A 49,138-nucleotide genomic window follows, 5' to 3' on the forward strand; every position below is an offset into this window, starting at 1 on the left:
AGTCGGGCAGTGACGCGAGCAGGCTGGCGTTGTCGGCGCGCAGCTTGCTGGCGACGAAACCCGGTTTGGCGTCGTCGGCCAGCGCGGCGAAATCGGCGGCATGATGGGCGAGCACGTCGTTGAGGTCGGCGATCATGGCGTTCATTTCAGGGATGAACTCGATCAGCCCCTCGGGTGCCAGCAGGACGCCATAGTTCATTCCCTTGTGCGAACGGTCGACGATGACCTGCGCGATGCCGTCGACGATGCTCGCGAGCGACATCTTCCGGGTCGCGACTTCCTCGGAAATCAGGGTAATCGCCGGCTTGGTCTGCAGCGCCACCTCGAGGGCGACATGCGACGCGGAGCGGCCCATCAGCTTGACGAAATGCCAGTACTTGAGCGAGGAACTGGTGTCCTGCAAGATGTTGCCGACCATCTCGCTGTAGATGCGCGTCGCGGTATCGAAACCAAAGGAGATCGCCAGCAGGTCTCCGACCTGCAGGTCGCCGTCGATCGTTTTCGGAACACCGATGACCTGCACACCGGAACCGTCTTCCTTGACGCCGGTGTATAGGGATTCGGCCAGAACGGCGGCATTGGTGTTGGAATCGTCTCCGCCAATCACGACGATCGCGTCGAGCCGGTGCTTGATGCAGGTGTCGCGGACTTGGGCGAACTGCTCGGCGCTCTTGATTTTGGTGCGGTCCGAGCCGAGGAAGTCGAAGCCCCCGGTGTTGATGATGAAGTCGACGTTCGCGTCGGTGATTTCGAACAAGGAGCCCTTGAGCAAGCCCTTGGGACCCGCCCTGACGCCGAAGAGCGTGTTGTTGTCGCCAAGGACGCGCTTGAGACCGCAGACGACGTTATGGCCGCCAGCGGCGGGGCCGCCCGAAAAGAGGACGGCCACGCGTTTGCCTTGCACCGTGGCACGGCTGGGACCGGCGGAAGTAAGCACGACGTTGCCCGACGCGGCGACGGTCTGAGGGAACTTGGCGCGTACGCCATCGCTGTCCTTCGTACCGAGGACGCGGTCGGTATTCTTGAAGCTGACCGGTTGTGGCTGGCCGGTGGCGCCGAAAGCGGCGCAGACCGGAAGGGGATTCTGGCGCACGGCCGACTCGAAAATCGACTTGTGCGCTTCGCTGTTGCGTAACTGTTCTACCAGGGTGCTCATGCTTGGATCCTCGGCAAACAAGGGAGTGGGAATAGGAAAAGGCCAGGATTACGTGGGGGTTCCGCCGACTCTCGGCTGTCTGGCACGCGCGAAGGCAAGTATCGTTTGACCGGTGGCGCCGGTCAACGCTCCACGGCCGGCGTTGCCAACGACACAAAAAGGGCCGGCCCAGCCTGGGCCAGCCCCTCATCGCGCCCAGAGAGAGCTGTCAGGCCAGCGTACCGAGGTTGTTCAGATCGGCGAACGCCTGCTTCAGTCGGGCACGGAAGGCCTCCTCGCCCTTGCGCAGCCAGGCACGCGGATCGTAGTACTTCTTGTTCGGCTTGTCGTCGCCTTCCGGATTGCCGATCTGACCTTGGAGGTAGCCCTCGTTCTTCTTGTAGAAGCCCATAACGCCATCCCAGAAAGCCCATTGCAGATCGGTGTCGATGTTCATCTTGACGACGCCGTAGCCGATAGCTTCGCGGATTTCCTCGAGGGTCGACCCCGAACCTCCGTGAAAAACGAAGTTGACCGGACGATCCTTGGTGCCGAACTTCTTCTGCACGTAGTCCTGGGAGTTTTTCAGGATGATCGGCTGCAGCTTGACGTTACCCGGCTTGTAGACGCCGTGCACGTTACCGAAAGCGGCCGCGATGGTGAAACGGTCGCTGACCTTGGAGAGTTCTTCGTAGGCCAGGGCAACGTCTTCAGGTTGCGTGTAGAGCTTGGAGCTGTCGACTCCCGAGTTGTCCACGCCGTCTTCCTCGCCGCCCGTGACGCCCAGCTCGATTTCCAGCGTCATTCCCATCTTGCTCATCCGCTCGAGGTAGCGCTTGCAGATCTCGATGTTCTCCTGGATCGGTTCTTCCGACAGGTCGAGCATATGCGAACTGTAAAGCGGCTTGCCGTGGGTCTTGAAGTATTGCTCGCCGGCGTCGAGCAGGCCGTCGATCCAGGGCAGCAACTTCTTGGCCGCATGGTCGGTATGCACCACCACGGTCGCGCCATACAGTTCGGCCATCAGGTGGATGTGCTTGGCGCCGGAAACGGCACCGGCGACGCAGGCTCGTTGGTTTGTGTTGTCGAGGCCCTTTCCGGCGAAGAACTGGGCGCCGCCATTGGAAAACTGGATGATCGCCGGAGCGTTCAGTTCCTTGGCGGTCTCGATGACTGAGTTGACCGTGCTGGTGTTGATGACGTTTACCGCCGGCAGGGCGAACTGCTTCTCCTTGGCCAGATCGAAGATTGCCTGCAGCGCGTCGCCGGTGGCGACGCCCGGTTTGATTTGTGTGCTCATGATTGACTTGTCCAGATTCGGTTGATCGAGTGGGTCCAGCAGCGAAAGGAGAACGGGCGCCATAAAACGACCGCTTCAGCCGAAGTATCTCCGGCGTTCAGCGGCTCGTCAAGCTTCGTCTGTCGGCCGCTGCCGGGTTCTCGGCGAAGCGCTGGAACAGTGTCGGAAAGACGGTCTGAACGAGCGTTGTTGTTGCGATCGTCCGTTCGCTGCGCGCCTACGCGAGTTGTCGTAGCGCGCTCGGACTGTGGTCGGAGGGAGATCGTGAGGGGCCGGGGATTGTGATCAAGGTGAAGCGTCCCCACCGCTCCGAATCCGAGATATAAATTAATAGCCGTCACTTACTAAAAAAATAGCTGCAAAGCGGGAGAGACCATGCTATTGTTCGCCCATGGCAAATCGACTGGCACGTTACGAATTCAGCGAACGACTCGCCGACCTTCTGGGTGAGTCGCGGCGCGACCTGCGCTTCCGGGTGACGCTAATGGTTGCCGAGGGACTGGTGGCCCCGGGCCCGCGCGGACGCGGCTCGCCGCCGGCGACTCCTCAGTACGCCGCCCAGTTGCTGATCGGAGCGATGGCCGCACCGCAGCAGTCGCAGACCGTCGAGGCGATCCGCTGCTATGCTGACCTGCGGCCTCTCCACGCGGCTTCCGGGAAGCACTCGCCGCGCGTGATCTTTGGTCCGGCGGTGGCCGCGATGGAGCTTGGCGACCAGCCGACCTCGACCATTCACCTTGACGGTTTGCGTTTCGGTGAGGCACTCGCCAGCCTGCTCGAGCTGGCTTGTGCCGACGAAACCCGTGCGCTGGTCGCCAACGAGCTGTTCGGCGTCTGGATCAACCGGGGCTGTCCGGTGGCGTCGTTGCAGTTCAGTTCGTGGTGGCAGGGCCGCCGGGCCGTCTTCAGCCATACCTACGGTTTGGCTCCGGGGGCCGCTCCGCCGGCCTGGCTTGATCCGCAACGTGGCGGGCTGGTCGATCCGGGCCTTTTCCATACCGTTTTCCTGCCGGTCCGAAAGTTCATCGAGATCGGTCTGTTCACCACCTTGTCCGATGACAGGAGTAATCCAATGCTCAACAAACTGGGCCACAAAGTGGCCAACCTTGCCAATATGGCAAAACTCGCGGCCAAGACGCCGCATGGTAGCCGTTGGGAGAAACTCCTGACGACACTGGCGACCGTGCAGGCCTGGTCCGACCAGGTCGACTCGCAGGAGCACAGACTGGTGGAGGTCAGCGCTTTCGGTTCCAATCCCGGGGAACTGCGGATGTTTCACTACGTGCCCGATGGCCTGCCGGACGGTGCGCCGCTGGTCGTCGTTCTGCACGGTTGCACGCAGAGTGCGGCGTCTTACAACAAGGGAGCCGGCTGGTCGACACTGGCCGACCGCTATGGTTTTGCGCTCCTGTTTCCACAGCAGCAATGGAACAACAACCCCTTGCGCTGTTTCAACTGGTTCAGGCCGGAAGACAACGGGCGCGACACAGGCGAGCCGCTGTCGATCCGACAGATGGTCGACCGGATGGTGGCCGACCACAGGATAGACCGTCGCCGCGTTTACGTGACCGGGACGTCGTCGGGCGGGGCGATGACGACGGTGCTTTTGGCGACTTATCCTGACGTGTTCGCCGGCGGCGCGGTGCTCGCTGGTGTGCCCTACCGCACGGCGAAGGGTCTGCAGGAGGGACTCGAGAGCATTTTCCAGGGACGCTGTCGTTCGGCGCGCGAATGGGGCGACCTGGTGAGAGCGGCGTCGTCGCACCCGGGACCGTGGCCGACGCTGTCAGTCTGGCATGGTGATGCAGACAGCGCCGTGAGGCCGGTCAACGCCGACGAGATCATCAAGCAGTGGACCGACGTGCACGGCCTCGATCCGAATCCGACAATCCAGATGACGGTCGCCGGCTATCCCCGGCGCGTCTGGCAAGGGGCGAACGGCGAGGAATTGATCGAGTCCTACACGATCACCGGCATGTCGCATGGCGCGGCCCTCGATCCGGGTGCCGAACCGCATCAGTGCGGTACCGCGGCGCCGTTCTTCAACGCGGTGGGCATTTCGTCCACGCATCGCATTGCCGATTTCTGGGGCTTGCTAGTCGAGCAGCCGGCCAACGTGCGGCGTTCGGGGGCCAGCGAAACCTCAACCACGTCTTCGGCTGGCGCGGCGAGCGGCGACAGTGCCGCCAGCCGCGCCGCGGCGGCGCAGCCAGGCGACGCTGACGTGCGCCGGGAGGCGGCCGGCGGCGGCGAGCCGGCGCACGAGCCTCTTGCCGACGACCTGCGAGCCAGCGCCAATCGGCCGTTTGGCCTCGACGTGCATGGCATCATTTCGGCCTCGCTCGAGGCCGCGGGTCTGCTCAGGGCCGACCGGCCGCGCCGCCCGGCGAGCAACGCGCCGTTGGGAATCGACGTGCCCGGAATCATTTCTACCGCGCTCGAGGCGGCCGGCGTTCTGAAAGGGATCGGCCAGCGGCAGGCGGCTGTCGATCCGTCGGAGGCTCTGAAAGCTAGCGGTTGGGAAGGAACTGGCTGGGAACTGTTGGTTGATCATCGACGCGCCTTTCGCGGTGGCGCGATGCTTTACGGTCATGTCTCCTCCGGTGACGCTGGCGCCGTCGGCGCACGAGCGCAGTCAAGCTCTCGTCGTATCAAGCTGGGAGCACGGCCCGAACTGACCTACGTGCGGCGGCTGGATCTGAGCGCCGCGGTCAACGATTACACCAGCGCGAGTTTCCGGATTCTGATCGACGGCATCGTGGTCGACGAAGTCACGGCGATCGGCATGAACCACCAGGAAACCGAGTGGCTGCGCCCGGCGGCAATCGACCTGTCGCGGTTCGCCAATCGTACGGTGACGCTGACGCTCGAGGTAGCCGCCTATTCCAACCTCTACAGCCGGGTCTATGCGAAGGCGTGGATCGATCAAATAGAGATTCACACCGCGGCGGACACGGTTTCCTGCTGAGCCCACGCTAGCGAGGGGCGCACAGTTTGCGGCCGGTGCGACTGTCGCATCATCGCACCGGCCGTCCTGGCTGATAGGGAGAGTGGGGTGCCCCGCCGGCTCAGCGGTTGGTGAACGACGCCTTGCGCTTTTCGACGAAGGCGGCCATTCCCTCCTTCTGATCGTCGAGTGCGAAAGCAGAATGGAAAGTGCGACGTTCGAAAAGCAGGCCTTCCGTCAAGGAGCTCTCGTAGGAGCGATTGATGCATTCCTTGATCATCATTACTACAGGCAGCGAGAAACTGGCGATTCGGCTCGCCGTCGACATGGCCTCATCGAGAAGCTTGTCGGCCGGTACGACGCGTGAAATCAGACCAGCGCGTTCGGCTTCCTGGGCGTCGATATTGCGTGAGGCAAGGCACATTTCCATCGCCTTCGCTTTTGACACGGCTCGCGGCAGGCGCTGGGTGCCACCGGCACCGGGAAGGATTCCCAGGCGAATTTCGGGTTGGCCAAACTGCGCGTTGTCGGCCGCCAGGATGATGTCGCACATCATCGCCAGCTCGCAGCCGCCGCCCAGGGCATAGCCGGCGACGGCAGCGATGACCGGCTTGCGGCAGTTCTTGACGCCCTCCCAGTTACGTGTGATGAAGTCGCCCTTGTAGGCTTCCATATAACTCATCGACTGCATCAACGTGATGTCGGCACCCGCGGCGAAGGCCTTGTCCGATCCGGTGATGACGATGGCGCCGATATTGTCGTCCGCCTCGAAATCGGCGAGCGCGCGGCCCATCTCGTTCATCAGGTCATCGTTCAGGGCATTGAGTTGTTTCGGACGGTTGAGCGTGATCAGGCCGACCTTTCCGCGTACTTCGGCGGTGATATTGATATAAGTCATTGGGCGAATCTCCGGATTCAAGGTTGGAAAAAACGCGAGCTTCCCGAAATCAGGCGCGGAAGCTTCCGGGTGTGATGATCGAAACGAACGTCGCTCGTCGCGAACGGCAGCAATTCAGCCATGACGAGCGCCGGCTGGACAGATGGTGTCCAGCCGGCGCTGCGGAGAACCACGTGAGTTCTTGGCGGCGCGGCGTACTCGGTTGGCGTGTGCTGCCGTCGATCAGGCCGTTTTCGAGATGTCGAGCTGGAACTTGACCGGTCCCCGAGCCGATTTGCCGTTGGCGTCGTTGAAAGCACCGTTGACCGGCGCTTTCTTGGCGTAAGGGCTGGTCAGGATGGCCACGTGACCACCGAAGAAGGCGACCGACTCGAGGCCGTCCCAGCCTTCTAGGAACTTGTTGCCGGCGGTGGCACACGGCGGCGTGACGAGGTCGTCCTTGATCGCATAGTCCTGATACCAGGGCACCTTCAGGTCGATGAGGCGCTTGATGTTCAGTGGCTGATCAAACAGCTTGACCGGTAGCGTACCGTCCTCGGCAATCGGATCCTGGAAAGTGTGCGAGCTCATGTTCGCGATCGCCAGCGGCAGGTGGACACGTTCCTTGAGCAGCCAGCGGAAGAGCGCCGCAGGCGTCTTGCCCGGATTGAGGTCGGTGGCGCGTTGCAGCGAGGCTTGATCAAGCACCTTGACGAGCGGCGTTTCGCGGTCGATGGCGACGAAGCGCATGCCGAGACTCAGCAGGTAGCCGTTGGCCACCTTGTTGCCGCTCGGCAAAGTGGTGGTAATGAAGTCGTGATGCATCGTCGGCATGCCACTGATCGCGTCGCTGTAAGTCCCATCAACCGGTGTCACGTTGGTGATCAGCGCGTCGCAGACGTCTGCCAGTTTGCCCGACAGGATGTTCATCAGCGAGATGTAACCCCCCTGGCAGGTGCCGTTCAAGGTCGCTTTCTTGCCGTCGTTGAGTTCCATGACCTTGGCGCAGAGCTGACGGGTCTGTTCGCAGTCCTCTTCGGGCGTCATCGTCTGGACTTTCTCGTTGGTCATGATGTCCTTGACGACGCGGACGTAGGTCGGAATGCCCTCGTTGGCGAACGAGTGGGCATAACTCTTGTTTTCGAAAGGCAGGAAGGCGAGGATGTGCACACCCAGCATGTACGGTGGTACGAGGATGACCGGCTTGAGATGTTCGTTGACTTTGACACCCTCCTTGAGCGGCAGAACCTGATAGAGCTCGAAGGCGTCGGTTTCGTGTACGAGCTTGTAGCCCGAGGTGTTGAAATGGAAGCCGAATTCGTCGCCGATGGCCTCGATCTGTTCGTTGAAGTTCGAAACCGCTTCCATGATCTCGGCTTCCCGTTTCATGTAGCCGCTCCACTTTTCGCCGTCCGTCTTCAGAAGCGAATTCAGGAAAGCGCGCGTTCCTTCCTCGATTTGGTCGAAGGCGTAGTCGGCCAGCTTGCCCTGCGCACCGGACAATCCCTTGCTGGCGAGTGCCAGATTGTGCTCGACGATCTGGTAGGCTTCCATGACGCTCAACGGATTGTCCCGTGCCGCGGTCAGCGCGATGTGCGCGGCAATGAAGAGATTGTCATTGAACTCGCTGATCTCCCGGTTCGAGGCGCGCATCATGGCCATCGTATACCGCATCCAACTGGTTGTGAAATCAGGTATTTCCTTCAGCAGTGCAAACATTTTCCAACCTCCAACAATCAACGTCAGTCAAAACGGGCCAGCCCACGGGGGCGACCCACGATTACCATGGCCTGGCGACACGCCCGACTTCGCGAGCCCATCCCGGACAGCGACTCCCAAGTGGCCAACGCCGACGGCCAAGCACGCCACCGATTGTCTTACCTGTGCAGCGCAGCGCGCTCGGGCTGTCGACCAAGCAGGCCGTGTCGCCTGCCGCCACGCTCTACGGTCCGCGAGCGCACCAATGGTCGCCAGATCTGACGACGGTACTGGTCTTCGGTTATCGGTCCGACGCCTACAGCCGCTGCTTGAAGAAGTCGTATCCATTGCGCTTCTCCTGCTGGTCCTGGCAAACTCGGGGGTGAGTCGGGCCGCCATCCTGCACGCGCGCCTTTCTGCACCGCACAATGCATTCTACTCCTCCGTGCGGTATTTGTTCACTCCGCTTGGCGGTTCCAGTGGGGATTATTCGTCCGATCGTCTGAAGCGTTGGCAATTGCTTGGCTCGTAAGTCTTCCGAGGGGTTGGCGCGGGCGCCGGCGGGGGCTCGGGATCGCTTTGCAAGAGGCTTGCGCCGCAGTGCTGCCAGGAGCGGTATACTGGCGGCTTGTTGCGCTGCGATAGCGGCGTCGGCGGGTAGTTTGGCTTACTCGATGCCGTGGTGCGGCACGGGCGGCTCGCTGGCTGCGTCGGGTATTCTTGGACCGGAGACGAAATGCTGCAACTGACAAACCTGATCACGCATCACTCGGCGTATCGACCGGATGAAATCGCTGTCGTTTTCGAGCGCGAGCGCCTGACGTGGCGTGAGTTCGAAACGCGAGTCAGCCGATGTGTCCGCCTGCTGCGCTCGCTCGGCGTGTGCCAGGGAGACCGAGTGGCGACCGTTCTGGCGAATTGTCGGGAACTGCTCGAAGTTTATTGGGCGGTGCCTGCGATAGGCGCCGTGCTGGTGCCGCTCAGCCCGCTCTTGATGGCGAATGGCCTTGCCAGTCTGCTGCGTGACTCGGGTGCCGTGTGTTTGTTTACGCAGCGTTCGATGGCCGCGCTGGTCGATCAGGTGCGCGGCGAGTTGCCGGGCTTGCCGGCGGATCGCGTGTTGATGGTCGACGGGCAGACGGCTGAGTATGCAGACTACGCGGCGCTTCTCGAAACCTGCCCCGACGGGCGACTGGATGGCGTCAGTGTGAACCAGGACGATTTGTTCAACATCATGTACACCAGCGGTACGACCGGTTTGCCGAAAGGGATCATGCATAGTCATTTCGTACGCTCGATATACTGCACGCTGTTCGCCTCGGCGTGGCGGATGACTCCCGAGTCGGTGGTCCTGCACACCGGTGCAATCGTTTTCAATGGCGCTTTCGTCACTCTGATGCCCTGCTTCTACCTCGGCGCGCGCTACATTCTGCAGCGCCAGTTCGATGCCGAGGAAGCGATCGAAATCATTGCCCGTGAGCGCGTCACGCATACCATGTTGGTGCCGGCGCAGATCATCGCCATTCTCAACGCTCCCAACTTCTCGCCGCAGAAGCTCGCTTCGCTGGAGATGATCCTTTCTCTCGGGGCGCCGCTTCACCAGGAGCGCAAAGACCAGCTCAATCGTCTCTTGCCTCACCGTTTCTATGAACTCTACGGACTTACCGAGGGATTCTGGACGATTCTCGACAAGACGCAGTCGCTGCGCAAGGCCGGGTCCGTCGGTGCGCCTCCTTGCTTCTTCGAGATGCGCATCGTTCGCGACGATGGCAGCGATGCTCCCCCCGGTGAGATCGGCGAGATCGTCGGTCGTGGCCCGTCGCTGATGTTGGGCTATTACGGCCAAGCGGACCTCACCGCGCAGGCCATCCGCGACGGCTGGTTGTTCACCGGGGACCTGGGTTACGTGGACAGCGAGGGCTACCTCTATTTGGTGGACCGCAAGAAGGACATGATCGACAGTGGTGGCGTCAAGATCTACCCGAAGGACATCGAGGAGGTGGCGGCGCGTCATCCGGCGGTCAGGGAGGTTGCCGTTTTCGGCGTCGCGGACGAGAAATGGGGTGAGACGCCGGTTGCCGCAGTGCTCCTCCACGCCAGTGCGTCGGTCGGCGCGGAGGAACTGCGGGACTGGATCAACGAGCGCGTCGGTGCCCGCTATCAGCGGGTGCACGCCGTGCGGATTCTGGATGACTTTCCGCGCAACGCCGCCGGCAAGACCCTCAAGCGTGAGATGCGCGAGGCTTACGCGGCGGAGTAGTCCGGCGCTACTGCTGGAAGACGTAAGTCCCCGGGGCATCGCACAGCGCGACGTAGCCCTTGTCGACGGCGCCCATCGGCGGTGCCGCTTCGCTTCCCGAGGAATGCTTAACCAGCCATTCCTGCCAAACTGGCCACCAGGAGCCCTCGTACTTCGGCGTTTGCTCCTTCCAGGTATCGGCGTCGAGAAAGCGCTCGCCTTCACGGCAGACACTTAGCTGGAACGACCGGTGTGCACGGCCGGGTTCATTGACGATGCCTACATTGTGCCCGCCGCTAGTCAGGACAAAAGTCAATTCGGTCGAATCGCTCTGCAGGTGGAGCTTGTAGACCGAGCGCCATGGGGCAACGTGGTCGGCAACCGCAGCGACGGCAAACATCGGACAGTGGATGTTGCTGATCGAAATGGCCCGCCCGCCGACCATGTACTTGCCCTGGAACAGCTGGTTGTCGACGTAGAGGCGGCGCAGCACTTCGGAATGCTGGCGGTAGGGCATGCGCGTGCCGTCGGCGTTCCAGGCCATCAGATCGAACATCGGTTCGCGATGTCCGAGGTAGTACTCGCGCACCATCTTCGACCAGATGAGGTCCGCCGACTTGAGCAACTGGAAGCCGCCGGACACCTGCTTGTGACCGAGATAACCCTTCTCCCACATCATGTCCTCGAGCAGGGTGACTTCACTGGCGTCCATGAAAACGTTGATTTCGCCAACTTCCGTGAAGTCGGTCATCGTCGTGAACAAGGTGATGCTGGCCAGACGGTCGTCACCGTCGCGAGCCATGGCAGCCGCCGCGATGGTCAGCAGGATTCCGCCCAGGCAGTAACCGACGGTATGAATCTTGCGTCCTGGCAGAATGTCCGAAATGGCATTGATCGCTGCCAGCGTTCCCGACTTGCGATAATCTTCCATGCCCAGATTGCGGTGCTCCGCTCCCGGGTTGAGCCACGAGATCATGAATACGGTATGACCGCGATCGACCAGATACTTGACCAGCGAGTTGTGCGGCGACAGGTCGAGGATGTAGTACTTCATCATCCAGGCGGATTGCATCAGGACCGGTTCGCGTTGAACGGTGTCGGTGGTCGGCGAATACTGGATCAACTCGATCAGGTGATTGCGGTACACCACTTTGCCGGGGGTGATGGCGAGGTTCTTTCCGACCTTGAACGCCTCGACGCCCGCGGGTTTTTCGTCACGCAAGGCGCGACGCAGATCTTCTGTGTAGTGCTCGGCCCCGCGTACGAGATTGGCGCCGCGTTCCTTGACCGTCGCTTCGACGATTTCAGGGTTCATCGTCGGCACGTTGCCCGGCGCCATCATGTCGAGAATCTGCTTCGCCGTGAACCAGACCGCCGCCTCGCTGTGTTTGGAAACACCGCGCACGCCTGTGGTGGCGTTGTGCCACCATTGCTGATTGAGCAGGAAGCCCTGGTAGATCACGTTGTAAGGAAAGCTCTGCCATCCCGGATGGTCGAAGCGATGGTCGCCTGGCAGCGGCTTGATGCACGGTTCGGCATTTCCGGTTACCGCCGAAGTCAGCGCGTAGGAGCCGAGGCGCAATGCCTTGCGCGCCGCCTTCGCTCCCAGTTGAAACTGTTTGCCGGGTGAAGCCGACAGGTGCACCATCCAGTCGAGATAGGCCATCGCCAACGACGCCGGCGAAACGCCACCGCTCAGTTGACCCAGCGCGATGTTGGTCATCCGGTCTATGTTCTCCAGAGCATCGGAGTCGAGCAGATGACGGTCGCTAAGCCGGCGGGTGTAGTCCACGCGCGGCTGGGGTGGCGCCGTCGGCCCGGCTTCCCGCGAGTCTGCCGGCGGTGGCTCGACGGCCTGCGGCAAGGGAACTGCCGGAGGGGCGTCGATGGTTGCTGGCTGGCGGGCCGCACGGGCTCGGGTGCGCCGCTTCGGCGCAGCGGCTGTTGAACTGGCGACCGTCGTAGCGGTTGTCGCTGAGGAATCTTCAGAGCTTCTGACCATGGGAGTTCTCCGTTAGTGCGCCGCAGCGGTGTGCGGCCAAGAGCGCTGATGCGCCCGTGTGCGGCTGATGCTACGCCATACGGTCGGCGACCGCCTGATCCAGGTCAACAGTTGGTGGGGTCGAGCAATGGGAATGGCAGGGAGGCGTCATGGCCTGGGGCCGGACGGGTCCTGTAGCGGCCTCCCTGGCGCTCGCGGAGGCCGCTCTTGTGCTTGACTCGACAGCACTCGGCATTCGACAATGGCGGGGTAGCTCGCCGCCTCTTTCCGCTGGGATGGTCTGCGTTAGGCGCGGCAGAGCTTGCTGGTGGGGCTCGCCTGATCGTTCCTTAGGGGCAGCCTATCCCGAGGCGGGTAGCTGCCTTGCCAAAACGATCCTCCGGTCAGCCACGGGATCGGGTTTTGCCGTGACGATGCGGATTCCTCATGATCGCGTCGGCACTGGCCGGTAGCGCGGCATCGCGTGATGTCGCGATATTTTTTTGGGGGTAGAAATGCAAATCAATGGCAGTGTATTTGTGGTAACGGGAGCAGGATCCGGTCTGGGTGCGGCGACGGCGAACACCATCGTGGCGGCCGGCGGGAAAGTCGTCATCGTGGATGTGGACGCGGGCGCTGGCGAGGCTCAAGCGTCTCAACTGGGTTCCAGCGCGCGCTTTGCCAAGACCGATGTGACCGATGAGTCGAGCGCAAGGGCGGCGATCGAAACGGCGGTTAAAGAGTTCGGCGCACTGCACGGGCTGGTGAACTGCGCCGGTGTTGCCCCTCCAAAGAAGGTGCTCGGCCGTGACGGCCCGCATGACTTGGCCACCTTCGCGCGCGTCGTCAGCATTAATCTCATCGGCACTTTCAACATGATCCGTCTGGCTGCCGAGGCGATGAGCAAGAACGAGCCGAATGAGGGCGGTGAGCGCGGCGTGATTGTCAATACGGCGTCGGTCGCCGGTTACGACGGCCAGATCGGCCAAGCTGCCTACGCCTCGTCCAAGGCTGGCGTTATCGGCCTGACGCTACCGGTCGCCCGTGAGTTGGCGGCGCACGGAATCCGCGTCGTCACCATCGCCCCGGGCATCTTCGAGACGCCGATGCTCAAGGGATTGCCGCAAGCGGCTCAGGACTCCCTGGGCAAGATGGTGCCGTTTCCGTCGCGCCTTGGTAGGCCGGCCGAGTATGCGGCTCTCGTCCAGCACATCTGCGAAAACGGCTATCTGAACGGCGAAGTCATTCGTCTCGATGGTTCGATCCGGATGGCGCCGAAGTGATCGACGGCAGACAGCCCACCTTCAAACTGGCAATAGTCGTTGTAATCCAAAGGAGTGTCGTATATGAGTGAATCCGTAGTTATCGTCGGTGCCAAGCGTACGCCGGTAGGTGCCTTTCAGGGTCAGTTTGCCGGTCTGACGGCGCCACAACTCGGTGCCGTCGCGATCAAGGCGGCCGTCGAGCAGTCCGGCGTCAAGGGTGAAGATATCGATGAAGCCCTGATGGGTTGCTGCCTGATGGCGGGTGTTCGCCAGGCGCCGGCGCGCCAGGCCGTGTTGGGAGCCGGTTTGCCCAAATCGGTTCCGTGTACCACACTGACCAAGATGTGCAGTTCGGCCCAAAAGACGGTGATGATTGCGCACGACGAACTGCTTTCGGGTTCGGTCAATATCGCCGTAGCCGGTGGCATGGAGTCGATGACCAATGCTCCGCATGTGCTGACAGCTGCTCGCACCGGTTACCGTTTGGGTCACGGCGCGCTGTACGATCACATGTTCCTCGATGGCCTCGAGGATGCGTACGAGCCGGGTAAGCTGATGGGCGCCTTCGCCGAACTTTGCGTCGACAAGTACCGTTTTTCCCGCGAAGAGATGGATGCCTTCGCGGTCGAATCGGTGACCCGGGCGCAGCGTGCCGTTGGCAGTGGAGTGTTCGGTGACGAAATCGCGCCGGTGACGATCAGCACCCGCAAGGGCGAGGAAGTTATTGCACTGGATGAGACACCGATGAAGTGCGATGTCTCGAAAATTACCAAGTTGAAGCCGGCTTTCAAGAAAGACGGTGCCGTGACGCCGGCCAACTCGTCGTCGATTTCCGACGGCGCTGCCGCCTTTGTCCTGATGCGCGAGTCCGATGCCAAGAGCGCAGGAATAACACCTTTGGCCAGGATTGCCGGCCACGCCACATTTGCCCATGATCCGGCTTGGTTTACCACGGCCCCCGTGTTTGCCTTCCAGAAGCTTCTCAAGAAACTCGGCTGGCAAGCCACGGACGTCGATCTCTGGGAAATCAACGAGGCATTTGCCGCCGTGACGATGGCGTCGATGCGTGACCTCGACTTGCCGGCGGACAAGGTCAACGTCAACGGCGGTGCCTGCGCGCTAGGCCATCCGATTGGTGCTACTGGTTCGCGCATTCTGGTGACGTTGCTTTACGCACTCAAAGCGCGTGGTCTCAAGCGAGGGATCGCTGGCCTTTGCGCCGGTGGTGGCGAAGCTACCGCGATTGCCATCGAAGTTCTCTGAGCGAATCGCTAACCAGCGTTCCCACCCCGTCCTTCGGGGTGGGTGAGGAGTGAGTTTGATGTTGATTGACAAGAAGCACATCGGCATGAAGGTGCCGCCACACTCGGTCACCCTGACGGCGTGGCAATTGAAATGGTTTGCGAAGGCGACGGGCGAGACGAACCCGATATACTTTGACGAGGCAGCAGCCCATCGGGCCGGCTTACCGGGTGTCATGGCACCGCCGACCTTTTTCTTTTGTATGGATATGGACAAGGAGCGGCCTTTCGACTATCTCGAAACGATGGGTTGTGACCTCGGGAAAATGCTGCACGGGGAGCAGTCGTTCGTCTATCACAAGCCGGTTTATTCCGGTGATACGCTGGAATTCGACGGCGAAATCACCGACATCTACGACAAGAAGAACGGTGCACTGCAGTTCGTCGTCAAAGATGTCAAAGTGCGCCGGCAAGGCGAACTGGTGTGCGACGTGCACAGCGTGATGGTTATTCGGGAGTAGGGGAAAAGTCCATGACAACACCGAGTTTCGAGTCGCTCTCCGTGGGCGACGAAATCCCTTCGCTGACTACCGAGCCGGTATCCCGGCTGACGCTTGCTCTGTATGCCACGGGTTCAGGCGACCACCATCCTCTGCATCTCGACCAAGACTATGTCCGGTCGAAAGGCATCAAAGACGTCTTCGCGCATGGCATGCTGGGCATGGCCTACCTTGGGCGCCAACTGACGCAATGGGTGCCTCAGGAAGCCATTCGCAGCTTCGGGGTACGCTTCACGGCGATTACCCAGGTCGGCGAGCGGCTTGTTTGCACCGGCAAAGTCGTGGAAAAACTGGAGCGCGACGGGGAGAAATGTGTGCGCCTGGAGTTGACTTGCGCCAACGAGCACGGTGAGGCGAAGCACAAGGCAGATGCGGTGGTGGCTCTGGCCGGCTAGCAGACGGCCACTGTAGCTGCATTGATCGCGGACGTCATCCGACGACCGCCGTAGTAGGAGGGTACGTCGTGCCCCCAGTCTACTGATGGGCTCCGCCTACTGCAGCGGTAGGCGTGTCCGACACACGAAAGGAGATTACAGGAGTGGAAAACCAAAATCCGAACGAGCAACTGGGCGGCGTCGTCAACGCTTGGGCTGATATGCAGAAGCGCATGTGGAGCGACTGGTCCGCGCTACTGCAGAATCTCCCGGGCGGCAATGACGGTCCTGTCGAGACAGTCAAGAAGAGCGTTGAAGCGGCCAGCCAGGGCGCCAACGAAGCGGCGCGCATGCTGATGGACCGCATGAACGGTAGCCAGGCGGCAATGAACCGCGTCATGGACTTCTTTTTCAAGTCGATGAAGATCGTTGCGCCAAAGCTTGAGGCCAGCAAGGACTGGCGTCCCGACCTTAAGGGTTTCGCTGAGCAGTGGGCGAAGGAATCGACCGCCATGCTCGAGCGCAGTTTTGGCATGGCTCCTCACCTTGGTAGTCTGAGCGGGACGCTGAGCAAGGAATTGCCCGAAGCCATGGGGCCTTGGCTGACGTTCCTGATGCAGGCCGCTTCGTCGGGTCATGTCGGCGAGGCCATGCTTGGTGGTACCGCCGGGCTCAATCGGTTGCTGTCGATGGAAGGGGATACGAGTGCGCTGGCAGGCGTCGGCCAGATTCCGCTTTTTGGTGCGTCGCGTGAAAAGAACGCCAAGTTGCTACGCTTGGTCGACTCGGTGGTCGATCTGCGCAAGAACAGCCTGGCGTTTCATACGGCATTCTCCGATGCTCTGGCGAAAGCCGTCGAAGCGACCGTTGAAGAACTCGGCAAGGTGGCTGCCAAGGGTGAAAAGATTACGGCTGTGCGTCAGCTGATGAGCCTCTGGTATCGTACAGCCGACAAGTCGTTGCTGGTGACCTTCAATACGCAGGACTTCCTCGACAAGCAGAACGCATTCACCAGAGCTCAACAGCAATTCAAGCTCGCACAACGTGCCGTCGTAGAGGACATTTTCCGTGGCTTGGATATGCCGACGCGCAGCGAATTGGACGAGACCTATATGGTCATCCACGAATTAAAGAAAGAGGTCCGTGCTCTCCGGAAGCAGATGCACTCGGTAGAAGCGGCTCCGGCGAAGCCTAGCGCTGCACCTCGTAAGGCCGCGCCGGTGCGTGCCAAGAGCGAATGAGCCGAGAAGCCTGAAACTGTTGATCCGGCTGATAAGCTAATAGACCTTTAGGAGGGTGCTACGCATGTTTTCTTTTCCAATCCAGATTCTTCCCGCTGACCTTGCGGCTGAAACCGCTGCCCTAAACGAGAAGCTTGCCAAAGGCATCAGCAATCTCACCAACCTGACCGACGACGACATCGATATCGGCAGTACGCCGAAGGACATCGTGTTCGAGCAGGACGGCATCAAGGTTTACCATTATCACGCGGTGGTCGAGCCGTCGAAGATCATGAAGACGCCGCTACTCATCGTGCCGCCGCTAATCAATGGCTACGAAGTGGCCGATCTGCAACCGGATCGGTCAGTGGTCCGGAATCTGCTGAACGAGGGCATCGACGTTTACCTGAACGACTGGGGTTACCCGCGTCAGGTGGACAAGTACCGGAACATGGACGATTACATCAACGGTTACTTTGACGAGACAGTCGATTTCATTCGTAAGCAGCACGGTGTTGACAAGATTGCCCTGTTCGGCATTTGTCAGGGAGGCGCCATGTCGACTACCTACGCGACGCTCAATCCAGACAAGATTAGCCACCTCGTTCTCACTGTGTCGCCGATTGATTTCGATGCCTATCGTGCGAACCACAAGCCGCACGAAGGTTTGATGTTCACCATGGGGGCCGATGCCGACGTCGAGAAAATGGTCGCGGTGCACGGCAATGTTCCAGCGACGGTGCTCAACGAGTCGTTCATGATGGCTTCGCCGTTCATTCTGAATTACGGAAAGTACGCCGACGTGATCGATATTCTTGATGATCGAGCCGCCTTGCAGAACTTCCTGCGCATGGAGAAGTGGTTGTTCGGTGGTCCAGATGCCGTTGGTCAGATGTTCAAGGAGTTCATTCGCGACTTCCTGAAAGGGAACAAGCTGGTCAAGGGGACGCTCGAGGTAGGGGGTCGGAAGGTTGACCTCAAGGAACTCAAGATGCCGATCCTCAACATTTTTGCCGAAAAGGATCACATCGTACCGCCGCCTTGCACCGTTGCTCTTGGCAAACATGTCGGCAGCAAGGACTACACCGAGTTTGCGATTGCTACCGGGCACATCGGTATCTACACCGGTGGCTTGGCGCAAAAGGTTCTTGCGCCGACTGTCGGCAAATGGCTCCGCGAACGCGGTGCCTGATAGCTGACACCTACGCCGCCTGGCATTCTGTGCGTGGGGTGCCAGGTAGCGTAGTGGGCGCGGGGCGCGCGACACGACTCTTGCCCGGCTTGTCGCATAGAGCACGCGATCACGAGGGCCAGGGCATATGAATCTTTGTCGGGGACCCGTGGATTGCTCAGTTGCCGGCCCGAGCGCGACAGGTAGCAAGGTTGACGTGAAGAGGGATCATGGCGCGGGTTTTCCGCCGACGCCGGTCATCGGCACAAAGCGGACCGGCAATACGCTTTCGCGCTCCAGTTTCGTACCCCGCTTTCTGAGCAGGAATAGGTGCTGAGCATCAAGGTCTCCGACCGGGATGATCATCCGGCCGTCGTCCCTGAGTTGCTCGACAAGCCGTTGCGGCACATGATCGGGCGCGCAGGTGACGATGATCGCGTCGAAAGGAGCGGCCTCCGGCCAGCCTTGGTAGCCGTCCCCGTGGCGTACCTTGACGTTGTGGTAGCCGAGTCGGGCAAGGTCCGCCTCGGCCCGTCGAGCCAGTGGCTCGACGATTTCGATGCTGTAAACCTCACTTACCAAACCCGAAAGAATCGCCGCTTGATAGCCGGAGCCGGTACCGATTTCCAGGATGCGGTCGTCCGGTTTCGGATCCAGTTTTTCGGTCATGAACGCGACGATGTAAGGTTGGGAGATTGTCTGTGCGTAGCCGATCGGCAGTGGCCTATCCTCGTGCGCGAGATTGCGGAGGGCTGCCGGAACAAACTCGTGCCGCGGGACTGTTGCCATTGCCCGGAGCACTCCGGGGTGAGTGATCCCGCGCCAACTGGTGCGCAACTGCTCCTCCACCATCCGCTTGCGCGCGGCCAAGTAGTCAGGGTCTGCCGCGTGCAAGGGAGACATGATGGCGCAGAGCATGCCGAGTGCCAGAGTTTTCAGTACGTGGACAGCGACGCTGTCCAGTCGCTTCGGCCGCATCGAAATCCTGAACGAACGGTAGGTGGTCAAGGTGCATGGTTTGCGGCAGTTCGATTCGCCGACTATTTATTCAGTATAGTCTGTTGCCGCGGCAAACTCCAACCCTCGGCGTCGTGCGTTGTTCAAACCTTAGGCCGTACAAGGCGCGGCCAATACATAGATCGGCAGGAGCAGGCGATACACCGCGTTCACCGATGGTCCGCGCGCCAGCCATGGCCTTCGCTGGCCCGCATCCTGGTGCGATGGCTGCCGCCTGCCCGCCCGTTCACTCGACAAGATCGAGGCTCACCGCCAGTGGATATCCATGAATACTCATCCCTATGATTTTCTGCCGCTGAATGACGAAGGCGCTGGCCTGATCCTCACGCCGTGCCCGGGGACCAGCGGCGTTGCGCCGGGGGTCGTGCTCGATCAGTTGAAGGCCGCAGGAGCGGCGGCACTCGTCACTTTGATGCCGGCGGTCGAATTGACCATCAATGCCGTGGAAGACATTGCTGAAATGTGTTCCAGACGAAATCTCCAATGGTTCCATTTCCCGATCGAGGACGCGCAGGCTCCCGGGCGAGAGTTCGTCCTGGCGTGGCAGGCGCAACGCTCAGTCGTGCATCGACTGCTCGATGAGGGCGGCAAGATTGCCATTCACTGCAAAGGCGGCTCAGGCCGGACGGGGCTGATGGCCGCCCAACTCCTGATCGAACGTGGCTGGCCGAGCAGCAAGGCCATCGCAGCCGTGAAAGCAAGGCGGCCGAACGCGTTCAGCGAGTTGGTGCAACAGCAGTACATCGCACAACTCGTAGCTTGAGCACCGCCCGGCGAATCGGCAGATAGGCGGTGCGCCAGGCGCAGAGTCGGCTCAGGCGCGAGCCGGACAGGAGGGATCGACAGCGGTGCGGCGGTCGAGGGGACGAGAGTACTTGCTCGACTTCAGCGTGGTGACAAAGAGGCGGTCTTCCTCGCTGATATGGCGTTCAAACCAATACTCCGCGTAGCGCAGGAAGGAATGCGCATCGTGCGTACCGTTGATTACCTCGCCCAGTGCCCGGTGCAGGAGGCGCAGCGTGTCCTGATGAACGCGGGCGTGGTTGGAGAACTCGAGTCTGGCCTCGTCGGCGATTCGCTCTTCAGTGGCGAAATGTTGGTCGAAGAGTTCGAGGAGCGAGTCGAACTCGTCTATGGGAACGTAGCTGCTCCCGAAACACGCAGCCTTGAGCGCCTCGATCCGGCTGAAGATTTCTTCGTGCTGGGCGTCGATTTCGGGCAGATCGACCAGCAAAGCCTCCGGTAACAAGGCCGAAAGATAAATATCCATGGCAAGTCTCCTCCGGCAACAATCGGATTCTTTTCTTGTTTTCCGTGCAGTATAGAAAGAGAATCGCCAGAATTCCAGCGAAATCGAATTTAAGTCAGTTGGCTACCACCGCGTGAGCTCCGTTGGGGAGCCGCGATCGTGGCGCTTTTCGCTCTCGGGTCCGTTCGATTTACCGAGCACAGCTCTAACGTGGAAAGGGCTCCGCGCTCTCGCAACACCTGCAGATGGTCCGGGCGTGGCTTGTCGTACTTGAGCGCGAGGCGGGCGAGGTGCCGAAGCCAGGCGTCTTCGTCCTCCCGCTCTGGGAAGTTCATTTCCCCGGCCGGGTACATGCTCCAGGCTTCCTCCCAGTAGGCCGAACAAGCCCAATCGTAGAGCGATTCGACGGTGCCGTCGGTTCCGGTCCGCAAGACGTTCGGGTTGGCTCCAGCGTCCAGCAAGAGGCGCAACATCTTGCTGTCCAAGTTCAGCACGGCGGCGAACAGCGGGCTCGAGCCATCCTGACTCGGAGCATTCGGATCGGCGCCCAGCCGCAGCATCTCTTCGATGACCTTGTACTTCGGTGCGCCCGGGTAGAATTCCAGTGCGCTGATCGCGTACTCGAGAATCGTATCGCCGAATTGGTTCGTGCCGTTGAGGTCAAATCCCGCCGCCACCTGAGTCCGGATGGCGTCGACATCGCCAGCACACGCGCCCGACATGAATGCCTTGATCTGGCTGTTAACGTCAGCCGTATGTCGTTTGTGGTCTTGCATCGAAACTCCTTGGTTGTCGGGAGCCCATTCCGAACGCTTCGGCCTGCCCGTGCTGCCGGTCATCGTTCGCCGAAAATGCTGCTTTGCGAGCGGCGCCGAAGTCAGCCGCCCGGAATCGAATGCCAGGGTGTCGAGTTCGCCTGCTTCGGAGTTGTCTGAGCACTGTCCGCTAGCCCGGAGCGACTCCACAGCGGCCGGAAGGCGGCATCGGCCAGAGCGACCGGATGGCCATCCGCGCCTCTGTCGACACGGGAACTGCCCTGGCTCGCAGCCTTATTGCCGATACTGCGCGGCCGTACGGCGGCACATTGGCTAGACAACGCAGCCAGCCTTCAGCCGATGTCAGAAACCGTGTAAGCGCGTGTATCGAGTTGTACCGAAGCACGTTCGACGTGTTTCGACTGCCCGGTGGGCGATCGGCGCGCCGCAGGCGGTGGTCGTGGTCTGACTGCCAGCTGAGCGGGCGTCGCCGGGGTGGCGACAGTCACGCGACCGACGCCAGAACGTTTCTGATGCGCTGCATGCCGGTGACCACGGTGGCCGCGAGTCTGACCGCTTCCGGATCCGTGGGTGGCCGTTGCACGCTCCATTCGCAGAAAGAAGCCATGAGCGCTGCCCGTTCGACGGAGATCTTCGAGGAGATCAGCCCAGACTCGATCAGCGGGATCAGTGCGGCGGCGGCCCGCAGGCGATTGATTTCCGGGGTGGCCGGTGGAATCTGTCTCGACATGCCGCCAATCTTGCCGGGTGCCAGCCGGTGTGGCGAGGACTTATGCCACACTCCCGTCTTCGCGATGCTCTCCCGGTGTCGAACGCCGGTCGTTGGGATGGAACAAGCGCGTCGATTGGCCGCTCTGCTTCAGTACTTGACGCTGCAACCGTAGGGTGAAGTCGACGCGATGCTCACCGGTTTGCCGGCCAGCGCTTCGTTCAGCGCAACGCGCACGTAATTGCTGGCGCCCTTGACGTCGGCCGGATTCGTAGACCGCTTGTCGTCGATGGCGCCGTTGTAGATCACTGTTCCCGCCGGGTCTATGACGACCATCTGGGGCGTCGTCTTCGCCGCGTAGGCGCGGCCCGTGGCGCTGGTGGCGTCGATCAAGGTCGCTCGCTGAGCGCTTCCCTGGGTGCGCATCCAGTTCGCCATCTCGGCGCCGGTCTTGAACTCGGGGTGATTGGCGTTGGTCGAGTTGATCGACAACCAGACGACATTGCGCTCGCTCCACTCCTTCTGCAGCGTCTGCATATTCTTGCTGACGTAGTGCTTCTGCACGAAGGGACACTCCGGATTGGTCCATTCGAGTACGACGTACTTGCCTTTGTGGTCCGCCAAAGCGACCGGCCTGCCTGCTGTGTCGTTGATCGTGAAAGCCGGCGCCGGTGCTCCGGGAGCCTGCGCTGACGCGACGCCGCCGAATAGTGCAACAGCCGCGCCGATTGCCGCCGTACGAGTGGTCATCGTTTTCTCCGCTAAATGGTCGATCGATCCCTGAGCGCTGTCGCTACGGTGCGGCCAGCGCGGCCAGCACCGTCTGTCGCTGCAAGACCTCGGGCAGCAGCAAGGGTTCCCGGCCCGGACGGTAAAGTACGTACACCGGCACACCGCTGCGCCCGAGCGCGGTCAGTGCCTGCGTGATGGCCGGGTCGCGGCGCGTCCAGTCGGCGCGCAGCCGGGCCACATGCGACTGCGTGAAGGCGCTGCTGACCTCGGCGTCGTTCAGCACCAAGCGTTTGTTCACTTGGCAAGTGACGCACCAGGCGGCGGTGAAATCAACGAAGACCGTCCGCCCGGCTCCTATCAGCCCGGCGAGGCGTATCGGTGTGTACGGTTGCCATTCGCCGTTCGCCTCGCCGCCCAGCGCGGCCGTGTCGGCGCGCACAGGCGCTGGCCTCGGCTCGTCGCTGCCGGCCGTCAGCAGAGGCCAGGCGACGGCGGCGGCGGCCAGCGCGGCGCCGACCACGGTCGCCGCCCACAGCCGCGAGGCGCCGTTGTACCAGACGCGCCAGGCCCACAGCGCGAAACCGACGCCGAGCAGCGCCAGAAGCAGCCGCAAGACGCTGTCGTTGTCAGTCTGCGCCCCGAGCACCCAGACCAGCCAGATCACCGTCGCGTACAAGGGATAAGCGAGCAATTGCCTGAGGTGCTCCAGCCATGGGCCAGAGCGCGGCACGAATCGCCGCCAGCCGGGCCAGCAGACGAGCAGGACATAAGGCAGCGCCATGCCGGCACCGAGCGCGGCGAAGACCAGCAAGGTCACCCAGGCCGAAGCGGCGAGTGCGAAACCGAGCGCCGCGCCCATGAAGGGCACCGTGCACGGCGACGCGACGATGACTGCCAGGACGCCCCCGAAAAACGCGTCGAGGCCGCGCCGGCGCGTACTCGGTCCGGCCAGACGGGCCGGCACGAACTGGCCAAACTCGAAAACGCCAGAAAGATTCAGCGCCAGAACGAAGAAGAGTAAAGCGAGCGCCGTCACGACGACCGGCGATTGGAGTTGGAAACCCCAGCCCAGTTGGTCGCCGGCGGCACGCAGCGCAAACAGCGCCAGACCGAGGGCGACAAAAGTCAGCAGCACGCCACCTGCGTAGGCGAAAGCCTCCCAGCGCCGAGTGGTCAGGCGGTCGTCGTGCGTCGCGAGCCCCAACACCTTGATCGACAGTACCGGAAAGACGCAGGGCATGAGATTGAGTAGCGCACCGCCGCCGAGCGCCGCCAGTAGGGCCAGCCAGATCGTCAGCGCGCCCTCGGCGGGCGGTGGCGAAGCGCTGCCTGGCCTGCCGGCGCGCTCCCGCGTTGCCGGCTCGCTCACCAGATCGGGTTTCGCGCCAGCGACGACGCGGCCGGCCAGCGGCAGGTCGAGTTCGGCGGCGCGCTGCTCGCCACCTAGCGTGCCGCTCGCCGTGAGCACGCCGCTGAGCCGCACCAGCGGAGCGGCGAGATCGCTGGCCACGGGCAAAACCAGCGAGTAGGCGCCGCCGGCGCGCGTCAGCGTCTGCGGTGCCGACGGCTCGATCTGCCGTTCGGCGAAAGGAAAGAAGTGCAGCGTACCGGGGTCAGGAGCGCCGACCGGCGGCGTCAGCGTCAGGGTAATCGATGCTCCCTGGGCGGTGGCGCTTGTCTGCCATCCGCTCAGCCGGCGCGGCAGCGCGCGGCGTGCCGCAGCAATCGCGGCCGCGCCGTCGGGGTCGGCCGCCGCCGTGGCGGCAATCGGTAGTGTCAGCTCGAGGTTGACCGTTTCGGGGAGGCAGGCTTCCTTGCACACGAGCCAATCGACCCGTGCCCGCAGGTTTCGTTTGCCGACTGGCGCGAGTGACGGTGCCACGGCGAGATCGACGAGGTGCAGGACCTCTCCCTCGTAACCGTGGTTGACCAGTGGGCCGGCGGGTAGCGCTTGCGGCGCCGGCCACTGGATCGGTCCGGCCGTGATTCCCGCCGGCAGTTCCCAGGCGATCGTCGTCGGCACGCCGGAATCGCCAGGGTTTAGCCAGTACACGTGCCAACCGGTCGCCAGGCGTAGCCGCAGGCCGAGCGTCAATGTCTGGCCGGGAACCAGCGCCGTACGCTCGGCGAGCAGTTCCGCCGCGACGTGCGGCGTGCGCACCGATACGGCCGCCGCGATGCTCGCCCAGGCGAGGGAAGCCACGACGATGGCCAGCCCGGCGGCTGCTCGCCCCGCGGCCGGGTTGAAAACTCGATTGAAGACGCAAAACATGGTGAAGCAGTATAGCGTCGACCGCCGCGCCGGCTTCCGCCCGGCAAGCTCCGCCCTCTGCCAGGCCGGCGCCCGCTCAGACGCGGTAACAATAGAGCCGGGTCTGGCGCGCGTCCGCGAGCTCTATCTCGCGACTGGCTTCGACACCAGGGACGGGGAAGCTGTTGCTCACGAACAGACTGCCCGGTCGCATTTCGCGCTGGACCTTCTCCCAAAGGGCCGCCATCGGTGCCGGCGAGAGGAAGGCATAGACGACATCGAAGCTGGCCAGATCGGTTCGCCAGAAATCGCCCCAGCGCCAGTCGCAATTGGCCAGGCCGGCGGTGAGCAGGCGACCGATGAGCCAAGTGGCCGGCGCGTTTTCGACACCGGTGAAGCTGGCGTCCGGCCGCTTCCCGGCGAGCGGGCGCAGGACACTGCCGATCCCAGCTCCGAGGTCGAGAAAGCGCAACGCGGGTCGTTCGGCGGTGAGTTCGGCGAGGGCAAGCGCGGTCGGGCGGTTGGAAAGGTAGAGTGGAACCTGGCCGGTCAGTGCGCCGCGATAGACGAGCAGCAGTGCGATGAAAAGCAGCAGGAACCAGCCGGGGTCGATGGCCAGACCGGCAACGCCCCAGGCCAGCGGCGCGAAGAACAGGTGGATCAGGCGCCACCACCAGGGCTGGCGTGTGAAACTGGCCAGCAGAAGAGCGACGCCACCGATGGCGAGTGCGGTTCCCGGCCAAGGCAATTCCTCGTTGCGCATGCCGTAGTAGGGCCAGGCCAGCGACAGCACGGCCAGGGCCGCTGCCAACTGCAGCGCGAGTTGACGCCGGGGCGACGCACCGATCGCCGGTGGCCGGTTGTCGAGTGGTTCGGGCGAGGCTGTGGTCAAGGCGCTGATCGGGTTTGCCATGCGTCAGACGGGAGGCGCATCGTCGGCGTCGCGCCGGGCGACGTCGACCACCTGGGCTCCGGTCATCGCCAGCAGTTCCTCGGGCGACAGCGCGAAAACGGCATGAGGATGGCCGGCCGCGGCCCAGAGGCTGGTGAAGCGAAGGAGGTCGGCATCGACCAGGACGAGCGTTTCCCTGACGTGCCCGATCGGGCAGACGCCGCCGATGGCGTAGCCCGTGTGCTCGCGCACGAAGGTCGCGTCGGCCTTGCCGAGCGGACCGACACGTGCGGCGACTTTGTGTTCGTCGACGCGGTTCGCGCCACTGGCGACGACCATCACCGCGCTGTCGTCTGAAAGCCGGCGGAAGACGATCGACTTGGCGATCTCGGCGATGCTGCAGCCGAGGCCGGCCGCCGCCTCGGCGGAAGTCCGGCCACTGGCCGGCAGCAGGACGACCGGCTGGCCGTGGCCGATTCGTTGCAGGAGATCGGCCACTCGTTGGGCGCTTTCGGGGAGTCGAGTTTCTGGATTCATGGAGCTTGGGGGCTAGTCTGGCGCCGGCGTGCGGCGTCGCCGCGGCGGCAGGAGAAAGGCCGGCAGTATGCCACAGCGCGGCCGCTCACCGGAACGACGCGAGCTGCGGGAGTCCGGTAATTTGTCGATTTGCAAAACATCGCCGCCTTGTTAATCTTCCTCCTCCGGCGCGCATCGCGAGCGGATCCGACGACCCTGTCGCCGCCGAGGGCCGACTGCCTGCGAAGAGAAGAAGACCACCATGCTCGACTCCACCGACGAACACCAGGCAATCCGCGACGCCGTGCGCCACCTGTGCCGCCAGTTTCCCGACGAGTACTTCCGCCGCATCGACGCGGAGCGTTCCTATCCCGAGGAATTCGTCGACGCGCTGATTGGCGCCGGCTGGCTGTCGGCGATGATTCCCGAAGAGTACGGCGGTTCCGGTCTCGGACTGACGGCGGCCAGCGTCATCCTGGAGGAGATCAACCGCAGCGGCGGCAATTCCGCCGCCGTGCACGGCCAGATGTACAACATGGGGACGCTTCTGCGCAACGGCAGCCGAGCGCAGAAAGAGCGCTACCTGCCGCCAATCGCCGCCGGCAAGTTGCGCATCCAGTCGATGGCGGTGACCGAACCGACGACCGGCAGCGATACGACGCGGATCAGAACGACCGCCGTCAGACACGGCGACCGTTACTTGGTGACCGGCCAGAAGGTCTGGATCTCGCGCGTCCAGCATTCGGACCTGATGATCTTGCTGGCGCGCACGACGCCACTCGCCGAAGTGACGAAGCGATCGGCAGGCCTGTCGGTCTTCATCGTCGACCTGCGCGAGGCCATTGGCCGTGGCCTCAGCGTGCGGCCGATCGCCAACATGGTCAATCACGAAACCAACGAACTGTTCTTCGACGATCTCGAGATTCCGGCCGACAACCTGATCGGCGAGGAAGGGCAGGGCTTCCGCTACCTGCTGGACGGACTCAACGCCGAGCGGACACTGATCGCCGCCGAGTGCGTCGGCGACGGCTACTGGTTCGTCGAACGTGCGGCTCGCTACGCCAGGCAGCGCATCGTCTTCGACCGGCCGATCGGCCAGAACCAGGGGGTGCAGTTTCCGATCGCCGAGGCCTTGATCGAAGTCGAGGCGGCCAACCTGATGCGCTATAAGGCGTGTGCCCTGTTCGACGCGGCGCGACCCTGCGGCGCCGAAGCCAATATGGCCAAGTACCTTGCCGCCAAGGCTTCGTGGCAGGCGGCCAACGTCTGCCTGCAGACGCACGGCGGCTTTGGCTTCGCCAACGAGTACGACGTCGAGCGCAAGTTTCGCGAGACGCGTCTGTACCAGGTGGCGCCGATTTCGACCAACCTGATCTTCTCTTACGTTGCCGAACACCTGCTCGGCCTGCCGCGCGCCTTCTGACACCGCGAGGAAACCGACATGCGCCCACTCGAAGGCATTACCGTCGTCGCTCTCGAGCACGCCATCGCGGCGCCGTTTTGCACTCGCCAACTGGCCGACCTCGGCGCCCGCGTCATCAAGGTCGAGCGACCCGGCAGCGGCGACTTCGCGCGCGCCTACGACGAGCGCGTGCGCGGTCTGGCGTCGCACTTCGTGTGGACCAACCGCTCGAAAGAGAGCCTGACGCTCGACGTCAAGCATCCTGCGGCAGCCGGCATTCTGGCCAGTCTTCTCGAGCGGGCCGACGTGCTGGTGCAGAACCTCGCACCCGGCGCCGCGGTGCGCCTCGGCCTGTCGTACGAGGCGCTGAGCGAGCAGCGTCCGCGCCTCATCGTCTGCGACATCTCGGGTTACGGGACGAGCGGGCCGTATCGCGACAAGAAGGCTTACGACCTGCTGATCCAGAGCGAGTCGGGTTTCCTGTCGGTCACCGGCTTGCCCGACGCGCCAGCCAAGGCCGGCTGTTCGATCGCCGACATCGCGGCCGGCATGTACGCCTACAGCAACATCCTGGCCGCGCTGCTGCAGCGCGGCCGTAGCGGGCGCGGCGCCCACGTCGAGGTATCGATGCTCGAAAGCATGGTCGAGTGGATGGGCTATCCGCTGTACTACGCGTTCGATGGCGCGTCGCCGCCGCCGCGAGCTGGCGCCGCGCATGCGACGATCACCCCCTACGGCCCGTTTACCGCTCGCGACGGCAAGACCGTGATGCTGGGCCTGCAGAACGAGCGCGAGTGGGAGGTGTTCTGCCGAGCGGTACTCGAAAAGCCGGAACTGGCCGACGACGCGCGCTTCGCGTCGAGTTCGCGGCGCACGGCGAATCGTCAGGAACTCGAGGCGCTGATCGTCGCCTGCTTTGCGCAGATCGGGTCCGAGCAGTTGATCGCCCGGCTCGACGCCGCCCGCATCGCCAATGCGCGCCTGAACGACATGCACGAAGTCTGGGAACACCCGCAACTGCGCGCGCGCGGGCGGTGGACCGAAGTGGCGACGCCGGCCGGCCCGATTCCGGCGCTGCTGCCGCCGGGCCAGGTCGACGCCTTTGCGCCGCGCATGGATGCCGTCCCGGCACTCGGCCAGCACACCGACGCCATTCTCGGCGAACTCGGCTGGGACGCGGCGGCGATCGACAGCCTGCGGCGGGCCGGGGCGATCTGAGCGACTGTCCATCGCGCTTGGCGAGTGGGGAATGGCCGATGCCCGGCGGCCGATGGGCGGCGAAATGCCGCTACAATGCCTTGCCCATCGACTGCCTTGGCCCTAACGGCGGCGCCCCAATTCCCTATCGATCGGAGAAGCATAGGTGTGAGCGCTTTTCGACCCTCGTCACGTCTGCCCGGTCCGGCGGCCGTACCGTCCCACAACCCGGCCTGGTGGCGGCGCTGGCCAGTCGCGGTTTACGCGGTCACCCTGGTCGTCGTCGTTACCGCGGCGGCCTTTGCGGTGAGCTACCGGATCCAGACCGATGGCCTCGTACGCTATGCGAACAGCCAGGAAAACGCCCATGCCGAGGTTGCCGCGCATACCGCTCGCGTGGTTTTCGAGGCCGAAATCAAGCGCCTCGAAGCGGTCGCCACGCTTCTGGCGGCCGACGGAGAGATCGCTGGGATCGCCGGCAGTGCGGCCGCAGGCAAGGAGATGCGCGATCGCCTCGACCGCAAGCTGGGCGGCACGGTCGCCGACCAGATCGAGATCTATGCTCGGTCCGGCGAATTGCGCTTCCAAACCGCGGCCGACGACGCGCTGGCTTACGCCAAGGAGTCCCCGGGCGCCGCGCGCGCCTTGCGCGGGGTCTCGGGCACCTACTTCGTTCAGGCCCCCAGCGGATTCATCGTCCGTGTCGCGACACCCATCGTTGACTCGGCCGGCATCGCCGGTGCGGTCGTCGTCGGCACTCGCTTCGACGACTACTATGCTTCGCGGTTTGCCGATCAGGTCGCCGCCGAAGTGTTTTTCACTACCGTCGAGGCGGTCGGGGCGGCGTCGAGTCCCAAGCGGCGAAGCGAGGTTTTTCGCCCGGAAATCATTCGCCAAGCAATCCAGCAGTTTGTTCCGCAAACGGTGAGCGATCCGGCGCACAATCACACGCGTGTGTACTTGCCGATGCGTCTGGCGGGAGAAACCTTCGTCCTCATTGTCGAAGTCGACCATGGCAAGGCAGCCGAATTGGCGGCCGAAATCCGGGCGCATTCGGTGCAATTGTTTGCCGGGATCGCAGCACTCGGCATACTGGTCAGCGGTGTGCTGCTGCATTACGCGGTTCGACCCTTGCGCGACCTGCGCAACGAAGCCGCCGAACTGGCCGCGCGGTTTGCCGGCAAGGTTCACGTGTTGCGCTCGGTCAACGAGGTCGCCGATCTCAAGAACTCCTTCGAAGGAGTACGCGAGGCGGCTACCGCCTACGCGCGCCGACTGGAGGAGCAAGGGGCGACGCAATCCTTGATGGTCTTTTGCGCGCAGACAGCCAATCGCAACGCCGCCGCGGAATCCGCCTTGTTCGACATCATGGAAAGGGTACGTACGCACATTGCCTGGCCAGCGGCCGGCCTCGCTTTACCTGCCAGTGCGGGTGAAATGGGCGAGTTTCGCGTGCAGCGGGGGGCCAGTTCGTCGACGCTGGCGGCGACGAACTTTCCCGCGGCGGACGCGGAAGCGCTCTGCGACGGAAGTCGCGTACCGCTCTGGCTGGACGACACGGCAGAGTCGCGGATGCCGGCGCGGCTGCGCTCGGCTTTCGATCCGGAATCCCGTTATCCTACCGCCGCCATCATTCCCCTGATCGGCGGCGGCCGCCTGACGGCCCTGATGGCCTTCTTCCACGATCAGCGCCTGACCCTGAACGCGAACCTGAACGACATCCTCTGGTACGTGATGCAGGAGTGCAGTCAGATCGTCGAGCGCCGCGCGAGCGAAATCGAGCTGCGATTGGCCAAGGAGTCGGCCGACGCCGCCAACCGAGCGAAGTCGGAATTTCTCGCCAACATGAGCCACGAAATCCGCACCCCGATGAACGGCATTCTGGGTGTCACGGAACTTCTGCTCAACACCCCGCTGGACGCCGAACAGCGCCACCTCGCCGTGACCGTCCTCAACTCCGGCGAGTCCTTGCTTCACATTCTCAACGACATCCTCGACTTTTCCCGCATCGAAGCCGGGCGTCTGGTGCTCGAGGAGGCGCCGTTCGATGCCGCCGTCGTCGTCGCCGAGACCTGCGAACTGCTGGCCACTCAGGCGCTGGAAAAGGCCGTCCGACTCGACTGGAAGGCAGATCGCCTGGGCCAGCTTCTGGTCGTCGGCGACGCTTACCGTTTCCGCCAGATCGTTACCAATCTGGTTGGCAATGCGATCAAGTTCACTCCGGCCGGTCGTGTCGATGTGTCGCTCACGAGGCGGGTGGAAGGCGACCGGGTGGCGATCGAATGCGTGGTTGCCGATACCGGCATCGGCATCGACGAAGATACCTTGCGTAGACTCTTCCGGCCCTTCACCCAGGGCAATACGGCGATGACGCGCCGCTTCGGCGGTACCGGTCTCGGACTTTCGATCACGCGCCATCTGCTCGAACTGATGGGAGGGTCGATAGCGGCTGCCAGCGAACCTGGCAAGGGGTCAACGTTCAGCTTTGCGCTGACGCTGCCGCTTGCGCCGTCGCCGAACGGTGTCGCGGAAACGGCCACCAACGAAGCTGCCATGCTACCCACCCGACCGGCGCACATCCTGCTGGTCGAAGACAACGCGGTGAACAGCCTCGTCGCGAGCGCCACTCTGGAGAGTGCCGGGCATACTGTGGTCATCGCGGAGAACGGGCGAGAGGCACTCGAAAAGATGGTCGATGAACATTTCGATCTCGTACTGATGGACTGCCAGATGCCCGAGATGGATGGCTTCGAAGCTCTGGCGCTGATCCGTGCGGGCGGTGGCGGGCGTTACCCGCTCGAGGAGCAACGGCAGATTCCGGTCATCGCCCTGACCGCCAATGCCAGAGTCGGCGACGCCGACCGGTGCCTGCAGGCGGGCTTCGACGCTTATCTGGCGAAACCGTTTCGCCCGAAGGCGCTACTCGAACTGGTTGGCAAATGGGCGTCGACCAGGGCGCCCAGGCCCGTTGCCTGAACGGCCTGCTGACGATGGCTCGAAGAATCCCGTCTCTGATCCCGGAGGTTTCGGACATGTCGCTCGATCGAAGACGTTTCCTCGTAGGTACCGGCGCCCTGGCCGCCGCTGGCTTTGCCGGCTTGTCGCCGGCGGACGCCGCGGAAGGCGCACCAGTCCGCATCGGTTATGCGATCGCGCGCAGTGGACCTTTCGCCGCGGCGGCACAAGTGACCCAGGAACCCACCTATCTGCTTTGGGCCGAGCAGGTGAATGCCGCTGGCGGTCTGCAATTGCCGGGAGGTCGACGGCGCATCCAGTTGATCGGAGTCGACGACGAAAGCCGGGAAGATGTGTCGACCGCCGCTTATCTCGCGCTGATGGCGCGCGACAAGGTGGACCTGATCCTGGCGCCCTGGGGAACGCGCATGACCCTGGGGGTCGCGCCCTTGGCCAACAAGTTCGGTTATCCGCTGATCGCGCCGACGGCCAATACGCGCAAGCTGGTCGAAATGAACCTGCCTTACTACTTCTCGGCCCTGCAGCAAAGCAATCTGCTGATGGAGGCACTAGCCGACATGTTCGCAGCGCAACACGTGAAAACGGTTGCGACGGTTTATTCGGAAGACCCCTTCGGCACTGATCTCGCGACATCCCTGCAACTGGCCATGAAAGCCAGGAAGATCGATCTCATCGAACTACGCGCCTACGTGCCCGGGCAGCTCGATACGGCGTCGGCGCTGCGATCGATCATGAGGAAGCGACCGGAGGCCTTCGTCGGACTGACCTACCCGGTCGAGACAGACGCCATTACCGTGCAGGCGAAAGAACTGGGATTCCGGCCACGGTTTATCTACCTGGCCGTCGGCACCGCCTACCCGACCTACGCCGAGAAGTTCGGAGCGGCCTGCGAAGGCATTCTCGGGATCGGCTCCTGGAATGCCAAGACGAGCGTCGGCGCACGCTCCTATTTCGACGCCCATGTGGCGCGCTTTGGCCGCCAACCGGATCGCTGGGCGAGCGGTCACACCTACGCGGCGTTGCAAGTGATTCAGGCGGCGGCGGCCAAGGTCGGTCTCCACCGGCGGGCGATGCGCGACGAAATCGCGGCGCGGGCGCACGACAGTATCCTCGGTTCGATCGAGTTTCGCCGCGGCGAACTGTCGTCGATCCCCGGCACCGTCGGCCAGTGGCAGAAAGGCGAATTCGAGGTCGTCTGGCCGCCCGAGCGGGCGACCGCGAAGCTCGTCGGGAACTGAAGATTCGCGGCTTCGCGGGGTCACGGTGACGCCCGGGCTACCCCCGGCAACGCTTCCGTCGTGCTTCCTGAGGTTGCGGCCGCACGCTCGCCATCGAGTCATCTGCCTGAAAGAGAAAGGGCGTGGAGGAGAATCAGAAGTCCGGGACGCCTATGGCCATCCGCCGGTGAAGTTGACGACCTGAGCGGTGGTAAACGGGGAACGCCCAGAGGCCAGAAATTCGATCAGTTCACCGACTTCCTGCGGCTCGCCGAGACGCCCCATGGGAACCTTGCTGGCGATCTCCCGGCGTCCGGCGGGGTCGTCGATGAATCTTGCACGCGGGTAATACGCTTCGCTGTAGAGATAGTTCGGTGCCACGACATTCACTTGTATGCCGAAAGGCGCCGCCTCCTTTGCCAAGGCCATGGCGAAAGCCGTCGTGCCGGCGCGTACCGAGGTGGCTACGGAAAACCCGGGTTCGGGCTGGAGATAGCGCGCGGATGTGATGAAGACGAAGCAGCCGCGACGCGCCAGCTTCATCGGCGGCAACAGCAGTTGCGTCAGACGATACGGAAAGATCAGCAGGGCCTCGACGCTTTGGCGCAGCGTTTCGAGCGAGACGTCTTCTATCGGCAACGGCGTATTGGGAAAGACATCGTTGGAAACCACGGCACCGATGGCGAGCCCGCGTTCTTTCAACTCTTCGGTAATGGCCTCCGGTGTTTGTCCGCGCAGCGCGACCGCGCCCGCCTGTTCGCTTTCGAAACGCCGGGCAACGTCGGGGTCGACAAAACTGGTGTCGTGACAAGCCACGCGGTGTCGTTCCCGGAGTAACACTGGAACCACGCCGGGCCCAACATATTGGCAGGCATGGGTCAGCAGCAAGGCATTCATCATCACGCGCTCCCTCCGCTCAAAGATCAACGCGCCTCAAAGCAGTGCCTCAAACGCCTGCCGGGCGACATCGGAAAAGGCTTGTGAACGCCGCGTCGCCGCACTGACATGGACGATCACCGTGCTCGCCGTCGCCGCGTGCTGGCCGTTCTGGAACAGCCCTTGTTCGAGAGTAATCGAACTGCGGCCGATTTTGCCCGCACGGGTCCCGATATCGACACGGCCGGGCCAAGTGATTTCAGCGTGCAGATCGAGGGTCAAACGGGCAATTACGAAGGAGCACTGCTGATCTGCCAAGGGTCGATGCGGGTTGTAGAGCAATTCCACACGGCCGGTTTCCAGCATGCTGGCAAAAACGGCGTTGTTGACGTGGCCTTGGCGATCGGTGTCGACGTAGCGCAGTTTTTCGTAGGTCCGTAGCGGGAAATCATCGATGGTCATGGCTTTGAGCTTCGTCTCGGTTTCTTGCCTGATCGGGCACTTCCAGATGGGTTGGCGATGCGTTGTCCGGCGGGAACATGCGCTGGACTGCTTGCCGGCAAACGGTGAGGATTTGTTGAGAAAAAACCGGGTCGTCGACCGCGCGGGCCAGCGAAATGCCGCCGACACACAAAGCCATGAAGGCGATGGCGTCGTCCAGGCGTGCCGGGTCGATCGGGCTACCTTCGTCGAGAGGAACGCAGATGGCGTGCAACGACTTGCGCAATTCCTCCTCGTAGACCTTCTTGAAGGCGGAATTACTTCTCGCCGCATCCGACGCCAGGGCGGCTAGCGCGCAACTGTCGGTCAGATCATCGCGATGCGCCGTCGTCAGATAGCGTTTGCCCAGCCGCAGCAGCCGACTCGGCCAGGATTCCTTCCGCGCTTGCCCCATCCAGCGCGGACGGTTGTCGAGCAAGGCGAAGCGAAAGGCCGCCGCCGCCAGTTCCTCCTTGTTATTGAAGTGCGCGTAAAACGCCCCATGCGTCAGTCCCGCTTCCTGCATCACGGGGGCGATGGCGGCACCGGAAAGCCCCTCAGCACGCAGGCGGGAAGCGCTCGCCGTCAAGATGCGCCGCAGCGAAGCTTCTTTGAGATCGGATCGACTGGCCATGGTTTATCGCATGATGTGTATCATGCGAGAATGTCTCATAGGATGCGCATCATGTCAAACCGATTCCAAAAAAGTATCGAACTCCGTGAAGGCCGGTATCGCGAGCAGATCCCTGCTTTCGCCTGTCGCGGGCTGTCGCCGCTCCCAGCCACTCCATCCGACCCAATGCGCGTCGCGCCGGTCAAGATCAGTGTCGCGGCTACCGGCTCAGCTTCGGCGGGTAACTCCGATTCACTTCTTCATGTCCAACCTCCACAAGGTCAAAATACCCTACCTCGTGGCGTCCATTTTTCGGGTACCAGATCACCGCCGGCCGGTGTCAGGATGATGAACAGCCCGCGCTCGTCGTACCGCTTGACTGGCTTCTCGCCGGGCTTGCCGTTGCGCACAGAAACATCGGTAAGCGAGACGTGTTCGCCTTCCTGCTCGGTTTTGCGTCCGAGTTCGATTCCCTGTATCGAAGCTGCCCCACCAATAGCCGGACTTACCCCGAAAGTTACCCCACTTTTGTCGACGCTGCCCCTGATATAGACATCTATCGAACTCAGTAACGGACCGCCTCCTCGTCAGCAGCAGATCATCATCCAACACACTTACTGCGACCGCCTCATCGTTGTTACGGTGACGCACGCTTGCGAAGGAAGATTCTGGCACTCCCGCAAGCTGATGCCAAATCACCAGGCGGGGCGCCATGGTGTTATCCAGCACTTCGAGGAGCTACGCCGATCCAGCACCGATCCTTTAAGTGGACCTCGATGCGTGAGAACCCGTCATCCCGTGACACAAGCTCGCGGACGATGCCAACCACCATCGGGGTCGGCGCGCTTCTCAGCATCCGCGTCAATGGCTTCAGCCTTCTTTTCGTAGTTTTCCGCTGCAACCACGCCTGCAACTTTCTCTGCAACCTTGCGGCGGATAACCTCCTCGACGTCGGAGCCGTCACCCCATCCGCCAGGCTTCGCGCGCTTCATGACGTACGTCGTGAGACACGCCGTACGCCTGGGCCAGGGCCGGGAAAGACGCTCCAGCACGACAACCACGTCGGTCGGATCGTGACGCCACGATAGCCTTTCAGAACAGGGCGACAACCCTCCCGAAACAGCGCACCAACAGGAGAGACGTTCACGTGACCACGAAGGAAGAACACAGCGACATCTTGATTCACGCCATAGTTGGCAAGTACCACCCCGGCACGCCACGCGAGAAGGCCGAGATTGCCTCGCAGATGGTCGAACGGAAGCACGTCCTGCAGCGAGAAGCATCCGAGGTCGCCGATCGTAGCAGGCGCATGCAGGAGCGCTCCACAGCGTCGCCGGAGAAGCAAGCGGCGCCGAAGGCCATCGGAGCCACCAGCAAGCGAGTCAAACGCCAGAAGGGCTCGGATCCGAGCGCGCCAAGGATCGTCGGCCTGAAGGACTCGACGCAATGAGCGCCAGGGAAATCAAGATGATTGGTGGCAAGCCGTTCGTCTCCGCGCTCATTGCTGGCAGGCAGAAGATGGTTACCGTTGCACAGGCTGTGGTCATTGAGCGTCAGGCCGCCCAGGCCGCCGTCGACCTCGCCGAGCAGGCACTTCGCGACGCCGCCGCCATCCACAACCAACTTGACCAAGCGATACTCGACCGAAAGCCAACCAGCGAACTGCGCGCCCGCCTCTCTCAAGCCACCGAGCAGCGCCGCGCCGCCATCGCCACCGAGCGCCAACACCGCGACGCCATTGAGCAACTACACGCCTACGTTGACGGCATCACCGTCAACCTGTTGATGAGTCAGGCGCGCTCCCGAATCGACGCCGCCGTCGCGTCTCACCCTGTACCAACCAAGGAGCAACCATGAACGACTTGATCGAAGCGCTTGCCCACCAGACCGCCACCGCACAGCGCGTCCTGGCGGAGGCAGAACAGAACTACGCCACCGCCACCGGTAAGGTGGAGCACATCGCCGAACGCATCGCCGAGGTAGCGCAGCGCCGTGCGGCCATCACCGCCGCCCGTCTGGCCGGCAACAGCACGCCCGACGAAGCGATCGAACTCTCTGCCCTTGGCGAGGACAGCGAAGCGCTGCGTCGCATGGCCGACGCCGCCGAGGCCGAATCCGCGGCGCTGCTGCCGCCACTGGAGATGGCGCGCGCCGCCCTCGCACGTGCCGAGGGCGAGTGGCAGCACCATCAGGACGAGGCGCGGTACAACGCCCTTCTGGCGCGTGCACGCGAGCACGAGGCCGCGTTGCTCAAAGTCGTCAACGAGACCTACGTCGCCGGTCAGCGGCTCGGGCACAAATACCTGCGCCAGTCCTGGCGACCAAGCGCCGAACTGTCCAGCGCCGTGAGCACGGGATCTCTCTGACCATGCCACGCTTCCAACCAGGCATCAGCGGAAACGCGCGAGGTCGGCCCAGGTCGCCGCGATCATTGGCACTGGCCATCCGCCTCCAGATCGAGCCCTTCGTCGAGCAGCTGGTCGACGACACGCTGGCCCGCGCGCTGTCCGGCGATTCGACGGCCGCCGCCAGTCTGCTGGACCTCTACGGAGCCGTTCTTGCGCAAACGGCACTGCGGCCGACGACAGAGGATTGATCCGGCGAGTCGGCCGTCACTGGTAAACGTCCAGATCCGGTGCGCCGGGTATGGGACTCGATCGTGAGCCGGCAGGCTCCCTGCAAGTACGCCACGATGGGCAGCGTGCCGGCCACCGACCCCGGAAGCGCTCCGAGGCGGCCCGTGGACAAGTGCGCCGCACAATGCTGATGACAAGTACGTGCAGGAATCGCCCCATTCCAGGTTCTACCGGCTGTCCATAGGGTATCAGTACATCATGGCGTGCCACTTGCTAGTGCCGCATCGCGCCATGCTAACGGCAAGCTACACAGGCGGCCGAATGCGCCGCGAAAAGCGCGGCGATCTGCCCTTGGGGAAGCGATCATGAGGGTGCGCAGACTCGCATCCACAGCGACGGGTCGATGTCGCAGAGGCGAAATTCGGCGAAGCTCGGTTCGAGCGTGGCGTTGTCGATGCGGTACTCCGGGAGTAGTCTCCGAGCGATGCGCTCAAGCTCGGCCTGTGTTTCAACGATCGCCCACAGCAGGCGGCGCCGATCGTCATCAATCAGAAACACCGATGGTACCGGCTGCAGCATGGATGTCTCGCTGTTGAACGGCCTTGAGCGTACCGTGCGCCGTATCTCCAGACTCCCCGTGATGTTCTTGATGAAGGTCGGCGCTACCTCGATGCCAGGGTCGCGAGTGACAACCGACCAGCCGGGGCGAAGGACCTCGGCAACATCTTTCGGAGGTCGATTTTTCCCGTTTCGCCAGGAAATCAACTCGCGCCGACGGTTGTAGCAGCTTATGCAGAAGACGTCTCCGACAAGGCGCCTGGTCGGGCTTGGTCCGCAGTGGACGCACCGCCAACCTTCATCTGATGCCGCTGCTGGCGTCGATGGTGGTCTTCCGGCGTGCGCGGCGCCGATTTGGCAGCCTCGGCACGTCTGTTGGCGGCAGTTGTCCGGCGATTGCGACGTTGTCCAGTTCGCGGCGCACGTTTCCGGGCGGATCGTCGCTCGCAGCGGACGGCAGTCGAAGTACATGCCAGGGGCGTAGTCGAGCGTTCTGTACTCGATTCCGGAAGATGACTGCAGCAGCGTCGAAACAAGGGAATCTGCGAGCATACCGCCATTGGCGCGTCACGAGTGCTGGGTCGTGGAGCCAGAATGGGGTTCTCAACCCTGTGGAGCGCTGGCATGAAGGCTTACCAAGCCAAGATCGAGGCGCTGCTGATCAAGTCCAGGCGGCGCAAAGAGGTTTTCGCCGGCCTGCCGGTTGGCCAAAAGCAATCGTCTGTCGGCGTCGTCGATCTCACCGATTGGCTTGGCGAATCGGGCGGCGTCCGGTTGATGAAAGGCGTTCGGGATCCTGCTGGCGCCTTCTCGATCACGCTGTCTGATCGGCCGCACAAACACGCGCTGGACACCCTGGCGGCGCTGATCGAGCCCATGGACGTGATTGAGTTCCGCATGGCGCACGACCCCAGCGAGTACGCGAAATCCAACAACGGCAAGTTGCCCATCGTCATGCGCGGCCTGGTGTCCGAAGTGCGGCGCAGCGTGACCATGGGCGCCGACGGCAGGCCATCGCGGACGGTGACCGTCACCGGGCAGGATTGGGGGAAGCTGCTGCAGATCTTGCGGATCATCTACCTCAACAACGTGGCGCTTGGCGACAACATCCTGACCACCTACAAGTTCTTCGAGAAACACAGCGCTGGCCAGCCGAAGCAGAAGCCCGTGGCGGATTTCATCGCCGACGTTCTGAAGGGTTTTCTAAACCCCTACCTTGCGGACCTGGCCGGGCAGAATTCCGGGGGGAACACCATCGGCACCACAGTCGGCGCGATAACCGCCGAGGTGACCGCCAAGGGACTCGTCGACGCGCCTGGCGTGAGCAGTTGGCCCGGCGGGTCGCTTCACCAGATGCTTTCCTTCTTCGGCGACGTGGGGCCTTTCAACGAACTCTACACCGAGGATCGCAAGGACGACGTATGCCTCGTGCTGCGGCCGAATCCGTTCGAGTTGCCAGACGGCGCCATGATCCAGAGCGGTGTCAAGCGGAGGCCGTACTCGGTCGTGGCGAAGTGGCAACCTGGCGACGTGCCGGACCTGGCGATTTCTGACGCCGATGTCGTTGCCGAGAACCTCGGCCGGTCCGACGCCGGAGTGGCGAACGTCTTCTGGGTCACCAGCAAGGCGTGGGTGCTGAACAACAACGGCACGATGCGGCTGGCGGCACAGGACGGCCAGTCGGAGAACTACCTTCTTCTCGACTACCTCAATTCGAAGGCTTCTGTGTTCGGCATCCGACAGATGGATGTCGAGTCGAATCTCGGCGATCCTCGTCTGCGGTGGGGTGACGGTCAGAAGGAGGCTGCTGTATCGACAGACAAGATCACCTACCGCGACTGGATCGGCGAACGACGCGCCATCCTGGCGCAGCAGAATCGGGACAACTCGATCTTCGAGCAGGGATCCTTCCGCCTGCGTGGCAACGAGCGGCTGCGGGCCGGCATGTACCTGACCATCACGCGCGGCGACTTCCAGCCTCGTCACTACGTTACCCGGGTAGAGCACGAGTTTTCGCCGTTCCGCGGCTTCTTCACCACAGCCCACGTCGAGCGCGGTACCGGTTACATCCTGCGGCAGCAGCGGGCGAACATCTCGGCCTGGGCGCTCGAAACCAATCAGAGCGGCATCACATGAGCCTGTCGCTTGTTTGGTGAGGCGCCGGGTGGTCTTCATCGACGCAATTTTGCGTTAGTTGTGGAATCAATCACTTACGTGAACAGGGATAGCCCGCCCGTGACCAAGCAAGCGCCGCGACAATAGCCTTATGGCCGGTACTCTCTCAGCCTCATGGATCTCTCATGGCCTACCGCGTTTCCTTCGATCCTTGGAGGCGCAGGTGAGCGAAGCGTTGGGAGTGAAGCGGCACGAACGGAGCGAAGATCGGCAGGATTTCCCCCGGAATTGGCCCAGCCAAGCTCCCCGACGCATAATGGATAGCTGGATCAACAGACTGTGCTTGCCACCCCATGCTCGACGACATCAAGAAGACCTTGTGGGCCACCGCCGACAAGCTGCGCGCCAACATGGACGCCGCCGAATACAAGCACCTGGTCCTCGGCCTGATCTTCGTCAAGTACATCTCGGACGCCTTTGCCGCGCGGCGTTCCGAACTGGCGCGGCGCTTTACCGACCCGGCCGACGATTACCACCTCGGCGCGGCCGACCTGATCGCGCAAGAACTCGAAGATCGCGACTACTACCGCGAAGTCAACGTCTTCTGGGTGCCCGAATCCGCGCGCTGGGAAGCCCTGCGCGCCGCCGCCAAGCAACCGGACATCGGCAAGCGCATCGACGATGCCCTGGCCCTCGTCGAAGTCGAGAACCCCAAGCTCAAGGGCATCCTCGACAAGCGCTATGCGCGCGCCCAGTTGCCCGACGGCAAGCTCGGCGAACTGGTTGATCTGGTTTCTACCATCGGCTTCGCTGCCGACCCCGGGCAGGCGCGCGACGTGCTCGGCCAGGTCTATGAATACTTCCTCGGCCAGTTCGCCAGCGCCGAGGGCAAGAAGGGCGGCCAGTTCTACACGCCGGCCTCGATCGTCAAGACCCTGGTCGCCGTCCTCGCCCCGCACCACGGCAAGGTCTATGACCCCTGCTGCGGCTCCGGCGGCATGTTCGTGCAGTCCGAGAAATTCATCGAGGCGCACGGCGGCAAGCTCGGCGATGTGTCGATCTACGGGCAGGAATCCAACCCGACGACCTGGCGCCTGGCCGCGATGAACCTCGCCATCCGTGGCATCGACTTCAACCTCGGCCGCGAACCCGCCGACACCTTTATCCGCCACCAGCACCCGGACCTGCGCGCCGACTTCATTCTCGCCAACCCGCCGTTCAACGTCAGCGACTGGTGGCATGGCAGCCTGGAAGGCGACCCGCGCTGGGAGTTCGGCACGCCGCCGCAGGGCAACGCCAACTACGCGTGGCTGCAGCACATGCTGTACCACCTGAAGCCGGGCGGTCGCGCCGGTATCGTGCTGGCGAATGGCTCGATGAGTTCCAGCCAGAACCGCGAGGGCGAAATCCGCCGGGCGATGGTCGAGGCCGACGTGGTCGAGGTGATGATCGCGTTGCCGGGGCAGCTTTTCTTCAACACCCAGATCCCCGCCTGTCTGTGGTTCCTGACCAGGCACAAAGCGGCTCGTCCGGGTGAAGTGCTGTTCATCGACGCCAGAAAGCTCGGCCGCATGATCAGCCGGGTGCAGACGGAGTTGCCCGATGAAGTCATCGACCGCATGGCCGGTACCGTCGCTGCCTGGCGTGATGAGGCAGACGCTGAGGAGTATCAGGACATCCCTGGCTACTGTCGCAGCGTGAATCTAGCCGAGATCGGCGAGCATGGCCACGTGCTGACCCCGGGGCGCTACGTGGGCGCCGAAGAGGTCGAGGACGACGACGAAGCGTTCGCTGAGAAGATGCAGAAGCTCACCGAGAAGCTGGGCGAGCAGATGGCGAAGGGGGCGGAACTCGATCAGTTGATCCGGCAGAAGCTAGGAGGGCTGGGGTATGAGTTTTGAGGCTGGAACTTACCGAATTGAGGAGCTAATAGCAGCTGGTCTGATGGAAATTGGAGACGGTTACCGGGCAAAAAATAGTGAGCTATCGGATCACGGGATTCCTTTTGCGCGCGCTGGAAATATCAATGATGGATTCAATTTCGACTCTGCCGATTTATTCCCCGCAGCCGCCCTTTCAAGAGTCGGAAACAAGGTCAGTCGCCCTGGTGACGTTGTCTTTACGTCTAAAGGGACGGTTGGCCGCTTCGCATTGGTCTCGGATGAGACTCAGCAGTTTGTGTACTCGCCCCAACTATGTTTCTGGCGCTCACTTGCACCGAACAAATTGTTGCCCGAATACATCTATTACTGGATGAAAAGCGCAGAGTTTTATGATCAGGTCGGGTACCTGAAAGGCCAAACCGATATGGCTGACTACGTCAGCCTACGTGACCAGCGACGCATCACTGCGACATTCCCCGAAACACAGAGCCAACGATCGATCGTCGGCGTTGTGAGGCCTCTCGACGACAGAATCACCCTCCTGCGCGAAACCAACGCCACGCTCGAAGCCATCGCGCAGGCACTGTTCAAGTCGTGGTTCGTCGATTTCGACCCCGTCCGCGCCAAGGAGGAAGGCCGCGCCCCGGAAGGGATGGACGAAGCCACCGCTGCGCTGTTTCCGGATGGGTTCGAGGAGTCGGAGTTGGGGTTGGTGCCAAGGGGGTGGCGAGTGGCTACGCTGGGCGAGGTCGTCCAAGCCGCAGGTGGCGGCACGCCAGACACCAAAGACACGAGCTACTGGGAGCCCGCCGAACATTGCTGGACGACGCCGAAAGACTTGTCGGGAATTCAAGCGCCGGTGTTGCTGGGTACCGAACGGAAGCTATCGGCCAAAGGTATTGCCAAGATAAGCTCAGGGCTGCTGCCGGTCGGTACTCTGTTGATGTCATCGCGAGCGCCGATTGGCTACCTGGCAATGACCAATGTGCCGATGGCGATTAACCAGGGCTACATCGCAATGCTGCCGAACAGCGTCTTACCTCCGATCTACATGCTGTTCTGGTGCCGACAGAATATGGAGACAATAAAAAGCCATGCGAATGGTTCTACCTTCATGGAAATCAGCAAGAAAGCATTTCGACCGCTTGCGGCTCTGGTGCCTTCGATTGCCCTCCTTGCCGAATTCGTTACTGTGGCAAACGCTTTGTTCGCGCGTATCGTTGAAAATGAAGTGCAAGCCCAAACCCTCTCCACCCTCCGCGACACCCTTCTCCCCCGCCTGATCTCCGGCCAACTGCGCCTGCCAGCAGCCGAAACCCTGCTCGAAGAATTCGCCGCATGACCGAAGACCACCTCGAACAAGAAGCGCTCGGCTGGCTGACCGAAGTCGGCTACGACACCCTCTACGGCCCCGACATCGCCGCCGACGGCACCAACCCGGAGCGCGCCGGCTACCAGCAGGTGCCGCTTCCCTTCCGGCTGCGCGAGGCGATTCGCCGCCTGAACCCATCCATCCCTGCCGCCGCCCGCGAGGATGCGCTCAAGCAGGTGCTCGACCTCGGTATCCCGTCCTTGCTCTCGGCCAACCGCCACTTTCACAAGCTGTTGGTCGGTGGCGTGCCGGTGCAATACCAGAAGGACGGCGAAACCCGCGGTGACCGGGTCCGCCTGATCGACTGGACCAACCCCGCCAAGAACAAGTGGCTGGCGATCAACCAATACTCGATCAAGGGGCCGCGCCACACCCGCCGGCCGGACATCATCCTGTTCATCAACGGCCTGCCGCTGGTGTTGATCGAACTGAAGAACCCGGCCGACGAAAACGCCGACATCTGGCGCGCCTACGACCAGATCCAGACCTACAAGGACCAGATTCCTGACGCCTTCCAGTACAACGAGATCCTGATCATCTCCGACGGCAGTCAGGCACGCCTCGGCTCCCTCTCGGCCCATGCCGAGCGATTCCTGCAGTGGCGCACGATCGACGGGGTGGCGCTCGACCCGCTCGGCGAATTCAGCGAACTGGAGACGCTGGTACGTGGCCTGCTCGCCCCAGCCATCCTGCTCGACTACCTGCGCTTCTTCGTCCTGTTCGAGGATGACGGCGCATTGGCCAAGAAGATCGCCGGCTATCACCAGTTCCATGCGGTGCGCGCGGCGATCGATCAGGTGGTCACCGCCTCGCACCCCGGCGGTACGCACAAGGGCGGCGTCGTCTGGCATACGCAGGGCAGCGGCAAGAGCATGACCATGACCTGCTTCGCCGCCCGGGTGATGCAGGAAGCGGCGATGGAAAACCCGACCATCGTCGTCATCACCGACCGCAACGACCTCGACGGCCAGTTGTTCGGCGTCTTCTCGCTGGCGCAGGACTTGTTGCGCGAGGAGCCGGTACAGGCCAGCACCCGGCAGGACCTGCGCGCCAAACTCGGCAACCGCCCCTCGGGCGGCATCGTCTTCGCCACCATCCAGAAGTTCATGCCCGGCGAGGACGAGGACACCTACCCGATCCTCTCCGATCGCCACAACATCGTCGTCATCGCCGATGAGGCGCACCGCACGCAGTACGGCTTCGAGGCCAGGCTCAAAACCGTCAAGGCGCCCAGGAACACGGCCGGCGACGGCGTCAACGACGCCATTGCGCGGCTCGCCGCCGAGCCCGTCGCGTCCTACCTGTCACGCTACCAGGTCGGCTACGCCCGGCACCTGCGCGACGCCCTGCCGAACGCGACCTTCGTTGCCTTCACCGGTACCCCGGTATCGAGCGAGGACCGCGACACGCGTGCCGTGTTCGGCGACTACATCCACGTCTACGACATGCAGCAGGCGAAGGAGGATGGGGCGACCGTCGCCATCTACTTCGAGTCGCGTCTCGCCAAACTGTCGCTGAACGAGGCCGAGCTGCCGCACATCGACGACGAGGTCGATGAACTCGCCGAGGATGAGGAGGAAGGGCAGCAGGCCCGGCTGAAGAGCAAGTGGGCGGCGCTCGAAAAGGTGGTCGGTGCCGAGCCCCGCATCGCCAGCGTCGCCGCCGATCTGGTCACCCACTTCGAGGAACGCGGCCAGGCCCAGACCGGCAAGGCGATGGTCGTCGCCATGAGCCGCGAAATCTGCGTCCATCTCTACGACGAGATCACCCGGTTGCGCCCCGGCTGGCATGACGCCGATCCGGAAAAGGGGGCAATCAAGATCGTCATGACCGGGTCCGCCAGCGACAAGGCGCTGCTCCGGCCTCACATCTACAGCGCCCAGGTCAAGAAGCGCCTCGAGAAGCGCTTCAAGGATCCCGCGGACCCACTGCGCATCGTCATCGTGCGCGATATGTGGCTGACCGGCTTCGATGCGCCCTGCGTGCATACGATGTACATCGACAAGCCGATGAAGGGCCACAACCTGATGCAGGCCATCGCCCGCGTCAATCGCGTGTTCAAGGACAAGCAGGGTGGGTTGGTGGTCGACTACATCGGCATCGCCAACGAACTCAAGAGCGCGCTCAGGGAATACACCGCCAGCCAGGGGCGCGGCCGGCCGACGGTCGATGTCGCCGAAGCCTATGCGGTGCTGGAGGAGAAGCTCGACATCCTGCGCGGGATGTTGCATGGCTTCGACTACAGCGACTTCCTGACTGCCGGCCACCGGCGGCTGGCCGGCGCCGCCAACCACGTGCTCGGACAGAGGGACGGCAAGAAGCGGTTTGCCGATACCGCGCTGGCGATGAGCCGGGCATTCACCCTCTGCTGCACACTGGACGCCGCCCAGGCGGTGCGCGACGAGGTGGCCTTCATGCAGGCGGTGAAGGTCATCCTGACCAAGCGCGACCTCGGTCAGCAGCGCCAAACCGATGAACAGCGCGAACTGGCCATCCGGCAGATCATCAATTCGGCCATCGTTTCCGAGGAAGTGGTCGATGTGTTCGACGCGGTGGGCCTCGACAAGCCGAACATCGGCATCCTCGACGACGCCTTTCTCGCCGAGGTGCGCAAGCTGCCCGAGCGCAATCTTGCCGTCGAACTGCTGGAGCGCCTGCTCGAAGGCGAGATCAAGAGCCGCTTTGCGGGCAACGTGGTGCAGGCGAAGAAGTTCTCCGAGTTGCTGAGCAACGTGATCAAGCGTTACCAGAATCGGGCCATCGAAACCGCGCAGGTCATCGAGGAACTGATCGAGATGGCCAAGAAGTTCCGCGCCGCGGCGAACCGGGGCGAGGCGCTGGGGCTGAACGAGGACGAGGTTCGCTTCTACGATGCACTGGTCGACAATGAATCCGCGGTCCGCGAGCTGTCCGACGAGACTTTGCAGAAGATTGCCCACGAACTGACCGAGAGCCTGCGCCAGAACATCACCGTGGATTGGTCGGCGCGGGAGAGCATCCGCGCCAGACTTCGGCTCATGGTCAGGCGTATCCTGCGCAAGTACAGGTACCCGCCGGACCGGCAGGAGGCGGCAATCGAGCTGGTGCTGCAGCAGGCCGAGGTGTTGGGCGAGGAGTGGATGTGAATGTTGCCGACCATTCGCCGCTCCCACCTGATCTTGTTGGCACTACTGATTGGCTCCACTCGCGCCGATACCCTCACCGGCACGGTCGTCTCCGTAGCCGACGGCGACACCATCGCCGTTCTCGACACCAGCCGCGAGCAGCACAAGGTTCGCGTCTCTGGCGAACGAAAAGACAACAAAAAATCCCGCACTTAGGCGGGTTCTCTGGATTTCGGCGGACCGACTTGGACTGCTTGATGGTGCCCAGGAAGGGAATCGAACCCCCACACCTTGCGGCGGCAGGACCTAAACCTGCTGCGTCTACCAATTTCGCCACCTGGGCACGGCACGGCCGTTTCGAGCTCGGGCGCTGGCTGCCTTCGTGGCTCACCGGGATGGCCTGGCAGCGCTCCGGCCGGATATTCTAAACCCATTTTCCCGCCCGCAGCCGCCGATCGCGGCGCAAACGGTCTTCGCGAACGCGGAAGCGGCCGCCGACCCGCCTTCCCGGTCGCGCGCCGGCTACTTCCAGACCGCTCGTGTACGTCGCAGCCACTCGGTCCGCTCGGCGAGGCCGATCAGTCCGCCGTTGATGGCGCGCGTGACCTTTCTGATGTCGTCCTGGTCGGCGAAAGCGTTGCAGTTCTTGGCGACCCATTCCGACGCCGCAATGGCCAGACACCATTTGGCGCTGATCACCTCGTCGGGGTTGGCGGCGAAGTCCGGCGCGTTGGGGTCGGTGCGGCGCAGGATGGTGGTCGCTTCCTGGTAGCTGGCCTTGCCGGTCAGTTGCAGGAGCCCGCGCCCGCGGTAGGTGAAGCCGTCGTTGGGCGCGCTGTTGCCCATGCGGCCGCCGTAAACCTCGTTCGCCAGCTTCTGCGGGTTGTTCGCGTAGTCGGCGGGGTTCAGCGGACCCTTCGGTTTGAAGCGCGAAGGCCAGACTTTGGGCAGGCGCAGGGCGCTGTAATTGAGATTTTCGAACTGCACGCTCAGGCCGCCCGATTCGTGGAGGATCTGGGCCATGAAGTGGGCCAGGCGAAGCGGCGTGGCCGAGATCTTGTGCTGATCGAGAATGCACTGGCCATTCTGAAAAGCCTCGCGATAGCTCGATCGCGCGTTCGGTGCGAGAAGGAGAATCTGCGAAAGGGTGGGCGTGACGGGCATGGATGAACTCCTCGGGTGGTGATGGATGGGCAGCGGATCGGCGGGCGATGGGCGCGGGCGCGTCGGCGGGTGTCCCGGTGCGCGTCCCTTGCTACGATAGCCGCACGATCCGGGAAGTTCAACCGCCCGCCGGGCGCGCTCCGTTCAGCCTTGCCGCTCGAAGCACTCGCGCCTGGCGACCAGCCGGGCCTCCGAGGCGCTGGCCTCGACGACGATGCAGTTCAGCTCGTAGGGGAAGCGGGATTCGTTGCGCAGATCGTCGAGCCTGAGGGGCGGATGGTTCTCCAAGTCGAGGTAGCGCGTCCAGCTGCCCGGATTCAGATAGTGACCGTTGTCGAAGCGTTTTTCGTCCGGCAGATGGGTGTGGCCCATGACGATCACCTGCGCCGCCGGACAGGCCTCGAAGCGGCGCTGCGCCAGATCGCGCAGCGCCCGCCGGCCGAAGTGGCGCGCCCCGACGATGGTGCCCAGCGTCTTGCTGCTCCCCGTGCCGAGCACCGCCGCCGGCCGCAGCGCGAACAGCGCCTGCCAGTCGTCCGCGGGAACGACGACGAACAGTCGGCGCATCCGTTCGGCCAGACTGTCCTCGTCCGTCACCTCGCGGCGAACGTCCTCCGCGCTGCGCTCCTCGCCCAGCAGCCGGCACGCGGCGGCCAGACGCTGCGCGAAATCGTCGTCGTCGCGCAGCCGCCCCAGCAGCCGCCGGCCGACATCGGAATCGCTCGGCGCGCCGAGCGCCTTGGCGTGGCGGGCGATGAACTTCAGCAGCATCCAGCCGGCGCTGGCGAAACCGCCGGTGTCCTCGCGCAGCAGGACCGTCGCCAGGTTCTGCACCGGGTGCAGGTTGTCGGCGAACGGATAGCGCGCCTCCAGGCCATTGACGAAGTGCACCATGAACAAGGTGCCGGGACACATTTCGAGCCGCTCTCCGTCCGGCGCGCGGAGGATCGGCGCCGACCAGTGTTTGAAGCGATTGGCCGGATCCTCCAGGTGGCCGTGGCCGATGTGCAGCCGGCCGCCGTAGCGCTCGACCCAATCGGCGCCTGTTTCGAAACGCAGGCCGGGGCCGATGCGCGCCCGCAAACGCTTGCGCACCGCCGGCCAGTACAGGTCGACGTCGTGGTTGCCGGCCGCCAGGGTCACCCGGTTGCCCGCCGCCTGAAAATCGTTCAGCGCGGCGAAGCTGTTGTCGTGCCCGGCGAGGATAGCCTCGAGCTTCTCCAGCGACTCGGCTTCCGAGCACCAGTAGTCGGCCGACGGGCTGCGGTAGACCTGCGGCCTGACCTGCGCGAACTCCAGGAAGTCGCCGTTGAAGAAGAGTTCGATTTCGCCCGCCTGGCCGGCCGGCGAAGCCAGGCGCTGGCGAACGAAGCGTTCGAGCTGCCGATTCTGGTAGACGTGGTCGTCGCCCGCATCGGCCGCGCCGCCGCCCAGGTGGAGGTCGCTGACGATCAG

The 49,138-nt window shown here is 63.0% G+C and carries 41 protein-coding genes, 1 tRNA gene and 1 pseudogene (1 of these 43 only partly in view); 22 read left to right on the forward strand and 21 right to left on the reverse strand.

What is annotated here, in order from left to right; translation table 11 throughout:
* Together Q1M07_RS06610 and fbaA are read right to left on the reverse strand one after the other, a co-directional pair.
* Positions 1-1,156, reverse strand: partial view of a diphosphate--fructose-6-phosphate 1-phosphotransferase gene (locus Q1M07_RS06610; RefSeq protein WP_300452271.1) — the 5' portion only. 551 nt of this gene lie to the left of the window's left edge; the window shows 1,156 of its 1,707 coding nt (coding positions 1-1,156); its start codon is at positions 1,154-1,156; its stop codon lies off the left edge, out of view.
* A gap of 208 nt (positions 1,157-1,364) precedes the next feature.
* Entirely contained in the window at positions 1,365-2,435 is a 1,071-nt protein-coding gene (gene fbaA / locus Q1M07_RS06615) for a class II fructose-bisphosphate aldolase (protein WP_300452273.1), read from the reverse strand.
* 391 nt (positions 2,436-2,826) lie between these two features.
* Here fbaA and Q1M07_RS06620 point away from each other — a divergent pair, with 391 nt between their 5' ends.
* Positions 2,827-5,403, forward strand: a complete 2,577-nt coding sequence (locus Q1M07_RS06620; RefSeq protein WP_300452275.1) for a PHB depolymerase family esterase — start codon at positions 2,827-2,829, stop codon at positions 5,401-5,403.
* Positions 5,404-5,503: 100 nt separating this feature from the next.
* Here Q1M07_RS06620 and Q1M07_RS06625 read toward each other — a convergent pair whose 3' ends face one another.
* The gene (locus Q1M07_RS06625) at positions 5,504-6,280 is read right to left on the reverse strand and encodes an enoyl-CoA hydratase (protein ID WP_300452277.1); all 777 of its coding nucleotides are present in this window, start codon (positions 6,278-6,280) and stop codon (positions 5,504-5,506) included.
* Between the two features lie 222 nt (positions 6,281-6,502).
* On the reverse strand, positions 6,503-7,978 hold the full coding sequence (locus Q1M07_RS06630; RefSeq protein WP_300452279.1) for a hypothetical protein: 1,476 nt from the start codon (positions 7,976-7,978) through the stop codon (positions 6,503-6,505).
* A 715-nt stretch (positions 7,979-8,693) separates the two neighbouring features.
* Between Q1M07_RS06630 and Q1M07_RS06635 the strand changes: the two genes are divergently transcribed.
* The gene (locus Q1M07_RS06635; RefSeq protein WP_300452281.1) at positions 8,694-10,217 is read left to right on the forward strand and encodes a class I adenylate-forming enzyme family protein; all 1,524 of its coding nucleotides are present in this window, start codon (positions 8,694-8,696) and stop codon (positions 10,215-10,217) included.
* A gap of 7 nt (positions 10,218-10,224) precedes the next feature.
* Here the strand turns inward: Q1M07_RS06635 and Q1M07_RS06640 are convergent, their stop codons facing one another.
* Positions 10,225-11,988 carry an alpha/beta fold hydrolase gene (locus Q1M07_RS06640; RefSeq protein WP_300452283.1) on the reverse strand — a complete coding sequence of 588 codons (1,764 nt, stop codon included), beginning with the start codon at positions 11,986-11,988 and terminating at the stop codon, positions 10,225-10,227.
* Between the two features lie 704 nt (positions 11,989-12,692).
* Between Q1M07_RS06640 and Q1M07_RS06645 the strand changes: the two genes are divergently transcribed.
* The 6 genes from Q1M07_RS06645 to phaC all read left to right on the forward strand — a co-directional run bounded on the left by Q1M07_RS06645 (position 12,693) and on the right by phaC (position 18,029).
* Positions 12,693-13,460 carry a 3-hydroxyacyl-CoA dehydrogenase gene (locus tag Q1M07_RS06645; RefSeq protein WP_300452285.1) on the forward strand — a complete coding sequence of 256 codons (768 nt, stop codon included), beginning with the start codon at positions 12,693-12,695 and terminating at the stop codon, positions 13,458-13,460.
* Positions 13,461-13,523: 63 nt separating this feature from the next.
* Positions 13,524-14,705, forward strand: coding sequence for an acetyl-CoA C-acyltransferase (locus Q1M07_RS06650; protein WP_300452287.1), 1,182 nt, complete (start codon positions 13,524-13,526; stop codon positions 14,703-14,705).
* A 58-nt stretch (positions 14,706-14,763) separates the two neighbouring features.
* The gene (locus Q1M07_RS06655) at positions 14,764-15,204 is read left to right on the forward strand and encodes a MaoC family dehydratase N-terminal domain-containing protein (protein ID WP_300452289.1); all 441 of its coding nucleotides are present in this window, start codon (positions 14,764-14,766) and stop codon (positions 15,202-15,204) included.
* Positions 15,205-15,215: 11 nt separating this feature from the next.
* On the forward strand, positions 15,216-15,638 hold the full coding sequence (locus Q1M07_RS06660; RefSeq protein ID WP_300452291.1) for a MaoC/PaaZ C-terminal domain-containing protein: 423 nt from the start codon (positions 15,216-15,218) through the stop codon (positions 15,636-15,638).
* A gap of 143 nt (positions 15,639-15,781) precedes the next feature.
* Positions 15,782-16,858, forward strand: a complete 1,077-nt coding sequence (locus Q1M07_RS06665; RefSeq protein WP_300452293.1) for a poly(R)-hydroxyalkanoic acid synthase subunit PhaE — start codon at positions 15,782-15,784, stop codon at positions 16,856-16,858.
* A 64-nt stretch (positions 16,859-16,922) separates the two neighbouring features.
* Complete coding sequence (gene phaC / locus Q1M07_RS06670; protein ID WP_300452296.1) at positions 16,923-18,029, forward strand: class III poly(R)-hydroxyalkanoic acid synthase subunit PhaC; 1,107 nt, start codon at positions 16,923-16,925, stop codon at positions 18,027-18,029.
* Positions 18,030-18,236: 207 nt separating this feature from the next.
* Here phaC and Q1M07_RS06675 read toward each other — a convergent pair whose 3' ends face one another.
* Positions 18,237-18,878, reverse strand: a complete 642-nt coding sequence (locus Q1M07_RS06675) for a protein-L-isoaspartate(D-aspartate) O-methyltransferase (protein ID WP_300452298.1) — start codon at positions 18,876-18,878, stop codon at positions 18,237-18,239.
* Between the two features lie 412 nt (positions 18,879-19,290).
* On the opposite strand from Q1M07_RS06675, the gene Q1M07_RS06680 reads away from it, so the two are divergent.
* Positions 19,291-19,788: a dual specificity protein phosphatase family protein gene (locus Q1M07_RS06680; RefSeq protein WP_300452300.1), complete on the forward strand. Its 498-nt coding sequence runs from the start codon at positions 19,291-19,293 to the stop codon at positions 19,786-19,788.
* A gap of 51 nt (positions 19,789-19,839) precedes the next feature.
* Here the strand turns inward: Q1M07_RS06680 and Q1M07_RS06685 are convergent, their stop codons facing one another.
* From Q1M07_RS06685 to Q1M07_RS06715, 7 genes are all read right to left on the reverse strand, one after another.
* Positions 19,840-20,295, reverse strand: coding sequence for a hemerythrin family protein (locus Q1M07_RS06685; RefSeq protein ID WP_300452302.1), 456 nt, complete (start codon positions 20,293-20,295; stop codon positions 19,840-19,842).
* 89 nt (positions 20,296-20,384) lie between these two features.
* The gene (locus Q1M07_RS06690) at positions 20,385-21,113 is read right to left on the reverse strand and encodes an ankyrin repeat domain-containing protein (protein ID WP_300452304.1); all 729 of its coding nucleotides are present in this window, start codon (positions 21,111-21,113) and stop codon (positions 20,385-20,387) included.
* Positions 21,114-21,534: 421 nt separating this feature from the next.
* Positions 21,535-21,831 (reverse strand): hypothetical protein, encoded by a 297-nt coding sequence (locus tag Q1M07_RS06695; RefSeq protein ID WP_300452306.1) that lies wholly within the window; start codon positions 21,829-21,831, stop codon positions 21,535-21,537.
* 78 nt (positions 21,832-21,909) lie between these two features.
* The gene (locus Q1M07_RS06700; RefSeq protein ID WP_300452308.1) at positions 21,910-22,509 is read right to left on the reverse strand and encodes a redoxin domain-containing protein; all 600 of its coding nucleotides are present in this window, start codon (positions 22,507-22,509) and stop codon (positions 21,910-21,912) included.
* Positions 22,510-22,552: 43 nt separating this feature from the next.
* The gene (locus Q1M07_RS06705; protein WP_300452310.1) at positions 22,553-24,694 is read right to left on the reverse strand and encodes a protein-disulfide reductase DsbD; all 2,142 of its coding nucleotides are present in this window, start codon (positions 24,692-24,694) and stop codon (positions 22,553-22,555) included.
* Positions 24,695-24,839: 145 nt separating this feature from the next.
* Positions 24,840-25,634 carry a class I SAM-dependent methyltransferase gene (locus tag Q1M07_RS06710; protein WP_300452312.1) on the reverse strand — a complete coding sequence of 265 codons (795 nt, stop codon included), beginning with the start codon at positions 25,632-25,634 and terminating at the stop codon, positions 24,840-24,842.
* A gap of 24 nt (positions 25,635-25,658) precedes the next feature.
* Positions 25,659-26,171, reverse strand: coding sequence for a YbaK/EbsC family protein (locus Q1M07_RS06715; protein WP_300452314.1), 513 nt, complete (start codon positions 26,169-26,171; stop codon positions 25,659-25,661).
* 241 nt (positions 26,172-26,412) lie between these two features.
* On the opposite strand from Q1M07_RS06715, the gene Q1M07_RS06720 reads away from it, so the two are divergent.
* The 4 genes from Q1M07_RS06720 (at position 26,413) to Q1M07_RS06735 (ending at position 32,963) form a co-directional block, all read left to right on the forward strand.
* A complete protein-coding gene (locus Q1M07_RS06720) occupies positions 26,413-27,573 on the forward strand; it encodes an acyl-CoA dehydrogenase family protein (protein WP_300452316.1) in 1,161 nt (386 codons plus the stop codon).
* Positions 27,574-27,591: 18 nt separating this feature from the next.
* Positions 27,592-28,770, forward strand: a complete 1,179-nt coding sequence (locus Q1M07_RS06725) for a CaiB/BaiF CoA-transferase family protein (protein WP_300452318.1) — start codon at positions 27,592-27,594, stop codon at positions 28,768-28,770.
* Positions 28,771-28,917: 147 nt separating this feature from the next.
* Complete coding sequence (locus tag Q1M07_RS06730) at positions 28,918-31,725, forward strand: ATP-binding protein (protein WP_300452319.1); 2,808 nt, start codon at positions 28,918-28,920, stop codon at positions 31,723-31,725.
* A 56-nt stretch (positions 31,726-31,781) separates the two neighbouring features.
* The gene (locus Q1M07_RS06735) at positions 31,782-32,963 is read left to right on the forward strand and encodes an amino acid ABC transporter substrate-binding protein (protein ID WP_300452321.1); all 1,182 of its coding nucleotides are present in this window, start codon (positions 31,782-31,784) and stop codon (positions 32,961-32,963) included.
* Between the two features lie 150 nt (positions 32,964-33,113).
* On the opposite strand, the gene Q1M07_RS06740 is transcribed toward Q1M07_RS06735, so the two are convergent.
* The 4 genes from Q1M07_RS06740 to Q1M07_RS06755 form a co-directional block, all read right to left on the reverse strand.
* Positions 33,114-33,842, reverse strand: a complete 729-nt coding sequence (locus tag Q1M07_RS06740; RefSeq protein ID WP_300452323.1) for an SDR family oxidoreductase — start codon at positions 33,840-33,842, stop codon at positions 33,114-33,116.
* Between the two features lie 33 nt (positions 33,843-33,875).
* On the reverse strand, positions 33,876-34,280 hold the full coding sequence (locus Q1M07_RS06745) for a thioesterase family protein (RefSeq protein WP_300452325.1): 405 nt from the start codon (positions 34,278-34,280) through the stop codon (positions 33,876-33,878).
* Positions 34,267-34,932: a TetR/AcrR family transcriptional regulator gene (locus Q1M07_RS06750; protein ID WP_300452327.1), complete on the reverse strand. Its 666-nt coding sequence runs from the start codon at positions 34,930-34,932 to the stop codon at positions 34,267-34,269. Before Q1M07_RS06750 ends, Q1M07_RS06745 begins: the two co-directional genes overlap by 14 nt.
* Before the next feature lie 770 nt (positions 34,933-35,702).
* The gene (locus Q1M07_RS06755) at positions 35,703-35,903 is read right to left on the reverse strand and encodes a hypothetical protein (RefSeq protein ID WP_300452329.1); all 201 of its coding nucleotides are present in this window, start codon (positions 35,901-35,903) and stop codon (positions 35,703-35,705) included.
* 155 nt (positions 35,904-36,058) lie between these two features.
* Here Q1M07_RS06755 and Q1M07_RS06760 point away from each other — a divergent pair, with 155 nt between their 5' ends.
* From Q1M07_RS06760 to Q1M07_RS06775, 4 genes are read left to right on the forward strand one after another with little or no spacing between them, the layout of a single operon-like run.
* On the forward strand, positions 36,059-36,361 hold the full coding sequence (locus Q1M07_RS06760; RefSeq protein ID WP_300452331.1) for a hypothetical protein: 303 nt from the start codon (positions 36,059-36,061) through the stop codon (positions 36,359-36,361).
* On the forward strand, positions 36,358-36,768 hold the full coding sequence (locus Q1M07_RS06765; RefSeq protein WP_300452333.1) for a hypothetical protein: 411 nt from the start codon (positions 36,358-36,360) through the stop codon (positions 36,766-36,768). The genes Q1M07_RS06760 and Q1M07_RS06765 overlap by 4 nt, the downstream gene beginning before the upstream one ends.
* Positions 36,765-37,277: a hypothetical protein gene (locus Q1M07_RS06770; RefSeq protein WP_300452335.1), complete on the forward strand. Its 513-nt coding sequence runs from the start codon at positions 36,765-36,767 to the stop codon at positions 37,275-37,277. The genes Q1M07_RS06765 and Q1M07_RS06770 overlap by 4 nt, the downstream gene beginning before the upstream one ends.
* Positions 37,278-37,279: 2 nt before the next feature.
* Entirely contained in the window at positions 37,280-37,507 is a 228-nt protein-coding gene (locus Q1M07_RS06775) for a DUF5681 domain-containing protein (RefSeq protein ID WP_366983999.1), read from the forward strand.
* 343 nt (positions 37,508-37,850) lie between these two features.
* On the opposite strand, the gene Q1M07_RS06780 is transcribed toward Q1M07_RS06775, so the two are convergent.
* Complete coding sequence (locus Q1M07_RS06780; protein WP_300452339.1) at positions 37,851-38,066, reverse strand: hypothetical protein; 216 nt, start codon at positions 38,064-38,066, stop codon at positions 37,851-37,853.
* Between the two features lie 603 nt (positions 38,067-38,669).
* On the opposite strand from Q1M07_RS06780, the gene Q1M07_RS06785 reads away from it, so the two are divergent.
* From Q1M07_RS06785 to Q1M07_RS06805, 5 genes are all read left to right on the forward strand, one after another.
* On the forward strand, positions 38,670-40,181 hold the full coding sequence (locus Q1M07_RS06785) for a hypothetical protein (protein ID WP_300452341.1): 1,512 nt from the start codon (positions 38,670-38,672) through the stop codon (positions 40,179-40,181).
* 332 nt (positions 40,182-40,513) lie between these two features.
* Entirely contained in the window at positions 40,514-42,061 is a 1,548-nt protein-coding gene (locus tag Q1M07_RS06790) for a class I SAM-dependent DNA methyltransferase (protein WP_300452343.1), read from the forward strand.
* Positions 42,051-43,385, forward strand: coding sequence for a restriction endonuclease subunit S (locus Q1M07_RS06795; RefSeq protein WP_300452345.1), 1,335 nt, complete (start codon positions 42,051-42,053; stop codon positions 43,383-43,385). Before Q1M07_RS06790 ends, Q1M07_RS06795 begins: the two co-directional genes overlap by 11 nt.
* Entirely contained in the window at positions 43,382-46,540 is a 3,159-nt protein-coding gene (locus tag Q1M07_RS06800; RefSeq protein ID WP_300452347.1) for a type I restriction endonuclease subunit R, read from the forward strand. Before Q1M07_RS06795 ends, Q1M07_RS06800 begins: the two co-directional genes overlap by 4 nt.
* On the forward strand, positions 46,541-46,735 hold the full coding sequence (locus tag Q1M07_RS06805) for a hypothetical protein (RefSeq protein ID WP_300452350.1): 195 nt from the start codon (positions 46,541-46,543) through the stop codon (positions 46,733-46,735). It begins immediately after the preceding gene.
* Between the two features lie 42 nt (positions 46,736-46,777).
* Here Q1M07_RS06805 and Q1M07_RS06810 read toward each other — a convergent pair.
* The 3 genes and pseudogenes from Q1M07_RS06810 to Q1M07_RS06820 all read right to left on the reverse strand — a co-directional run.
* A tRNA-Leu gene (locus Q1M07_RS06810) sits at positions 46,778-46,862 on the reverse strand.
* A gap of 179 nt (positions 46,863-47,041) precedes the next feature.
* The gene (locus Q1M07_RS06815; RefSeq protein ID WP_300452351.1) at positions 47,042-47,683 is read right to left on the reverse strand and encodes a lytic enzyme; all 642 of its coding nucleotides are present in this window, start codon (positions 47,681-47,683) and stop codon (positions 47,042-47,044) included.
* A gap of 144 nt (positions 47,684-47,827) precedes the next feature.
* Positions 47,828-49,138, reverse strand: a pseudogene (locus tag Q1M07_RS06820) (hypothetical protein); the annotation flags it as partial.

Source organism: Accumulibacter sp. (assembly GCF_029255285.1).
Classification (GTDB): Bacteria; Pseudomonadota; Gammaproteobacteria; order Burkholderiales; family Rhodocyclaceae; genus Accumulibacter.

Excerpts from the sequence above, each read along its gene's own strand:
- Q1M07_RS06795 (WP_300452345.1), top strand. The coding sequence starts at position 42,051 with ATGAGTTTTGAGGCTGGAACTTACCGAATTGAGGAGCTAATAGCAGCT.
- Q1M07_RS06805 (WP_300452350.1), top strand. The coding sequence starts at position 46,541 with ATGTTGCCGACCATTCGCCGCTCCCACCTGATCTTGTTGGCACTACTG.
- Q1M07_RS06630 (WP_300452279.1), bottom strand. The coding sequence starts at position 7,978 with ATGTTTGCACTGCTGAAGGAAATACCTGATTTCACAACCAGTTGGATG.
- Q1M07_RS06750 (WP_300452327.1), bottom strand. The coding sequence starts at position 34,932 with ATGGCCAGTCGATCCGATCTCAAAGAAGCTTCGCTGCGGCGCATCTTG.
- Q1M07_RS06685 (WP_300452302.1), bottom strand. The coding sequence starts at position 20,295 with ATGGATATTTATCTTTCGGCCTTGTTACCGGAGGCTTTGCTGGTCGAT.
- Q1M07_RS06815 (WP_300452351.1), bottom strand. The coding sequence starts at position 47,683 with ATGCCCGTCACGCCCACCCTTTCGCAGATTCTCCTTCTCGCACCGAAC.
- Q1M07_RS06650 (WP_300452287.1), top strand. The coding sequence starts at position 13,524 with ATGAGTGAATCCGTAGTTATCGTCGGTGCCAAGCGTACGCCGGTAGGT.
- Q1M07_RS06775 (WP_366983999.1), top strand. The coding sequence starts at position 37,280 with ATGCCACGCTTCCAACCAGGCATCAGCGGAAACGCGCGAGGTCGGCCC.
- Q1M07_RS06800 (WP_300452347.1), top strand. The coding sequence starts at position 43,382 with ATGACCGAAGACCACCTCGAACAAGAAGCGCTCGGCTGGCTGACCGAA.
- Q1M07_RS06620 (WP_300452275.1), top strand. The coding sequence starts at position 2,827 with ATGGCAAATCGACTGGCACGTTACGAATTCAGCGAACGACTCGCCGAC.
- Q1M07_RS06765 (WP_300452333.1), top strand. The coding sequence starts at position 36,358 with ATGAGCGCCAGGGAAATCAAGATGATTGGTGGCAAGCCGTTCGTCTCC.
- Q1M07_RS06770 (WP_300452335.1), top strand. The coding sequence starts at position 36,765 with ATGAACGACTTGATCGAAGCGCTTGCCCACCAGACCGCCACCGCACAG.
- Q1M07_RS06680 (WP_300452300.1), top strand. The coding sequence starts at position 19,291 with ATGAATACTCATCCCTATGATTTTCTGCCGCTGAATGACGAAGGCGCT.
- Q1M07_RS06690 (WP_300452304.1), bottom strand. The coding sequence starts at position 21,113 with ATGACCGGCAGCACGGGCAGGCCGAAGCGTTCGGAATGGGCTCCCGAC.
- Q1M07_RS06755 (WP_300452329.1), bottom strand. The coding sequence starts at position 35,903 with ATGAAGCGCGCGAAGCCTGGCGGATGGGGTGACGGCTCCGACGTCGAG.
- Q1M07_RS06660 (WP_300452291.1), top strand. The coding sequence starts at position 15,216 with ATGACAACACCGAGTTTCGAGTCGCTCTCCGTGGGCGACGAAATCCCT.
- Q1M07_RS06700 (WP_300452308.1), bottom strand. The coding sequence starts at position 22,509 with ATGACCACTCGTACGGCGGCAATCGGCGCGGCTGTTGCACTATTCGGC.
- Q1M07_RS06645 (WP_300452285.1), top strand. The coding sequence starts at position 12,693 with ATGCAAATCAATGGCAGTGTATTTGTGGTAACGGGAGCAGGATCCGGT.
- Q1M07_RS06715 (WP_300452314.1), bottom strand. The coding sequence starts at position 26,171 with ATGAATCCAGAAACTCGACTCCCCGAAAGCGCCCAACGAGTGGCCGAT.
- Q1M07_RS06655 (WP_300452289.1), top strand. The coding sequence starts at position 14,764 with ATGTTGATTGACAAGAAGCACATCGGCATGAAGGTGCCGCCACACTCG.
- Q1M07_RS06740 (WP_300452323.1), bottom strand. The coding sequence starts at position 33,842 with ATGATGAATGCCTTGCTGCTGACCCATGCCTGCCAATATGTTGGGCCC.
- Q1M07_RS06720 (WP_300452316.1), top strand. The coding sequence starts at position 26,413 with ATGCTCGACTCCACCGACGAACACCAGGCAATCCGCGACGCCGTGCGC.
- Q1M07_RS06745 (WP_300452325.1), bottom strand. The coding sequence starts at position 34,280 with ATGACCATCGATGATTTCCCGCTACGGACCTACGAAAAACTGCGCTAC.
- Q1M07_RS06790 (WP_300452343.1), top strand. The coding sequence starts at position 40,514 with ATGCTCGACGACATCAAGAAGACCTTGTGGGCCACCGCCGACAAGCTG.
- Q1M07_RS06635 (WP_300452281.1), top strand. The coding sequence starts at position 8,694 with ATGCTGCAACTGACAAACCTGATCACGCATCACTCGGCGTATCGACCG.
- phaC (WP_300452296.1), top strand. The coding sequence starts at position 16,923 with ATGTTTTCTTTTCCAATCCAGATTCTTCCCGCTGACCTTGCGGCTGAA.
- fbaA (WP_300452273.1), bottom strand. The coding sequence starts at position 2,435 with ATGAGCACACAAATCAAACCGGGCGTCGCCACCGGCGACGCGCTGCAG.
- Q1M07_RS06785 (WP_300452341.1), top strand. The coding sequence starts at position 38,670 with ATGAAGGCTTACCAAGCCAAGATCGAGGCGCTGCTGATCAAGTCCAGG.
- Q1M07_RS06780 (WP_300452339.1), bottom strand. The coding sequence starts at position 38,066 with ATGCTGCAGCCGGTACCATCGGTGTTTCTGATTGATGACGATCGGCGC.
- Q1M07_RS06735 (WP_300452321.1), top strand. The coding sequence starts at position 31,782 with ATGTCGCTCGATCGAAGACGTTTCCTCGTAGGTACCGGCGCCCTGGCC.
- Q1M07_RS06625 (WP_300452277.1), bottom strand. The coding sequence starts at position 6,280 with ATGACTTATATCAATATCACCGCCGAAGTACGCGGAAAGGTCGGCCTG.
- Q1M07_RS06725 (WP_300452318.1), top strand. The coding sequence starts at position 27,592 with ATGCGCCCACTCGAAGGCATTACCGTCGTCGCTCTCGAGCACGCCATC.